Raw genomic sequence first — 57671 nt, forward strand, 5'->3', positions numbered from 1 at the left:
TTCCTCAATAGCTCAGTCGGTAGAGCGCCGGACTGTTAATCCGTAGGTCCCTGGTTCGAGCCCAGGTTGAGGAGCCAAAATTTAGTCGCCTTGCAATCGCTCAAGGCTTGTCACACCGACATATTCCTCAATAGCTCAGTCGGTAGAGCGCCGGACTGTTAATCCGTAGGTCCCTGGTTCGAGCCCAGGTTGAGGAGCCATTCAAAAGCCTGTATGCAAGCCATACAGGCTTTTTCTTTTATCTGCTCAGGCAGCTCTCACCACACCCACCGAAGCACCCACGGGTGGCGCATCTACAGCGACGGCCTTGTGTGCAGAGTGAGGGACATAGGGATAGTGATGCGGCACCACGGGAACATGCTGCTCGCCCTGCTCCCAGGCTCGCAATTCATCTTCCAGTCGTGCAGCACGTTCGGCATACATCTGAGCGGAGGACTGGTAGTACTCCGCCGCGATAGTGTGCTCCAGAACAGCCATGCGCGCCTCTTGCAGATAGGCACGCGTACGGCGGATATAGCGCGGTTCGGAACGTCCAAAACCGAAGATCTTGCCGAAAAACATGACCAACCTCCTTTTCCGGTAACAACGCAAATCCGTCACGACTCATCAACCGATGGAGCAATGTTGCCAGCGTAATGTCTCCGGTTCAAGACATCTGTCCCACAGCAAGAGTTCGCCTCGTAGGAGGGGCACCCGCCACTTGCAGCCGCCCGCCCCAAGCCGGCTCCAGGCAGGGCTTGAGACACTGCCCTCCTGTCACAAAGCCCCACTCAGGAATCAATCAGACACATTGTTCGGGTATTCCCCCCACTCCGCCCGGCGAGCAAGGGCTTGCTCGGCGATTCAAGCGAGGGCCAGCGCGGATGACTCCCTCGCCGCGGAGCCACAAACCTCGAACCATTGCCAACCCGGGCCTGCCTACGCGCTGCGGCAGGCAAGAGCACCCGCCGTCAAGACGGGATCGCTCCAGCGTTCAATGCTGCATCCCCGCCGCACAGACAAGCACAAGCACAAGCTCGCGCGTCAGTTGTCCTGCAGGAAGCTCTTCACCCCTTCGGCCACACGAACGCCAGAGGACATACAGGCCGTGAGCAGATAACCGCCCGTGGGGGCCTCCCAGTCCAGCATTTCTCCCGCACAGAAGACACCAGGCAGGGCGGCACACATCCCCCGCGCATCCAGGGCCTCCAGACGAACTCCGCCTGCAGTGCTGATGGCCTCATCGATGGGGCGCGGTGCAATCACCGTCAAAGGCACCGCCTTGATCGTGGATGCCAGGCGTTTCATGTCCGCCATGCCATCCTTGCCGAGCACCTCATACAGCAAACCCGCCTTGATGCCATCAAGTCCCAGGCGTCCTTTGAGATGACTGCTGAGGCTGCGCGAGCCGCGCGGCCACATCACCTCCTGCTGCACACGCTGCGCACTCCACTGCGGCAGCAGATCCAGCTCGAAGCGCGCAGCGCCCTGACGGGCAATGCAGTCCCGCAACAGGGAGGAGACAGCATAGATCAGGCTGCCCTCCACCCCGGTCTGCGTCGCCACAAATTCACCTTGACGTTCAAAGCCGGCGCCTTGCTCGTCCACAAACTTCAAAACCACCGACTTGAATGGCTGCCCGGCAAAGCGCTGCGCAAAGACCTCACTCCAGCCGGCCTCACGCCCTTGCGGCCAGCCCACATCAAAGCCGCAGTTGGCCGCCTGCAACGGGGCAATGCCCACCCCCTTGTCCTGCAGCAACGAAACCCAAGCACCGTCCGAGCCCAGACGCGCCCAACTGCCTCCGCCCGTCGCGAGCACCAAAGCCTTGCAGCCGATCTTGACCCTGGCACTTTCTGTCTGAAGAACCGGTTTGCCATCCTCTGCCCAGCCGATCCAGCGGTGACGCATATGAAACTGCACGCCCTGCGACTTCATACGCACCAGCCAGGCGCGCAGCAGCGGCGCTGCCTTCATATCCGCAGGAAACACTCTTCCCGATGTCCCCACGAAGGTATCAAAGCCCAGCTCTTTGACCCAGACCTGAAGCTCGCTCGCACCCCACTTTTCGAGCCAGGGGGTCAAATCTGCAGAACGGCAGCCATAGCGAGTCACAAAGCTCGAAAACTCCTCGGAGTGCGTAAGATTGAGACCGCCTTTGCCCGCCATGAGGAATTTGCGAGCCGCCGAGGCTTTCGCCTCGAACACTCTGACCGACAAGCCGGCCTTCGCCAATTGCTCGGCCGCCATCAAGCCTGCAGGCCCGGCACCGATCACAGCTACATCACAGACCCATTCGGAATCGGCCATCAAGGGCTCCGAGACACTCATACTTCTACCACCTCAATCTGCTGGCAGCCACCGGCCGCCAAAGGGTGCGCAGAATACCACCGACAGCATTTCTGCAATATTGCGGGCACTATTAGCGCGATAGCTGCAAACAACCAGCCACACGCCGTGGCAGGAGATGAGTTTCTGTCACAATCAAGTCACTAGGCGAATAGACCGCCTACTTTTTTGATTCAAGAAAATCCAGGACTACAAATGGCCAGCGAATTGATCAAGCACATCACGGATGCAAGCTTTGAGTCTGACGTACTGCAACCCGGCACGACCGTGCTGGTGGATTACTGGGCTGAATGGTGCGGCCCTTGCAAGATGATCGCCCCCATCTTGGACGATGTGGCCGAAGGCTACAAAGGCAAGGTGCAGATCGCCAAGATGAATGTGGACGAAAACCGTGAGATCCCCGCCAAGTTCGGCATTCGCGGCATTCCCACGCTGATGTTGTTCAAGGACGGTCAACTGGCCGCCACCAAGGTTGGCGCGCTGAACAAGACACAACTGTCCGCCTTCCTCGACCAGCACATCTAATGCATTCCACAAACAGAGCTCCCAATGGAGCTCTGTTTGCTTGCGGGCACCCTCTGCCCCCCTCATTTGCATCTGCTACAGTCCCGGCACAGGCTGCAGATGACAAGTGCGCAATAAATTGCTTGCAAGCTGCGCCAGTTTTCCTGTCATAATGTATGAACCGCCGGCAACCGCATGGGACCGCGCTGGATTTTCTTCAGGCAAGCCTGCCCACTTTCACAGTGTTTCGTTAGGCTCTACGCCTCCCCCCCTGGTTATTCTCACTCCACGCTTGGAGTCATTTCATGCACCTTAATGAACTCAAGGCACTGCACGTGTCTGAAGTCTTGAAGCAGGCCGAAGCGCTTGAGATCGAAAACGTCGGTCGCATGCGCAAGCAGGAACTGATGTTCGCCATCATCAAAAAGCGCGCCAAGGCCGGTGAACAGGTCTTCGCCGACGGCGTACTGGAAATCCTGCCCGATGGCTTCGGCTTCCTGCGTAGCCCCGATACCAGCTACACCGCCAGCACCGACGACATCTATATCTCGCCCAGCCAGGTGCGCCGCTTCAACCTGCACACCGGCGACATGATCGAAGGCGAAGTTCGCATCCCCAAGGATGGCGAGCGCTACTTTGCTCTGACCAAGCTCGACAAGGTCAACGGCGGCCCACCTGAGCAAAACAAGCACAAGGTGATGTTTGAGAATCTGACCCCTCTGTTCCCCAAGGAGCAGATGCGCCTTGAGCGCGACATCAAGGGCGAAGAAAACATCACCGGCCGCATCATCGACATCATCGCCCCCATTGGCCGCGGCCAGCGCGCGCTGATCGTGGCACCGCCCAAGAGCGGCAAGACCATGATGATGCAAAGCATTGCGCACGCCATCACCGCCAACCATCCAGATGTGCACCTGATGGTGCTGCTGGTGGACGAGCGCCCTGAAGAAGTGACGGAAATGCAGCGCTCGGTGAAGGGCGAAATCATTGCCTCCACCTTTGACGAGCCAGCTACCCGTCACGTGCACGTGGCCGAAATGGTGATCGAGCGCGCCAAGCGCCTGGTGGAGCTGGGCAAGGATGTGGTCATCCTGCTGGACTCCATCACCCGCCTGGCCCGCGCCTACAACAACGTCGTGCCCTCGTCGGGCAAGGTGCTGTCGGGCGGTGTGGACTCCAACGCACTGCAGCGCCCCAAGCGCTTCTTCGGCGCGGCCCGCAAGGTGGAAGAAGGCGGCTCGCTGACCATCATCGCCACGGCACTGGTCGACACCGGCAGCCGCATGGACGAAGTGATCTTTGAAGAATTCAAGGGCACCGGCAACAGCGAACTGCACCTGAACCGTCGCCTGTACGAAAAGCGCGTGTTCCCGGCCATCGAACTCACCAAGAGCGGTACACGCCGCGAAGAGCTGCTGCTGGCTCCCGAGATTCTGCAAAAGACTCGTATCCTGCGCCAGTTCATGTACAACATGGACGAGATCGAGTCCATGGAGCTGATGATCAAGAACATGAAGGCGACCAAGAACAATGTCGAATTCTTCGACATGATGCGTCGCGGCGGCTAAGGCCTCTTCGTGCATCGAAACAACAAAGCCCCGCCTCGCGGGGCTTTGTTGTTTCTGGCGCTTGACCCCATTGATTGACATAGCTCAAATTGACTTGCAAGCCGCCCCTCAATACTAGGGATACACATCTATACAAATCTTGCGATAACCGGAGGCCAAAAGCTTTCAAGTCGCGGGTTCTGCATTCATGGCCCCTTCAGCAAATCGCACACCCCCCTACCACTCCACACCGATGCGCCTGCTGGCAGCAGCTGCATTGCTGACAGCGCTGGCAGCCTGCAGCCCGACGGTACCGATTCTTCAGCCACAGGCCCAGGCCAAGCTACCGGACAAGTGGCCTCAGGAGTGGACAAAAAAGCAAGAGCGCACTGCGCCAGCCAATACGGCATCGATTGCCTGGCAGGACTTCTACCTGGACCCAAACCTGCAGGAGCTGATTCGCGCAGCTCTTGCCCATAATCAGGACCAGCGCCTTGCCTTGCTGCGTGTGCAGGAAGCCCAGGCCGCCTATGACATACAGAGTGCTGCTCGGCTGCCGACGATCGGCCTGGGCAGCAGTCATGGCAGAGCACGTGTTCCCGCCGACCTCAACGCCAGTGGCCGCTCCGTCATCGCCGGTGATCAGCAGGTCTTTGTCGGCCTCAACAGCTGGGAGCTCGATCTCTGGGGCCGTGTCAAAAGCCTCAGCGATGCCGCTTTAGGCAATTATCTGGCGCTGGATGCCACGCAGCATGCGGTTCAATCCAGTCTCGTCAAGCAGGTAGCGCTGAATTATCTGGCCCTGCGCAGTCTGGATGAGCGCCTGGCCCTGACCCAGCGCACGATTGCCAGCCGCGAGGAATCGCTGCGCATCTTCAAGCGCCGCACCGAGGTGGGCTCCACTTCACGCTATGCGCTCACGCAGGTACAGACTCTGGTTCACCAGGCCAAGGCCATAGGCACCCAGCTGGCACAGCAGCGCGCGCTGCAGGCCAATGCACTGCAGCAGCTCACCGGAGTGGATGCAGACCGCTTGCCACAAAGCAGCTCCACCGCCGTGATCCTGAAGCCCATTCCCGAAGGCCTGCCATCCGATCTGCTGACACAGCGCCCCGACATCATTGCCGCCGAGTACGGCCTGCAGGCCTCCAAGGCCAATGTGTCTGCCGCACGCGCTGCGTTTTTGCCTCGCATCGCCCTGACCGGCAGCTGGGGCACAGCCAGCGCGGAGCTTGACGGCCTGTTCAGAAGCGGCAGCCGTGCCTGGCAGTTTGCTCCCACGATTTCGCTGCCGATCTTTGACGGCGGCCAGCGCCAGGCCAACCTGAATCTGCAGGCCGTGCGACAGAGCATGGCGGTCGTCCAGTACGAAAAAACCATAGAGACCGCAATGCGCGAAGTGCTGGACGCACTGTCCAGCCGCACCCTGCTCGAGCAGCAACTCGTGGTGCTGAGCGATCAGCGCGCTGCACTCAAGGAACGCGCCCGACTGGCCCGGCTGCGCTATGACCAGGGCGCCTCGCCCTATCTCGATGTGCTGGATGCCGAACGCGACCTGCTGAGCGCCGAGCAGCAACTGGTTCAGGGCCGCGAAGCGCTGCTGTCCACCCAGGTCGCTCTCTATGCCGCTTTGGGTGGAGGCTACTACGCTCAAGGCCAGAGCAGCGCCCCCACCTCTGCCGCCCTCCAACCCTGACCAGCGAATCCATGTCCATGAACAAGAAATTGACCATCGCCGCGCTCATCGTTGCCGCCGCCGCCCTGGGCGCTTATGGCTGGCAACAATGGCGCAGCGCACAGGCATCCGAAGGCCTGATCAGCGGCAACGGCCGCATCGAAGCCACCGAAATCGACGTCGCCACCAAATACGCCGGCCGCATCGCTGAAATCCTGGTGCAGGAAGGCGAGTTCGTGAAAGCCGGTCAGCCACTGGCGCGCATGCAGATCGAAAGCCTGCAGGCTCAGCAGCGCGAAGCCATAGCCGGTCGTGAGCGCGCCTCTCATGCGGTGACTTCGGCACGCGCCGAAATCGCGCTGCGCGAAAGCCAGTACGCTGCCACCATGGCCACTGTGGCCCAGCGCGAAGCCGAACTGGATGCGGCGCTGCGCCGCGTCAAGCGCTCCGAGACACTGGCGCGCGAAGGTGCTTCATCGGAGCAGGAGCTGGACGACGACCGGGCGCGCGTGCGTGGCGCCCAGGCCGCGCTCAAGGCCGCCGAGGCACAGGCCACGGCCGCCAAGGCGGCCATCGACGCGGCCAAGGCCCAGACCATTGGTGCGGAATCGGCGGTGACGGCCGCTGCCGCCACCGTCCAGCGCATCGATGCCGATGTCAAGGACAGCGAACTCACCGCCCCGCGCGACGGCCGCGTGCAATACCGGCTGGCCCAGCCCGGCGAGGTGATCGGCGCCGGCGGCAAGGTGCTGAATATGGTGGATGTCTCGGACGTCTACATGAGCTTCTTCCTGCCCGAGACCGTGGCAGGCCGGGTGGCCCTTGGCACCGAGGTGCGCATCGTGCTGGATGCGGCTGCCCAATATGTGATCCCGGCTCAGGTGTCCTTTGTCGCCAGCACCGCCCAGTTCACGCCCAAGACCGTGGAGACGGCCAGCGAAAGACAGAAGCTGATGTTCCGCGTCAAGGCACGTATTGCACCGGATCTGCTGCAAAAGCACCTGACCCAAGTCAAGACAGGCCTGCCCGGCGTGGCCTGGATCAAGCTCGATAAGGAGCGCGAATGGCCGGCCAAGCTGGAGCTGCGCACCGGCGACGCCGACGCGTCGGCCTCGTGAACGCTGCGATCCCATTTGCCATGACCCAGCATGTAGCCACCTTGCGCGATGTGACGCTCGCCTACGGCAAGACGCAGGCGCTGCGCGGACTGAGCCTGGAGATTCCCGCAGGCATCATGGTCGGCCTGATAGGCCCTGACGGCGTGGGCAAATCCAGCCTGCTGTCGCTGATTGCAGGAGCGCGCGCCCTGCAGGGCGGCGAGATACAGGTGCTGGGCGGCGACATGCGCAGCAAAAAGCACCGCGATGCCGTCTGCCCCCGCATTGCCTACATGCCTCAGGGCCTGGGCAAGAATCTCTACCCCACGCTGTCGGTGGAAGAGAACCTGCAGTTCTTCGGGCGTCTTTTCGGCCATGACGCGGCCGAACGCCGGGCGCGCATCGACGACCTGACCCAGAGCACGGGGCTGCAGAAATTTCTCTCCCGCCCTGCCGGCAAGCTCTCGGGCGGCATGAAGCAGAAGCTGGCGCTGTGCTGCGCCCTCATCCACGACCCCGACCTGCTGATTCTCGATGAGCCCACGACCGGCGTGGATCCGCTGGCGCGCGCGCAATTCTGGGATCTGATCAACCGCATTCGCGGCCAGCGCCCGCAGATGAGCGTGATCGTGGCCACGGCCTATATGGACGAGGCCCAGCGCTTTGACTGGCTGGCGGCCATGGATGACGGCCTGATTCTGGCCACCGGCACTCCCGCCGAGCTGCTGGCGCGCACCGGCATGCCGGCGCTGGAGGCCGCGTTCATCGCCCTGCTGCCCGAGGAAAAGAAGCGCGGCCATGCCGCCGTGGTGATCCCGCCGCTGCAGACCAGCGATGACGACATCGCCATCGAGGCGCGCGATCTCACCATGCGCTTTGGCGACTTTGTGGCCGTGGACCATGTGAATTTCCGCATTCGTCGCGGCGAGATCTTCGGTTTTCTGGGCTCCAACGGCTGCGGCAAATCGACCACCATGAAGATGCTGACCGGGCTGCTGCCCGCCAGCGAGGGCGATGCCTGGCTGTTTGGCAAGAAGATCGATCCGCATGACGTGGCCACGCGCCGGCGCGTGGGCTATATGTCGCAGGCCTTCTCGCTCTACGGCGAGCTGACCGTGCTGCAGAACCTGGTGCTGCACGCCGAGCTCTTCCACGTGGATCCGGCCGAGATCCCTGCGCGGGTCGAGGAAATGCTCACCCGCTTCGGGCTTGCCGAAGTGCGCGAGACGCTGCCCGGCAATATCCCGCTGGGCATGCGCCAGCGCCTGTCTCTGGCCGTGGCCATGGTGCACAAGCCGGAGCTGCTGATTCTCGACGAACCCACTTCGGGCGTGGATCCCGTGGCTCGCGATCAGTTCTGGCGCTTGCTGATCGAGCTCTCGCGCCGCGACCGGGTGACGATCTTCATCTCCACGCACTTCATGAACGAAGCCGAGCGCTGCGACCGCATGTCCATGATGCATGCGGGCAAGGTGCTGGACAGCGACCGGCCGGCAGCCCTGACCGCCAAGCGCGGCGCAGCCACGCTGGAGGAGGCCTTCATCGGCTATCTGGTGGAGGCCTCGGGCGAGGCAGCGCCCGTGCTTGATATCAAAAAAGAAGCTACTACCGCTTGTCCTGAATCATCTTCAGCATCAAAACACCCTGATTTCAATGCTGATAAAGCGCAGCAAGCTACTGTTTCTGCAGCACACTCCAGCGGCACCGGCTTCAGCCTGCAGCGCCTGTGGAGCTATCTGTGGCGCGAGTCGCTGGAGCTGCAACGCGATCCCGTGCGGGCCACGCTGGCCCTGGCGGGCTCGCTGGTGCTGATGGTGGTGATCGGCTTCGGCATCAGCATGGATGTCGAAGATCTGAAGTTTGCCGTGCTCGACCGCGACCAGAGCACCATCAGCCAGAACTATGTGAACAATCTCGCGGGCTCGCGCTATTTCATTGAAATGCCTCCCATCCAGGACTATGCGGACCTGGACCGGCGCATGAAAAGCGGCGAGCTGGCACTGGCCATCGAGATACCGCCCGGCTTTGGCCGTGACGTGCTGCGCGGCTCGAAGGCGGCCGTGGGCGCCTGGTTCGACGGTGCCATGCCCCAGCGCGGCGAGACCGTCAAAGGCTATGTCCAGGCGATGCACCAGCTCTGGCTGGCGCAGCAGGCGCGCGAGCGACTGGGCATACAGCTCACCAGCCAGGTCAGCCTGGAGACCCGCTTTCGCTACAACCCCGATGTGAAAAGCCTGCCCGCCATGGTGCCGGCCGTGATTCCGCTGCTGCTGATGATGCTGCCCGCCATGCTCACGGCCCTGGCCGTGGTGCGCGAAAAAGAGCTGGGCTCCATCGTGAATCTGTACGTCACTCCCGTGACCCGCATCGAGTTTCTGCTGGGCAAGCAGCTGCCCTATGTGGTGCTGGCCATGCTGAACTTCTTTCTGATGTGTGCCATGGCGGTATTCGTGTTCGGCGTGCCCATGACCGGCAGCTTCCCGCTGCTCGTCATGGCCGCCCTGCTCTTCAGCGTCATTGCCACGGGCATGGGACTGCTGGCCTCTGCCGTTACCAGCAGCCAGATTGCCGCCATGTTCTTTGCCATGCTGGGCACGTTGATTCCGGCCACGCAGTTCTCGGGGCTGACCGATCCGGTGTCCTCGCTCGAAGGCGCCGGTCGCTGGATTGGCGAGATCTACCCGGCAACCTATATGTTCGCCATCAGCCGCGGTGTCTTCAACAAGGCGCTGGGCCTGCACGACCTGGCACCTACCTTGCTGCCGCTGCTGATTGCCGTTCCCGTGATCATGGGCGTGGCCATCTGGGCCTTGCCCAAGCAGGAGAAGTGAAGATGCACCCCCTGAGCTGCTGCGCAGCTTCCCCCTCTCTCGCTAACGCGGGAGGGGGACGACAGCCTCGCTACGGGGCGGCCCTTGCTCGCTGTCCTGGCGGTGGGCCAGCGCCAATTTCAGCAACAGCCCCTCGTTTTTGTCATGGAGAAACACCATGTGGCATAGCCTGAAAAATATCTGGCGCCTGGGCGTCAAGGAGCTGTGGAGCCTGTGGCGCGATCCGGTGATGCTGGTGCTCATCGTCTACACCTTCACGGCCTCGGTGTACACCGCAGCCACGGCCATGCCCGATACGCTGCACAAGGCGCCGATTGCCATCGTCGACGAAGACCAGTCGCCGCTGTCCGCACGCATCACCTCGGCCTTCTACCCGCCTCAGTTCATGCCGCCGCAGATGGTGGATTTCAGCCATGTGGATCCCGGGCTGGATGCAGGCGACTTCACCTTCTCGCTGACCATTCCTCCCAACTTCCAGCGCGATGTGCTGGCCGGCAAAAAGGCCGAGCTGCAGCTGAACGTGGACGCCACACGGATGAGCCAGGCGTTCTCCGGCAGCGGATATGTGCAGCAGATCGTGCTGGCCGAAGTCAACGAGTTCGTGCAGCGCCACCGGGGAGCGAGCGCACTGCCCGTGGCCCTGGAGCTGCGTGCCCGCTTCAACCCCGGACTGAACAAGATCTGGTTCGGCGGGCTGATGCAGATCATCAACAACGTCACCATGCTCTCCATCATCCTCACGGGCGCGGCGCTGATCCGCGAGCGCGAGCATGGCACCATCGAGCATCTGCTGGTCATGCCTGTGACGCCTACCGAGATCATGCTGGCCAAGGTCTGGTCCATGGGTGCCGTGGTGCTGCTGGCGGCAGGTGTCTCGCTCAATCTGGTCGTGCGCGGCGCGCTCAAGGTGCCCATCGAAGGCAGTCTGCTGCTGTTCATGGCAGGCTCGGCCCTGTGCCTGTTTGCAACGACGGCCATGGGCATCTTTCTGGCCACGGTGGCGCGCAGCATGCCGCAGTTCGGCCTGCTGATGGTGTTGACGCTGCTGCCGCTGCAATTGCTGTCCGGCGGCATGACGCCCCGCGAATCCATGCCCCAACTGGTGCAGAACGTGATGCTGTTCGCCCCCACCACGCATTTTGTGGAGCTGGGTCAGGCGATTCTGTATCGCGGCGCCGGCATAGAAACCGTATGGAAGCCCTTTCTGTGGCTGGCGGGAATCGGCGCCGTGCTGTTCTGGCTGTCGCTGATGCGGTTCAGAAAAACCTTGTCGAGCATGGCCTGAGAGTTGCGTCAGGCCAACGCCCTGGACGTTGCCTCCAAGGCCTCGGCCCTCACAGGCGGCAACTGCTGCAAGAGCAGCCCTCAGGCACGCGCGGCCATCCCGGCGGGCACCGATGCGGCCAGGCTGCATCCGGCGCAAGAAAACGAAGCCATTCGGTAAAGCGCGCAACCGCCCAGCCTCTGCTCTGGGCCGCCATGAATATCTGCATGGCGCTGTCAAGCCCGGCCACCACTCGATGCGCGTCAAAAAGACGATGAATGCGCGAGAAGCCGCTCCGTATCGCGGGCGGCCACCCACTCCTCATTGGTGGGCTCAACCCCCACCAGTACCCGGCTGTCCGCAGATGAAATGACCGGTGCATGGGCTGCATTGGCCTGGTCATCCAGCCCCAGACCCAGCCACGCCAGAGCGGCGCAGACGCGGGCGCGAATCTCCTCGCTGTGCTCGCCAATGCCCGCCGTGAACACCAGCATGTCCAGCCCGCCGAGCGCAGCGGCCAGAGAACCGATCTCGCGCACGATGCGGCGCACAAAGAGGTCCAGCGCGATGCGCGCGCGCTCGCCGGCCTCACCTGAATCCTGGACATGGCGCAGGATCACGCGCGGCTCGGACGAGATGCCCGAGACGCCAAGCAGCCCCGAGTCGTGATAGAGCAGACTCCCCACTTCCTGAAGCGTCAGTTTCTCGATCTCCATCAGATAGAGCACAGCCCCCGGGTCCAGCGCCCCGCTACGGGTGCCCATCATCAATCCGTCCAGGGCCGAGAAGCCCATGGTGGTCGCCACGCTTTGCAGCTGCTGCATGCCGCACAGACTGGCGCCGCTGCCCAGATGGGCGACGATGGTGCGTCCCCTGGCCCGGTCGCCATGACGCTCGGCCAGCGCGGTCGCCATATAGGCATACGAGAGCCCGTGAAAGCCATAGCGGCGCACACCGCGCTGCCACCATTCGTAGGGCAGTGGAAGGATCTGCTCCACCTTGGGCAAGCTGTGATGAAAGCCTGTATCGAAGCAGGCAATCTGCACGATGTCGGGCCGCTCGCGCAACAGGATCTCGATGGCCTCCAGCGCAAACGGCTGATGCAGCGGTGCCAGCGGCACATAGCTGCGCAGGTCTCGCAACACGCCTGCATCGATGCGGGTGGACTCGAAATACTTGCTGCCGCCATGCACCACCCGATGGGCGATCGCCGCCACGGGCCGGTCCTGGAGCCTGGCCGTGATGCGCTCGCGGATGATGCGCAGCGCATCGCGATACGGGTGCTCTGCGCCCAGTTCGATGGCAAAGGGCGGAACGCCGGTTTCGCCGAAGTCGGGAGCGGGCCCGCCAATGCCCTGCACCTTGCCGTTCCACAGGGGATTGCGCGGCAGGGGACTAGCGGTCTCGAAGACGGCGAACTTGATGCTCGACGAGCCGCAGTTCAGGACGATGATGACGGAATTGCTCATGTCAGTGCCTTTGTCTGCCGACAGAGCACAGGCCGCAGCAACTGCCGGCTTGGCGCCATCGGCCATGCTTTTCAGGGCGGCGTCTGCCGGTAGTGATGTGCGAGCAACAGCGCAATCGCACAGGATGCAATGCGGGATTCGCGCGAATCCGCGCGGCTGGTGAGCACGATGGGCACCTTGGCGCCAAGCACGATGCCTGCGCTGGCGGCACCGCCCAGGTACATGAGCTGCTTGGCCAGCATGTTGCCGCTTTCCAGATCGGGCACCAGCAGGATGTCGGCCTGACCGGCCACTGGCGAAGTGATGCCCTTGGTGCGCGCTGCCTCGATGGAGACGGCATTGTCGAAAGCCAGCGGTCCGTCCAGCACGCCTCCGGTGATCTGGCCCCGGTCGGCCATCTTGCACAGTGCGGCAGCATCCAGTGTCGCGGGCATGTTGGGGTTGACCGTCTCGACGGCGGCGAGGATGGCGAGCTTGGGCCTGGCCACTCCCAGAACCTGTGCCAGCTCGATGGCATTGCGTGCGATATCGGCCTTCTGCAACAGATCGGGGGCCAGATTGATGGCCGCATCGGTGACGATGAAGGGGCGTGGATAGCTGGCAGTCTGCAACACAAAGCAATGGCTTACACGCCTCTTGGTGCGCAACCCGGCACTGCCGGCAACGACAGCCGCCATCAGCTCGTCGGTATGCAGGCTTCCTTTCATCAGTGCCTCGACTTCGCCGCTGGCGGCAAGTCTGGCACCACACTCGGCTGCTGCATGGCTGTGCGGCACGTCCTCGATGCGCAGGCCCTGCAGCTCGAGCCCCTGAGCAAGAGCAATCGCCTCCAGCCTCGCGCGCGGAGCGATCAGGACCGGCTCGATCAGCCCCAGCCGATGCGCATCAAGCGCGGCGGACAGGCTGGTGGCATCGCAGGGATGGACGACCCCCACGCGAACCGGCGGCAGTTCCTTGACAGCCGCCAGCAGCCGGGCCAGACCGTGATGGGAGGCAACGTCAAGCGGCTGCGCTGCGCCGCCTGATGACAGGGAGACCGCCTGCTGCGGGGATGGCTGCCGAGGCGGTGCATCGTGGACGCAGAGCAGCGTCAGCGTGCTCGCGTCACGGGAGGCAACGGTGACGCGCAGGCTGTCGCCAACGGCTATGCCCTCAAACGGCTGCTGCGCCATGTCTGGGCTCGGTTGACTCATCGCGCTCCTTTCTTGCCGCGTGATGCGGCCGGTTTACGTCGCTCGGCAGCCGCAGCCCGCTGGGGAGCTGCAGGAGCCTGTGCCAAAGCCGGCACCAGCTCCAGAGGCTCCTGGATACGAGGCTGCTGCGCCAGCGCGGCCTGCTCGAACAAGGCCTGTACATGCTGCAAGGCATGTCTCACGGCGTCATCCTCCGCGCCTGGCACCTTATCGATGGCTGCCATCTGGGTGATAGCTTCAGCGGCCTTGCGGATGGTGTCGGCAGGCGTGTTCTTCAGCAGGCCGGGAATGGCTTCGATGGCGGCGCTGCCGCATTGCCGCATCACCAGGGTCTGCTCGCGGATGGCGGCTCGCAGCTCGGCCAGAGTCCAGCGCCCAGGCGCTTGCTGCTCCAGCAATTGCGCAGCCAGGTGGTAGTAGCGCTCGTCCACAGCGCGACGCTGGGACAGCACGCTCAGCAAGCCGCGCAGCGTGGCTTCGAGCACGCCCCCCTGATCCACACTGTTCTCGATCTGGCGCTGCCTGTCCGCCATCAGCGCCAGATGCTCGGGGGTGGAGCCTGGATGCTGGCGCACCGCTGCGCTCTCGCCATAAGCATGCCCAGCCAGCGCCTGCATGAGCGGCGAGCCATAGAGCATGTCGAACCACAAGGCGTAGATATGGTCTCGCCGGTCGCGGAAATCATCGAGAGCGCGATCCAGTGCGCCCGAGCACCGCTGCTGCATCTCCAGCCAGGGATTGGCTTCGTCCACGGGCTGGCGATGTTCACGTATGTATGCAGCGCTGCTGCGTATCAGCGACGCCAGCGGGTGCTGGCTGCTCCAGGCCTCGAATTGCAGGCGCATGGGATGCAAGGTCTGCAACCAGTGTGCCGATTGGGAAGTGCTCAGCGCACGCACCCAGGGTTGCCATAGGCTGCGATACAGGGCCAGGTTGATATCGGATACCCGGGCCGCCGCGTCGAAACGGCGATCGGACTCGGGATCGGGCTTGACGATATCGCGCACTTCATCGATGCCGCTGGCACGGATGCTCAACAGATAAGGATCATGGAGCAGCTTTTGCTCCTGCTTGGTGGCATCGTCCACGCTGGCGCGATAGATGCCTGCCGGCAACAGATTGATCTGCTCGATGGCGCTGGCGAACTTGCGGTGCTGCTTGCTGCCGACGGCGCCCGAAACAAAGATGCCCAGATGACCGATGCTGTCGTGCGTGCTGAAGATGATGGTCTGGTCATGCGCGCGCACATCGTCATCGCTGGCGTACAAATCGGTGATCCAGCCCAGAGCCTGGGCCGGCGGCGTGATGTTGTCGCCATAGGAGCAGAACACCAGAATGGGCGAGCGGATATTGCGCAGATCGATGCGCACACCGTCCGATGTCAGCAACTGGGCCGTCGACAGCCTGTTGCCGATGAACAGATTGTCGACGATGTACTGCATCTCCACATCGTTGAGGAAGACATAGCCGCCCCAGTATTTCTCGAAGTCGATATAGCGCTCGGCTTCGGTGTCGACGTTCGCATAGACCTTGTACTGCTTGCTCCACAGCGTGTTGGCCGGATCGAGCTGCTCGAAGTTCTGCACCAGATGGGCGCCGTCGAAGCGGCCATTACCCAGATCGCTGGCCAGAGCCGTCATCCAGCTGCCCCCGAGAAGCCCGCCCGAATAACGCATGGGGTTGTCACCGGCCCAGTACGACAGGGGCGCTCCGGCAACGATGATGGGCCCGAACAGCTCGGGCCAGACAGCGGCCGTCATCAGGATCTGCCAGCCCGCCTGGCAGTTGCCGATGACCGCAGGCTTGCCCTCACTCTCGGGGTGAAGCTCGGCCACGCGACGCATGAACGCGGCCTCGGCACGCATCACATCCTCCACCGTCTGACCAGGTACGGGATCAGGCAGGAAACCGACGAAGTAGCAAGGATGGCCGGCCTCCAGCGCCGCACCGATCTCGCTATGGGGCTTGAAGCCACCTATGCCCGGGCCATGCCCGGCGCGTGGATCTATCACGACGAATGGTCGCTTGGCAGGGTCGGCAGGCCGGTCTTCGGACGCCTGAATGCGCACCAGGCCGTAGTTGACCGGTCTTGGGAGGTCCAGCCCCGACATCACGAGTTCTGCGGGGAAATGCAGCACGTTCGGCGTCCTGGCCTCACGCTGGGTCCGGTACTGGTCACCCACCTGCCGCTCGATGTCGGCATACAGCACGGCACGTTGAGCGGCATCCACCGCATAGGCCCCGGCGGCCCGCCACCATGCAAAAGGATCAACAGACCCGTTGGTAGACGGACCGACCCCGCTGGGTTTGCTCATGTCGTGCTCCCGAAGTCACAATCTTCTCACTCAAGAAGATTCAAAAACAATAGCCTCCAGCGCTTTATGGATCGCCACAAAACGCCGAAAACATCGGATTTTTTGCAATGGAGGGCCAGCTGACCAGCCGGCCCGCAGGCGGCAGCGCCGCCATCTTTAGCTGAAGCTGCGCCAGCCTGCGGCCTACTTCTGCGCCGCTTCGCCGCTCTTGGCCTGAGCGGGGTCCTGAGTTGCCGGCGTCCAGGCAGACAGCCATTGCTTGAAGATGTCCTGCAGTGGCAAAGCGGGCAGATTGGGCGCGCTGTCTGCACGCAGGGCCTCGGCCACAGATTTTTGCCAGGCCTCCAGGGCCTGCTGCAGACCGCTGGCAAAAGCCTGCTGGTTCTTGATCGCGATATCGCTGGCGCTCTTGGCATCACTCATGCGGTCCTCAAGCCTGCGCATGAACGCCTCGGCGGGCAGGCTGGCCAGTGATTGCCAGTCTTCGGCACGCAACACGCTTTGCAGCTCCGCCGTGGTTTCACTGATGCCGGCAGCACTGCTCTGCTGCGCGGCTGCCAGCCAGCGATGGCCACTTTCACGCATCAGCTGAGCGATGCGCAGTTGCAGCTCGGCATTGGCCTTGAACAGATTCAGGGGGGTCGCTTGAATACTCATATCGTTCTCCCTATGGTGATGGTGGTGCCTATCGAGAGGCTGGCGGACCGTCCGGCATATCACCGTGACCAAACGGCTTTTGAAAACTCAATGCCCGAGCACGTACTGGCCCGGAGCGTCATACAAGGGCCCGCCGCCAGTGCCGCCCATGCGCGGCGGAGCTATCGGTGTGCCGGATCTGTTTTTGAGCCACTCGTGCCATGCCGGCCACCAGGAGCCTTGGCGCTGCTCGGCCTCTTGCTGCCACTGCTGGGCAACAATGTCCTGAGCCCCGACAGACCGCGTGAGCAACTGGTAGCGGCGTCGCGGATGGCCGGGCGCGCTGACAATACCGGCGTTGTGGCCGCCACTGGTCAGCACAAAGGTGATTTCAGCCGCAGTGTGGTGGTGCAGCTTGAATACCGATTGCCAAGGCGCTACATGATCGGTGAGCGTTCCCACACAGAAGATGGGCACTTGCAGATTGAGGAGCGAGACCGGCTTGCCATCGACCGGATAGCGGCTTTCACTGAGGTCGTTATTCAGAAACAGACGGCGCAGGTATTGCGAGTGCATCCTGGCTGGCATGCGCGTGGCGTCGGCATTCCAGGCCATGAGATCGCTCATCGGCGCCCGCTCGCCCAGCAGGTATTGATTGACCATGCGCGACCACAGCAGATCATGGGAGCGCAGCATCAGAAACGCGCCCGCCATCTGATCGGCGCGCAGATAGCCTTGCTGGGCCATCTGGGCCTCAAGCAGGCTGATCTGCGCTTCGTCGATGAACAGCGCCAGCTCGCCAGGTTCGGTGAAATCGGTCTGCGCGGCCAGCAAGGTCATCGATGCCAGACGCTCGTCTCCATCGCGCGCCATCGCTGCTGCCGCAATGGCCAGCAAGGTGCCGCCCAGACAATAGCCTGCAGCATGCACCTTCTGCCCCGGGACGATGGCCGTGACGGCATCCAGTGCAGCACGCCAGCCCAGCTCGACATAGTCGTCCATGCCCAGATCTCGATCTTCGGCATCGGGGTTCTTCCAGGAGACGCAGAACACCGTATGCCCCTGATCGACCAGATACCTGATCAGCGAATTGTGTGGCGAAAGATCCAGGATGTAGTACTTCATGATCCAGGCCGGCATGATCAAGACCGGCTCGGGATGGACCTTGTCGGTGGTCGGTGCGTACTGGATCAGCTCCATCAGTTGGTTGCGCAGCACCACCTTGCCAGCGGTGACGGCCACATCGCGCCCCACCTGAAACTCCTCGCAGCCAGCAGGCGGCTTGTTGGTGAGCTGCGCATGCACATCTTCCATCAGGTACTGGAAGCCACGCGCCAGATTCGCACCGCCCTCTTTGGCGGTACGCTCCAGAACGATCGGGTTCGTGGCAAAAAAGTTCGCGGGCGAAAGCATATCCAGCCACTGCCTGCCCCAGAACCCGACCAGACGCTCGTGATGTTTGTCAACACCTGCAACGCCTTGGCTGGCAGCCTGCCACCAGCGTTGCTGAGCGGCAAAGCCCGCACTCATGACCGTGAACGGCCATTGCTTCCATTCAGGAGCCTGAAAGAGACGCTCCGCCTCCTGCGTCTGTGGCCCGCCATAGCAAAGCCTGACCCATTCCTCCAGCGCCAGCCTTGCCAGATCCAGACGCTTTGCCGGGCTGATGGCAAGGTTGCCGGCCCAATCCATCCAGGCCTGCCATTGGGACTCGGGGGAAACCGACAGCCACTGCTGCGCCCACATCGCGCGCACAGCCTGATCAAGCTGCTGGCTGGAACTGAACTGAGCTTCGGCATTGCGGTCAACCATAGCGGCCCCTTTTTGCTGCATGGCAATAACGCAACATCTTATGCGCAGCAAAAGTTGTTGCCTAGTCACGACCTGCCGGGGGTTGAGCCACATCAAGCTCGCGCAGCCGAAAGCGCTTCGGCATGCGGCAGCCGGCCCCGAACACCGGGCTGCTGCAGCTAAAAGAACTCTGCTGCCTTGCCTGGATCAGGCCTGCCACCGGAACTATTGGCCATGATTTGCAAGCTGAACGCACGCCACCGACCACTGACGCGCGCGGCACAGTTTTCTCATTGTGTGCAATAATGGAGGGCTTTAATGCGGAAAGTACACCGGACAGGCTGGTGCGGCTCCCGCACTTGACCAAAGGAAAGATCATGAAAGAAGGCATTCACCCCAATTACCGCGAAGTTCTGTTCGTGGACATGTCCAACGGCTTCAAGTTCGTGACACGTTCTTGCGTTTCCACCAAGGAAACCGAAAACTTCGAAGGTAAAGAGTACCCTCTGTTCAAGCTGGATACCACTTCTGAATCGCACCCCTTCTACACTGGCACACAAAAGTCGGTGGACAACATGGGTGGTCGCGTGGAGAAGTTCCGCAACCGCTTCGGCAAGAAGTAATTCTTACTTTTTTGCTGAAAAGGCAGCCCGGGCAACCGTGCTGCCTTTTTCTTTTTTGGGTGCCGCCCCACGAAATTCCAATGCTCCTATCATCGGAGCACCAAGCGCTTTGACTCCAAGCGCTTTCGCCTGATCTGGCGGTGCAAATTCGCACAGCCGCTACTGGATTGATTGCGTGAACCAGCCCACACCTGCCATCGTTGCCCAAAGCGCTGTACGCCGCCTGCCGCGCTGGGCCCTGCTTTTGCTGTGCCTGGCCTATGTGATTCCCGGCTTTGTCATGCGCGGCCCCTGGCGCTCCAACGACATGGAGGCCTTTGGCTACATGCGCGAGCTGGCGCTGGGCAAGACCGACTGGCTGGCCCCCAAGCTCTCGGGTCTGGCTCCCAGCATGGACGGTCTGCTGCCCTACTGGCTGGGGGCCCTGTCCTTGCAGGGATTCGAGTGGCTGCTCGGCGCCGAAATGGCGGCGCGCCTGCCCTTCATCGCCTTGCTGGTCGTGACCCTGGGCGCCGCCTGGTGGGCAGCCTATTACCTTGCACGCACGCCCGGTGCGCAGCCCGTGGCCTTTGCCTTTGGAGGGGAAGCCCAGCTCATCGACTATGCCCGCGCCATGGCCGATGCAGCCTTGCTGGCACTGGTTGCCTGCCTGGGCCTGGCCCAGCTCTCGCATGAAACCACCAGCTATGTCACGCAGCTGGGCTGCACGGCGCTGCTGTTCTTTGCCGCTGCGGCAATGGCCTATCACCCGAGGAAGTCAGCCGCGGCACTGCTATTTGGCATGCTGGGATTGGCCCTGAGCGGCGCCCCCACTCTTTCCGTGCTGTTCGGACTTGGCGGCAGCGTGATCGCCTTCACCCAGCGCAGCTGGGGCGACAATCCTGGCCGCGCCCACCGTCAGGCCCGCATCTGGGCCGCAGTCTGGCTGGCCGCCACGCTACTGGCAGCCAGCCTGACCACGGCCCTGGATCAGTGGGTCTGGCATCTGGTGGACTCGTTCAAGGACTGGGACACCCTGCTGCAGCTGCTGCTGTGGTTCTGCTGGCCCGCCTGGCCCCTGGCCTTGTGGACGCTGTGGGTCTGGCGCCGGCAGATTGCACGCCCCGGCCACAACCCCCATCTGTCCATCTCCCTGCTGTTTGCCACTGTCCCTGTGGCTGCCTGCCTGAGCAGCACCCCGGCCGATCGGGCGCTGCTGCTGGGACTGCCCGCCATCGCCACCCTGGCCGCCTTCGCGCTGCCCACTTTCCGCCGCAGCATCAGCGCACTGATCGACTGGTTCACGCTGCTGTTCTTTACAGCATCCGCGATTGCCATCTGGGTGGTCTGGCTGGCGTTCCAGACCGGATTCCCACCCAAAATCGCTGCCAACATTGCGCGCCTCGCTCCGCAGTTCGAAGCAAACATCTCCTGGCCCACGGTCATCGTGGCGCTGATCGCCACGGCCGGCTGGTTTGTACTGGTGATCTGGCGCACCTCGCGCAATCGCGCAGCCATCTGGAAGAGCCTGGTGCTCCCGGCCGGCGGCGCCACACTGAGCTGGGTGCTGCTGTCCACTCTCTGGATGGAGCCGCTGGATCATGCTCGCAGCTATCAATTCCAGATGACACAGCTGGGCGGCGAACTCAAGCACAACGGCGCCACAAGCTGCGTGCTGACCTACGGCCTGGGCCGTTCGCAAATTGCTGCCGTGCGCTACTACACCCACGTGGATACGGCACTATTGCGCCGCAGCAGTCCCGACGACTGCAGCTGGGCACTGGTCGACGCAGACCGCTGGGCGGGCGATCACAATCGCAAGCTGCGCCAAGGCTGGAATGAAGTCAGCCGCATCACCCGTCTGGCGGGCCAAAAGGAAGTCCTGGTACTGCTCAAGTACACCGACCCCAAAGCTCCATGAAGGGGGAATTGCAGTACATAGGCCGGCATGCAGGCACCGTGCTGGCCGGACAGCTGGCCGTCATGGCCTTTGGCACCACCGATACCATCGTGGCCAGCCGCTATTCCAACGATGCCGTGGCCGCCCTCTCCGTAGGGTCGGCTATTTTCATCAGTGTCTATGCCTCGCTGATGGGCATTTTTCAGGCTCTCCTGCCCTTGTGGTCCGAGCAGCGAGGTGCCGGTCAGCCACAGGCCATCGGCCATTCGCTGCGCCAGTCCATGTATCTGTGTGCGCTGGCCTGCGTGCTTGGCATGGCGGTGCTGCTCATGCCCGGCGCACTGCTGCGCTGGACCGATGTGCCCGACGCGCTGCAGCTGGAGGTCAAGCGCTATCTGGCCGTACTGGCCTGGGGCTTGCCGCCGGCGCTGCTGTTTCGCATCTACAGCGCGCTCAACCAGGCGCTCGGCCACCCCAAGCTGGTCACCGGGCTGCAACTCGTCTCGCTGCTGATCAAGATCCCCCTGTCCATCTGGTTCACCTTTGGCGGGCTGGGCCTTGCCCCCTTGGGAGCAGTGGGCTGCGCACTGGCCACGCTGCTGGTCAACTACACCATGTTTGCCGTGGCCCTGTGGCTGATGCGCACTCAGGATTTCTATGCTCCGCTGGCGCTTTGGCAAAGGCTGGAGCGCCCAGACTGGCTGCAGCTGGTCCGCTTCTGCCGCCTTGGCATCCCAGCAGGCCTGGCCATTCTGGTGGAAGTCACCTCCTTCACCCTCATGGCCCTGTATGTGGCAAGGCAGGGCTCGCTCTCGTCTGCCAGCCACCAGACGGCCGCCAATCTGGCCGCCATCTGCTATATGGTGCCGCTGTCTCTGGCCATTGCCACCAGCGCCCGCGTCAGCTACTGGCGCGGCGCCGGTGATGAAGCCCAGGCCAGGACGCTGATTCAACAGTGTTTCAAGCTTGCTCTGCTCATCGGTATTGCGACAGCAGCCACGCTTTTGATCGCCCGCACCTGGATTGCAGACATCTACACCGACTCCCCGCAGGTGCTGGCCATGACGTCCTGGCTGCTGATCTGCGTGGCCGCCTACCATGTGGCCGACTGCGTGCAGACCTATTGCATTTTCGTGCTGCGCTGCTATCGCGTGACCGTGGCGCCTTTGGTGATCTATTGCCTGCTGCTGTGGGGCGGCGGCCTGGGCCTTGGCTATTGGCTGACCTACCGATGGCAAGCAGCCGAAGGCTGGCGGCACTGGCAGGCCACGCCCATGCCCCTGTGGGTTTGCAGCGCGGCAGCCCTGTTTGTCACGGCCATCGCCTTCAGCAGCATTTTGCACAGAGCCATACGACCTCCAAAGCCGCAGGCCCGGCCTAGGGCCTCCTAGTGAGAAAGTGCCTTGGCGGGTGGTTCAGCAGCCGCCCGCACTCGGCTTGGCGGGAAGGTGACGGCGAATTCCGAGCCCTTGCCCAGCTCACTTTGGATACTGAGCCTGGCGCCATGCCGCTGCAGCACATGCTTGACGATGGCCAGCCCCAGGCCGGTGCCGCCCGTGTCGCGTGAGCGGCTGCGATCCACGCGATAAAAGCGCTCCGTCAGACGCGAGACGTGCTTTTCGTCGATGCCGGGTCCTGAGTCCTTGACGGCAAAGCGGGCCGATCCATCGGGCAGCAGTTGCCAGCGCACATCAATCTGCCCGCCGGCCGGCGTGTAGCGCATGGCATTGGCCAGCAGATTGGAAAACGCACTGTGCAGTTCTGCGCTCGCACCTGCCAGATCTCCGGCCTGCCGCAGCGCCTGCTCATCAGGAAAGTTCAGCACATGGGGTTTGGCCTGCTTGCGCGTCAAGGCATTGGACAGGCCGCGAGCCTCGTTCTCACAGCGATTGAGCAGTTGCGCCACCGACACCCAGTCATTGTTGCTGGGCAGCGGGCTTCCCTCCAGGCGCGACAAGGTCAGCAAGTCCTCGACCAGATGCTGCATGCGCTCGGCCTGCTGGGCCATCAGCTCCAGATAGCGCCTGCGCTCGTCTTCCTCAAGCGGCAGGTTCTGCAGGGTCTCGACAAAACCGGCCAGCACGGTCAAAGGCGTGCGGATTTCGTGGGAGACATTGGCCACGAAGTCACGGCGCATGGCTTCGGCCTGCTCCAGCGCCGTCACATCGCGCGCCAGCAGCAGCTTGCGCCCTTCACCATAGCCATAGAGCTGCACCGACAGCTTGACCGGCCGCGAAGGTGTGCTTTCGCGCCCCTGCATGACCAGATCATGGCTGAAGTCCTGCGCTGCAAAATAGGCACTGAACTGAGGATCTCGTACCAGATTACCGATGCTTTGCAGCACATCGCGCTCGGCGTCAAAGCCGAACTGCTTGGCGGAAATCTGATTGCACCATTCGATGCGGCCCTGTGCATCGAGCAGCACCACACCATTGGGGCTGGCCTGCAAGGCAGACAGAATGTCATTGAGCCGCTGGTCGCCCTGCTGCACCTGCTGCACGCTCTGGCGAATCCAGCGGCGCATGCGCACGCTGGCCTCGCCCCAGATACCTGCCAGATTGGGCACCGCGCCCAGCTCCGACTGACGCAGCCAGTGCAGCAGACGCGCTCCATTCCAGCTGTCCACCAGCCACCATATCCAGCCGCCGATCAACGCTCCCGTCATGGCCGCCACACATTGCTGCAGCGCCGTCGCACCGGGTGCAACGAGATAGGCCCACAGCAGCCATACCGCCACGGCTGCCGCGAGCTGAGAAGCCAACAATCGAAAACCACGCCACCCCATATTTGCTTTCAGTTGTGATTTTTGACGACCCAGCCAGGCCGGGCCGAGGTTCGGGGGGAAGTGCTGTCAGGCCATGGCCTGGGCGCTGAAACGGTAGCCCGCACCGCGCACGGTCTCAATCAGAACACCCGCCACACCCAGCGATTCTCGCAAGCGCTTGACGTGCACGTCCACGGTGCGCTCTTCAATGAAGACGTGATCGCCCCAGACCTTGTCGAGCAACTGCGCACGGCTGTGCACACGCTCGGGGTGCTTCATCAGATAGTTGAGCAGCTTGAACTCGGTGGGACCGATCTTGAGCAGATCGCCCTGCCAGCTCACACGGTGGGCTGCGGCATCCAGCACCAGCTCGCCAATGCTGACCTTGTCCTGCACCTGCTCAGGCGCACGGCGGCGCAGCACGGCACGTATGCGGGCCAGCAACTCCTGAGTGGAGAAAGGCTTGGTGATGTAGTCATCCGCCCCGGCATCCAGGCCCGCCACCTTGTCGGGCTCATCGCCACGGGCCGTCAGCATGAGAATGGGCACGGCCTTGGTACGGCTGTCGGCACGCCATTTGCGGGCCAGAGACAGACCGCTGGCCCCGGGCAGCATCCAGTCGAGCAAGATCACGTCGGGCAGCACGGCATCAAGCTCGCGCTGCGCCGAAACACCGTCTTCCGCCCAGACGGGCTGGAAGCCGTTATGCCTCAAATTGACCGCGATCAACTCTGCAATCGCAGGTTCGTCCTCCACGATGAGGACCATGGGCATCTTCTTCATCCCTGAGTAACCTCCGTCTTACAACACCGCAGATTCGATTTCAGCCATGGTCTGATGGCGCACATCCTTGCCCTCGACCAGGTAGATGATCAGCTCGGCCACGTTCTTGGAGTGGTCGCCGATACGCTCGATGGCCTTGGCCAGGAACAGCAGGTCCAGACTGGCGGAGATGGTGCGCGGATCTTCCATCATGTAGGTGATGAGCTTGCGCACAAAACCGTCGAACTCCTCGTCGATCAGATCGTCTTCACGCAAGATGGCAACCGCCGCCTTGGTGTCCAGTCGGGCAAAGGCATCCAGGGTCTTGCGCAGCAGCTCGGAAGCCATCTGGGCAGCCATGCGCAACTCGCCGCTGGGCAGCGAACGGGCTGCGCCGCTTTCGATGATGGACTTGACCATACGGGCCATCTTGCAGGCTTCGTCACCCATGCGCTCCAGGTTGGCCGTGGCCTTGGAGAAGGCAATCAGCAGGCGCAGGTCGCGGGCCGTGGGCTGGCGGCGCGCAATGATGGACGACAGCTCATGGTCGATCTCGACCTCCATGGCGTTGACGCGCTGCTCGGTGCTGATGACCTGCTCAACCGCATCGGTGCTGAAACTGGTCAGTGCATAGACGGCATTGCTGATCTGCGACTCGACCAGACCGCCAAGCTCCATGACGCGGGCCGAGACACGATTGAGTTCGGAGTCGAACTGCGTGGACAAATGTTTTTCTGTCATTTTTAAGTCCTTAGCCGAAGCGGCCTGTGATGTAGTCTTCCGTTTCCTTGCGCTGGGGCTTGAAGAACATTTTTTCGGTGTCTCCAAACTCCACCAGATCCCCCAGATACATATAGGCCGTGTAATCGCTGCAACGGGCGGCCTGCTGCATGTTGTGTGTCACGATGACCACGGTGTAGTCGTTCTTCAGCTCCGCAATCAGCTCCTCGATCTTGGCCGTGGAGATGGGGTCCAGCGCCGAGCAGGGCTCGTCCAGCAGCAGCACCTCGGGCCTGATGGCAATGCCGCGCGCGATGCACAGACGCTGCTGCTGGCCGCCAGACAGGCCCGATCCGCTTTGCTGCAGCTTGTCCTTGACTTCATTCCACAACGCAGCCTTGCGCAGTGCCCACTCCACGCGGTCATCCATGTCCGAGGCGTTGAGATTCTCGAACAGCTTCACGCCGAAAGCGATGTTGTCATAAATGGACATCGGGAACGGCGTGGGCTTCTGGAACACCATGCCGACCTTGGCACGAATCAGGGCCACATCCTGCTTGCTGGTCAGCAGGTTGTCGCCGTCCAGCATGATCTGACCTTCGGCACGCTGCTCGGGATAGAGCTCGAACATGCGGTTGAACGTGCGCAGCAGCGTGGACTTGCCGCAGCCCGAGGGGCCGATGAAGGCCGTGACCTTCTTCTCGGGAATATCGAGATTGATGTTTTTCAGCGCGTGAAACTTGCCGTAGTAGAAGTTCAGGTCGCGCACGGCCAGCTTGATGTTGGCGGGAGCAGTGGTTGCAGTCATGATCTTGAACTTTCGAATTACTTCTGGCGGGTGATGAAACGCGCCAGGATATTCAGACCCAGCACAGCCACAGTGATGAGGAAGACACCGGCCCAGGCCAGTTGCTGCCAGTTCTCATACGGGCTCATGGCAAATTTGAAGATGGTCACCGGCAGGCTGGCCATGGGCTTGCTCATGTCGGCATTCCAGAACTGGTTGTTCAACGCCGTGAACAGCAGCGGAGCGGTCTCGCCAGCAATACGGGCCACGGCCAGCAGCACGCCGGTGATCACGCCGGCGCGGGCAGCGCGCAAGGTCACCATGAGGATGACCTTCCACTTGGGCGTACCCAGCGCATAAGCCGCTTCACGCAGGCTGGCGGGAACCAGCACCAGCATGTTTTCCGTGGTACGGATGACCACGGGAATCACGATCAGCGCCAGCGCGATCACGCCTGCCATGCCGGAGAAGCTCTTGAGGCGCACCACCACCACGGTATAGACAAACAGACCGATGACGATGGAGGGCGCCGACAGCAGAATGTCGTTGACGAAACGCGTGGTGGAAGCCAGCCAGCCTTTTTTGTCGTACTCGGCCAGATAGACCCCGGCCATCACGCCGATCGGCGTGCCCACGAAAGTGGCCATCGCCACCATCATCAGCGAGCCCCAGATGGCATTGGCAATACCGCCCTCCTCGTTGGGCGGAGGCGTCATCTGCGAGAACAGGGCGAAGTTCAGACCGCCCAGGCCCTGGCGAATGGTTTCCCAGAGAATCCAGACCAGCCAGAACACGCCAAACAGCATGGCTGCCATGGACAGGGTCAGCGCAAGCTGATTCAGGTGCTTGCGCCTGTTGTACCTGGCCTGGCGCACCGCAGCCAGATCGGCTGCGTCAAGCATTTTGGAGGAGGTGGAAGTCGGGCTCATGAGCGGGCTCCTTCGTTCTTCTGCAGACGGTTGAGCAGCAGCTTGGAGCAGGCCAGCACCACAAAGGTGATGAAGAACAGCACCAGACCCAGATAGATCAGCGACGCCTGATGCAGGCCCTCACCGGCCTCGGCAAACTCATTGGCCAGCGCCGAGGTGATGCTGTTCGCAGCCTCGAACACGGACAGGGAATTGAGCTGGTTCATGTTGCCGATCACAAAGGTCACGGCCATGGTCTCGCCCAGTGCGCGGCCCAGGCCCAGCATGACGCCGCCCAGCACGCCGGTCTTGGTATAGGGCAGCACCACTTTCCAGACCACTTCCCAGGTCGTGGAGCCCAGACCGTAGGCCGACTCCTTGAGCAGCGCCGGCGTGACTTCGAACACATCGCGCATCACGGAGGCGATGAAGGGGATGATCATGATGGCCAGAATGATGCCGGCCGACAAAATACCGATACCCACGGGAGGGCCGGAGACAAAAGCGCCCAGATAGGGCACACCGGTCAGCAGGTTCTGCAGAGGCTGCTGCACATAGGTGGCCAGCACGGGGCCGAACACCATCAGGCCCCACATGCCGTAAACAATGGAGGGAACTGCGGCCAGCAACTCGATGGCAGTGCCCAGAGGGCGCTTGAGCCAGGCGGGCGAGAGTTCCGTCAGAAACAGGGCAATACCGAAGCTCACGGGCACTGCAATGATGAGCGCGATGGCCGAAGTGGCCAGCGTGCCGTAAATCATGACCAGACCGCCGTATTGATCCTGCACGGGGTCCCAGACACTGCTGGTCAGAAAGCCCAGACCATATTCGGCGATGGCGGGCCAGGCACCGAAGATCAGCGAAACCATGATGGCCAGCAGCAGCACCAGCGTCAGAATCGCTGCGCTGCGTGCCAGACCACCAAACAAACGATCCGCCATACGTCCCGAGATCATCGGAGCACGTGGCGGAGAAGGAGAGCGTCGCTTGGCGGCATCGGTGGGGGCTGCAGCCAGCGAACTGGAGGGCGACGTAGTGGACACGTGAGCGCCTTTATTCGCAAAGGGTTGAAACAAGCAGCGAACATACCGTCCGGCACGGCAGCCCGCTGCTCACAGATGGCACGAAATTACTTGGAAACAACCTTGCCCGAAGCGTCCTTGATGTCGTTCCAGGACTTGAAGATCACGTTCTTGACAGCGTCAGGCATGGGCACGTAGTCCAGGTCGGCGGCGGTCTTGTCACCTTGCTTGTAGGCCCACTCGAAGAACTTCAGCGAGGTGGTGGCCTGATCGGGCTTTTCCTGAGTCTTGTGCATCAGGATGAAGGTGGCCGAGGTGATGGGCCAGGCGCTCTTGCCGGGCTGGTTGGTCAGGATCTGGTAGAAGCTCTTGGCCCAGTCGGCGCCGGCAGCGGCAGCCTTGAAGGTTTCATCGTCGGGAGAGACGAAAACGCCTTCCTTGTTCTGCAGCTGCGTGTAGATCAGCTTGTTCTGCTTCACATAGGCGTACTCGACATAGCCGATGGAGTTGGGCAGGCGACCCACAAAGGCGGCAACGCCTTCGTTACCCTTGCCGCCGGCACCGGTGGGCCAGTTCACGGCCTTGCCCTCGCCCACTTTTTCCTTCCACTCGGCATTGACCTTGGAGAGGTAGTTGGTGAAGCCGAAGGTGGTGCCGGAGCCGTCAGCGCGGCGCACGGGAGCGATAGCGGCGTCAGGCAGCGCCACACCGGGGTTCAGTGCCGTGATGGCGGGGTCATTCCACTTGGAGATCTTGCCCAGGTAGATATCGCCCAGCACCTGGCCCGACAGCTTCAGCTGGCCGGGAGCCACGCCCTTGATGTTGACCACGGGAACAATACCGCCGATCACGGTGGGGAACTGAACCAGGCCCTTCTTGGCCAGTTCGTCATCCTTCAGGGGTTCATCGGAAGCGCCGAAGTCCACGGTCTTGGCTTCGATCTGCTTGACACCGGCGCTGGAGCCCACGGACTGATAGTTAATCTTGACGCCAGTGGCCTTGTGATAGTCCGCAGCCCACTTGGAATACAGAGGAGCCGGGAAGCTCGCACCAGCACCTGTGGCTTCCTGGCTGGCGTTGGCAATACCCGCTGCAGACAGAGCGCCAGCCACCAGAACGTGAATCAAGGACAACTTCATGAAACGACCTCTTAGGGTTGAAAGATTCGATGGAGTGAACTTTAAAAACCTTTTATGACAGCGTCGTGACATGAAAATTTCAAGGCGCAACCGAGTGAAAGACCGCCAAGGCAGTCATGTGAGTGTCATATTTCATTCGCAAACTGCTGAGCCTTGACCTACATACTCGGTCCCCGAGTAAAACCACAGGTAACAGCTTGTCGCAAGGCCGATGCCGGGCGCTGGCAATGTATGACATAGTCTGTCACACAGCGTGAGCACCCTCGGCGGCGGCCCGGGCCGGCAATACCTGCAAATACCTGACTTGGCAGAGGCTGAACTCTTCCCCCTGATAGCCCGATGACGGCGCATATTGCATATTCCACTGCCCGATGCATGTGTCGTCAGCTCCCTCACGCTCATGCTCCACTCGTGCCCCAACCCGCATAACAACAACGCATTGATTGGCTCAGAAATGGCTCCTGAATCGCTGCTTGCCGCCGTAGACCTTGGCTCCAATAGTTTTCGCCTTGAAATAGGCCGCATCGGCTCGCATCAACGCATCGAGCGTGTGGAATATCTCAAGGAAACCGTACGCCAGGGCAACGGCCTGAACTCGCGCCAGGAACTCTCGCGCGAAGCCATGGAACGCGGCTGGGACTGCCTGGCACGCTTTGGCGAGCGCCTCAGGGGCTTCGATGCCACACATGTGCGCGCCGTCGCCACCCAGACCCTGCGCGAGGCCCTGAATGCCGACGACTTCGTGACGCGTGGCAGCCAGTTGCTGGGCTTTCCCATCGAAGTCATCCCCGGCGAGGAGGAAGCCCGGCTCATCTATCGCGGCGTGGCCAGCTCGCTGCCGCCCAGCCAGCAAAAGCGCCTGGTCATCGACATTGGCGGACGCTCCACCGAAATCATCATCGGCCAGCACAGCCAGCCCCAGCAAGTGGCGTCGTTCGCGCTGGGCAGCGTCTCCTGGAGCAGCCGCTTCTTCAGCGATGGCGCATTGAACAAGGCCAACTTCCAGGCCGCCGTTGCCGCGGCCAAGCAATGCCTGGCCCAGGCCCAGTTCGCCTACCCGGGCACGGCCTGGGACTGCGCCTATGCCTCTTCTGGCACGGCCAATGCCGTGGCCGATGCCCTCACGGCACAGGGCCTGGATGGACAGGTGATCACGCCCGCCAAGCTGCGCCACCTCTACGAGATGCTGCTGGACATCGGCCATGTGGATCGCCTGCGCATGCCGGGCCTCAAGGAAGATCGCCGCCCCGTGGTCGCAGGCGGCATCAGCGTGATGATGGCCGTGGTCGATCTGCTGGGCATTACCGAGCTGGAAGTCGCCCAGGGCGCACTGCGCCAGGGAGCTTTGCACGACCTGCTGGACCATGAGCCTCCTGCCGACAAGGAAGCGGCGGAAGTCGGCGCCCTGCAGCTGGACTTCGGCGTGGACGTCCCCCATGCCCAGCGCGTGCAGCGCATCGCCTGCGAGCTGTGCCGGCAAATCCTGCCCGGGGAAACCGCTGCGCAGAGCACCCAGGCCCTGGCCATTGCGGCGCAGCTGCACGAGGTGGGCATGCGCGTGGCACTGAGCGACTACCATCGCCACGGCGCCTATATCGTCGAGCATTGCGGTCTGGCCACCTGGGAGCCCGAGCTGCGCCAGCGCATCTGCCAGCTGGTGCTCGGTCACCAGGGCAAGCTGCGCAAGCTGGAAGACGCCATCGAGGAGCCGCAGCTGGCCCTGCCGCTGATGGCACTGCGCATTGCCGTGCAGCTGAGCCATACCCGTCGCGACCCCGACATGCAGGGCATACAGATCAAGCGCTCGGGCTCGGAATGCAAGCTCTCCACTCCTTCGGGCTGGATGCTGACCTACCCGCAGTCCGCCCGCCTGCTCGAAGAGGAAGCCATGGCCTGGAGCAAGACGCCCTGGAGCCTGAAGCTGCAGCTGCGTTGACACAGCCGACCATGCGGGCGCCGCATGGCAAAGACAAAGGGACTGCGAGGCAGTCCCTTTTTGGCATTCGGTCTTAAAAAAGAGAGCTGCAAGCGCTTGCCAGATAAAGAACTCAGCATGAAAAGTATCTGAAATCCTTTGCTAACAAGCGCAATAAGCTCCTTTTTTGATAACTCAGAGGCTATTGCCGCCGTAGCGCACCATCAGCGCCTGCTGGGCACCCTTGCCCTCCAGGGGACGCTCGGGCTTCTGGTAAGCACCCGAAGCGTCCAGCGTCCAGGCATCGCGGTCGTCGCCCAGATAGGCCACCAGGCACTCGTCGATCACGCGCTGGCGCAGCTTTTTGTCCAGCACCGGCCAGGCCAGCTCCACACGGCTGAGCATATTGCGATTCATCCAGTCGGCACTGGACAGCAGCAGCTCTTCTTCCTGGCCCCAGGCAAAGTAGAAGACGCGCGAATGCTCCAGGAAACGGCCGATGATGGAGCGCACGCGGATATTGTCCGTCACGCCCGGGCGCTGTGCCGGCAGCATGCAGGAGCCGCGCACGATGAGATCGATCTGCGCACCCTTGCGGCCGGCCTCGACCAGGGCGCGAATCAGGGGCTCATCGGTCAGCGCATTCATCTTGAGCACCATGCGCGCCCTCTCGCCCCGCGCCGCTGCGGCGGCCACCAGGCCGATCAGCTCCAGCATGCGGTTTTGCAAGTGGAACGGCGCCATGACCAGCTTTTGCAGCTTGGGCATGGTGTTGTGGCTGGAGAGGTGGCGAAATACCGCATCCATATCGGCCGTGATCTCGTCATCGCAGGTCAGCTGGCTGATGTCGGTGTACAGACGTGCGCTGCGGGCGTTGTAGTTGCCCGTGGAGAGATGGGCATAGCGCTTGAGCTGGTTGTTGCGCTTTTCACGGCGCGTGATGAGCAGCATCTTGGCATGGGTCTTGAGACCGACCACGCCATACACCACCTGCACGCCCAGCGATTCCAGCTTTTCCGCCCAGTTGATATTGGCCTCTTCGTCAAAGCGCGCCTTGAGCTCCAGCACGGCCAGCACCTCCTTGCCGCGGCTCACGGCCTCGGCCAGCAGGCTCATGATCTCGGAGTCGATGCCCGTGCGGTAAATGGTCTGCTTGATGGCCAGCACCTGCGGATCGTTCACAGCCTCGCGCAGCAGCTCCAGCACCCCATCGAAACTCTCGAAGGGCTGGTGGATGATGATGTCGCTCTTGCGCATCTGCGCCAGGATGGAGCGGCCGGGCACGAGCTGCGTGGGCCAGGCCGGCTTCCACTTGGGAAACAGCAGGGCCGGGTCGTCGACCAGATCGATCAGCTGCATCTGGCGCACCAGATTGACCGGCCCCTTGACGCGGAACAGCGCCTCGGCAGGCAGGCCGTATTGCTCCAGCAGCAGGTCCGAAAGCACCACCGAGCATGAGGAAGACACTTCCAGGCGCACCGCCTGGCCGTAATGGCGGTGGTGCAGGCCCTGGCGCAGGGCCATGCGCAGATCCACCACATCGTCCTCGTCCACGGCCAGATCGGAGTGGCGGGTGACGCGGAACTGGGAGAACTCGGACACCTCGCGGCCCGGGAACAGCTCGGCCAGATGGGCGCGCACCACGCTGGAGATGCTGACAAACAGCTTTTGCTTGCCCGAGATCTTCTCGGGCAGGCGGATCAGGCGCGGCAAGACACGCGGCACCTTGACGATGGCCACTTCATTGGCCCTCCCGAAGGCATCCACGCCATTGAGACGCACGATGAAATTCAGGGCCTTGTTGGCGACCTGCGGGAAGGGGTGCGAGGGATCCAGCCCCACCGGCATCAGCAGGGGCTGCACCTCGCGCATGAAGTACTCGCGCACCCATTTGCGCTGCGCCACGGTGCGCTCGCCGTGCGAGACCAGGCGAATCGCATGCTTGTCGAACGCGGGAATGATGGCCTGGTTGTAGAGCTGGTACTGCTTGGCGACCAGGCCGTGGGCCGTGGTCATCAACCGCTCGAAGCTGGCGCGCGAGTAGGTGCCCTGCTCGTCGCCCACCTTGGCGGCCGAGACATGAGGGGCGCAGCGCACCTCGAACCACTCGTCGAGATTGGAGGACACGATGCACAGATAGCGCAAGCGCTCGAGCAGCGGCACATCTTCGCGCTCGGCCCAGCTCAGCACACGCTCATTGAAGACCAGAATGCTTTGATCGCGGTCCAGCAGCTCCAGAGTCGGCTCGATCACAGGCGGCATGACTACCTCGTTCTTGGACGCCGCTCGGCGTCGGCGCGGCGCTTTAGCAGGGGCAGAAGAAACCGGTATCGCAGCGTCAGAAACGACACCGGGCACACCATGGTGCCCGGCCGCCCCGGCTTGCGCAACTGCAGCCGGTTCGCTCGCGCAGCTGACGAGCGCCGTCGTGACTGGAGGCACCAGCGAGATGTGCGCCAGACCCAGGGACGCAGGTCCCGCTTCATGCGCCTGACTGTCGGTCTGCGAGGTCAATGGGGAAACTGCAGCCGGTTCCTGCCCTGAAGAAGAAGTGATGGAAGCGGAAAAAAAAGAGTCGGAACCAGGTACGGATTGGGACATGTGGCAGCAGCCTGCGAAAGCTTGAAGCGCCCCTGAGGGCATGTCCGCAGTCTGCCCATGGTTTGTGACAATTAGATGACCAAAAGATGACTGTCATCGTGGTTCATGACAGTCATCAGGGTTTGCACAACTTCAGCTGGCCCTGACCACCTCGGCCAGACGCTCGGCACAGTTGCTGGCCATGTCTGCACTCCTGGCCTCGACCATGACGCGCACCAGGGGCTCGGTCCCACTGGGACGGATCAGCACACGGCCGTCGCTGCCCAGCAGCTTCTCGACCGCTGCCTGCTCACCAGGCAGCTTGGCGTTGCTCTTCCAGTCCTGGCCAGGCTGCAAGCGCACATTGATCATGACCTGAGGGAACAGCTTCACGGACTCCAGCCACTGGGCAATGGTCTTCTTCGAGCGCACGCAGGCCTGCAGCACCTGCAGTGCGCTGACCAGGCCGTCACCGGTCGTATGCTTGTCCAGCGCCAGCAGGTGGCCCGAGCTTTCACCGCCCAGCTGCCAGCCCTTGGCGTTGAGCGCTTCCAGCACATAGCGGTCTCCCACCTTGGCACGGACAAAGCCCACGCCCTGCTCCTTGAGCGCTTGCTCCACCGCCATATTGGTCATCAGGGTTCCCGCTACCCCGCTGACCACGTCGCCGCGAGCCAGGCGATCGGCCGCCATGAGATAGAGCAGTTCGTCGCCGTTGTAGAGGCGACCTTGCGCATCGACCAGCTGCAGGCGGTCGGCATCGCCGTCCAGCGCCACGCCATAGTCGGCATTGTTGGCCCGCACGGCCCTGACCAGCGCTTCGGGATGGGTCGCGCCAACTCCCTCGTTGATGTTCAGGCCGTCCGGGGAGCAGCCGATTTCCACCACATTGGCACCCAGCTCGTGAAAGACCTTGGGAGCAATCTGATAGGCCGCGCCATGGGCCGCATCCACGACGACCTTCAGGCCGCGCAACGACAGACTGTGATCGAAAGTGCTTTTGCAGAACTCGATATAGCGGCCGGCGGCATCGGCCAGACGTCGCGCCTTGCCCAAAGAGGCTGAATCCACCCAGACGGGGTCCTCCTTGAGAGCGTCTTCCACATCCTCTTCCCAGGAATCCGACAGCTTGGTGCCCTCGGCACTGAAGAACTTGATGCCGTTGTCATAAAACGGGTTGTGGCTGGCACTGATGACCACCCCCAGGCTGGCGCGCTGGGCGCGCGTCAGATAGGCCACGCCCGGTGTCGGCAAGGGGCCAAGCAACATGACATCGACACCGGCAGAGTTGAAGCCCGACTCGAGCGCACTCTCCAGCATGTAGCCTGAGATGCGGGTGTCCTTGCCGATCAGCACCAGAGGACGCTCTTGCGTGCGGCGCAACACGCGTCCCACGGCATGCGCCAAGCGCAGGGCGAAGTCAGGCGTAATGGGCGACTTGCCCACCGTGCCGCGAATCCCGTCGGTGCCGAAGTACTGTCGTGCCATATTCTCGTTGTCCTTTTTCAGATTCAATACCCTGTCATCAGGCCTGCAGCGCTTGCGCATCATGCATTGCCTGCCAGACTGCCAGCGCAGCCACCGTATCCCTCACATCGTGGACACGCACAATTTTGGCCCCACGTTCGACCGCCAGCAATGCCGCCGCGACGCTGGGCACCATGCGCTGATCCACTGGCAGGCCGCTCACCTGCCCCAGGGAGCCCTTGCGCGACCAGCCTGCCAGCAAAGGGAAGTCTAGGCCCAACAGCTCACACTGATGTGCAAGCAAGGCAAAATTTTGTACCACGCTCTTGCCGAAACCAATACCGTAATCCCAGGCTATGCGGGAGCGAGCAACGCCCGCATCGAGCAAAGGCTGCGTCACCTGCAGCAGAAAGTCCCGCACTTGAGCCACGGCATTGCCCTGCATATGCTCCAGGTGCATGTCTTGCGGGGTCTTGTGCATATGCATCAGGCACACGCCACAGCTGGCGTGCCTGCTCACCACCTCGAAGGCACCGGGCTGGCGCAACGCCCAGATGTCGTTGATGATATCGGCCCCCAGATCCAGCGACGCGGCCATGACTTCGGGCTTGTAGGTATCGATGGAGATGGGCACGTTGAGCTTGACGGCTTCGCGCAGCACGGGCAGAACGCGAGCCAGCTCGTCTTCGAGGCTCACAGCGGGCGAGCCCGGCCTGGTGGACTCGCCACCTATATCCAGAATATGCGCCCCTTGCTCCAGCAGCAGCTCCGCATGAGCCATGGCCTGAGATACACCGGCATGCCTGCCTCCGTCCGAAAAGGAATCAGGGGTCACATTCACAATGCCCATGACCTGAGGCTTGTCGAGCTGCAAGAGAAAACGCGAGGTCTGCCACTGTTGCGACATAAATCTTCCGATATCTGAGAGTGCAAAAACAAAAGGCCCCTGAGGGACCTTTTGTGTAGGAGGCTTGGCGCTCAAGCCGTGGTCGGCGAGGGCTCGGCATTCGATGCGGGATTGCCTCCCGAGGAATTGCCACCATCCGATGAGGGGGGGTTGCGAGGCGTCCAGTCCTTGGGAGGACGAGGCTCCTTGCCGGCCATGATGTCATTGAGCTGCTCGGAGTCGATCGTCTCCCAGTCCAGCATGGCCTTGGCCATGGCGTGCATCTTGTCGCTGTTGTCTTCGATCAGCTTGCGCGCCAGCGCATATTGCTCGTCGATGATGCGACGCACTTCGTCATCCACCTTCTGCATGGTGGATTCGGACAGGTTGGAGCCTCGGCTGAAGGTACGGCCCAGGAAAGGCTCGCCCTCCTGCTCGGAGTAGACCATGGTGCCCAGCGCATCGCTCATGCCGTAGCGCGTCACCATGTCGCGGGCGATCTGGGTCGCACGCTCGAAGTCGTTCGACGCACCAGTTGTCATCTGGTTCATGAACACTTCTTCGGCGATACGTCCGCCAAACAGCATGGCGATCTGGTTGAGCATGTACTCCTTGTCGTAGGAGTAGCGGTCCTTCTCTGGCAGGCTCATGGTCACGCCCAGCGCACGACCGCGCGGGATGATGGTGACCTTGTGCACGGGATCGCACTTGGGCAGCAGCTTGCCGATGAGGGCGTGGCCCGCCTCATGGTAGGCCGTATTGCGGCGCTCTTCCTCTGGCATGACCATGGACTTGCGCTCGGGGCCCATGATGATCTTGTCCTTGGCCTTCTCGAAGTCCTGCATCTCCACGGTGCGTGCATTGCGGCGTGCCGCCATCAGCGCAGCTTCGTTGCAGAGATTGGCCAGATCGGCACCCGACATGCCGGGCGTGCCGCGCGCAATGATGGCGGGGTTCACGTCCTGGCCCACGGGAATCTTGCGCATGTGCACGTTCAGAATCTGCTCGCGGCCACGGATATCGGGCAGCGTCACATAGACCTGACGATCGAAGCGACCGGGGCGCAGCAAGGCAGCGTCAAGAATGTCGGGACGGTTGGTTGCCGCCACCACGATCACGCCGAGGTTGGTCTCAAAACCATCCATCTCGACCAGCATCTGGTTCAGAGTCTGCTCACGCTCGTCGTTGCCGCCGCCCATGCCAGCTCCACGCTGACGACCGACGGCGTCGATTTCGTCGATGAAGATGATGCAGGGAGCGTTCTTCTTGGCGTTCTCGAACATGTCGCGCACGCGGGCTGCACCCACGCCGACAAACATTTCAACGAAATCGGAACCCGAGATCGAGAAGAAAGGCACCTTGGCCTCGCCCGCGATGGACTTGGCCAGCAGCGTCTTGCCGGTACCGGGAGGGCCGACCAGCAGCAGACCACGGGGGATGCGGCCGCCGAGCTTCTGGAATTTGTTGGGGTCCTTGAGGAAGTCCACGACTTCCTTGACCTCTTCCTTGGCTTCATCGGCACCAGCCACGTCGGCAAAGGTGACGGTATTGCTGTTCTCGTCGAGCATGCGCGCCTTGGACTTGCCAAAGCTGAAGGCGCCGCCCTTGCCGCCGCCCTGCATCTGGCGCATGAAGTACACCCATACGCCGATCAACAGCAGCATGGGGCCCCAGCTCACGAGCAGCGTCATGAGCAGCGAGCCTTCTTCACGCGGCTTGACGTCGAACTTGACGTTGTTGTTGATCAGGTCGCCCACCAGACCGCGATCGAGGTAGGTGGCTGTGGTGCGGATCTTGCGATCATCGGTGGTGGTGGCTACGACCTCGGTACCGCCGCCACCTTCCTGAATAGTGGCGCTCTTGATACGGTTGCTGCGCACCTGCTCCAGGAATTCCGAGTAGCCAACATGAGAGGCACCGCCAGCACCTCGGGTGTCAAACTGTTTGAACACCGTAAACAGCACCATGGCGATGACCAGCCAGACGGCGACTTTTGAAAACCACTGATTGTTCAAGCGGGGCTCCAATGGAATATTCAGACGTAAAGGCCCGGAGGGGACTCCAGACCTAGTTGAGGTTCATTTTAGGTGTTTCAAGCGCCAAGGACGCCTATTTCCCCCTATAGCGGCCATAGGCAAGGTATGGCCCTGCCGGCAATCGGCCCTAAGCCTGTGTTTTATCAAGGCTTTGCGCTATCAGTTTCACTGGTTTGGCGCAGCAAACCATGAGGTCAAATGCCCCTATGCAGGCCGGCAACTCCGTCAAGAGCCCTGCTTGAGACCCATTCCCACGAGAAAAATCTCGGCAGACCGGTCGCGCGATGCCTTGGGCTTGATAGGCTTGACCACCTTGAAGGTCTGCTTGAACAGATCCACCAGCTCGTTATAGCCGCTGCCGTGGAACAACTTGACCACCAGCGCGCCCTCGGGCTTCATGTTGTTGATCGCAAAATCGACTGCCATCTCGATGAGCACCGCAACCCGCGCCCCGTCAGTGGCGCCATGGCCCGACAGATTGGGCGCCATGTCCGAGACCACCACATCGGCCTTGCCGCCTCCCATGGCCTCTTCAAGCTGCGCCAGCACCGACTCTTCCCGAAAGTCGCCCTGGATGTAGTGCACGCCCTCGATGGGCTCCATGGGCAGCAGGTCCAGCGAGATGATGCGGCCGTTGAGTTCGCCCGCAGCCGCACCGCTGGGCGAGAGACGACGGCGCACATACTGACTCCAGGCGCCGGGCGCGCAGCCCAGGTCCACCACGGTGTGACCGGGCTGAATCAGCTTGAGCGACTCGTCAATTTCCTTGAGCTTGTAGGCCGCGCGGGCACGATAGCCATCCTTTTGTGCGGCTTTCACATACGGGTCATTGATGTGATCGTGCAGCCAATTCTTATTGACCTTCTTACTTTTGGTTTTCGTTTTCATGCCTGAATTCTCGCAGCCTTGATAATACGGGTATGCCCCAAATTGAATTAACTCCCGCACAGCGCCGGGAACACCGCGCCGAAGCCCACCATCTGGACCCCGTCGTCCTCATCGGTGGCGATGGTCTGACCACTGCCGTTCAAAAGGAAGTGGACGCCGCACTCAATGCCCATGGTCTGATCAAGGTCCGCGTTTTCGGCGACGACCGTGCAGCCCGCGAGCAGATCTATCAACAACTTTGCGACGAGCTGAACGCCGCTCCCATCCAGCACATCGGCAAGCTGCTGGTGCTGTGGCGCCCGATTCCCGAAAAGGAAAAGGCCTTTGATGAAGACCGCATGCCCGGTCCTCGCGACGTCAAGGTGCTCAAGTTCGGCCGCGCCGGCCAGAAGCCCGAAGTCAAGCAGCTGCGCGTGCTCGGCAACCAGCGCCTGACCGCCGGCGGCACCATCAAGCGCGCCAAGCCCAAGCTGAAGTCGGTCAAGAAAGGCCGTCAGGACTGATCTGCCGATCCGCCCTGCCTGCCCGCCCACCCGCCTTTTTTCTTCGCCTAGACCACCAAGCCATGGCTCAGACCACACAGCAGCAACGCCACATTCTTTGCATGAAATGGGGCACCAAATACGGCCCGGAGTACGTCAACCGACTCTACGCCATGGTGCGCCGCCATCTCAGCGGAGATTTTCGCTTTGTCTGCCTGACCGACAGCACAGAGGGGATTCGCTCCGAAGTGGAGTGCTTGCCCATCCCCGACCTGAACATTCATCTGGCCCCCGGCCAGCGTGACGGCGCCTGGAAGAAGCTCACCACCTTCGAGCGCGACCTGCACGGTCTCAAGGGTCAGGCGCTGTTCCTGGACCTGGATGTGGTGATTGTGGGCAGCCTCGACGAGTTCTTCACGCTGCCCGGCGACTTCCGCATCATTCACGACTATCCGCGTTTCTGGCGCTTTGGCGAGCGCATTGTCGGCAACTCTTCGGTCTACCGCTTCGAGCTGGGTGCCCATGCCGATGTGCTGGAGCATTTCCGTGCGCACACGGAAGAGATGCGCGCCAAGTACCGCAACGAGCAGGAGTACCTGTCGCACTTTCTGCACAAGCAGGGCAAGCTTGACTACTGGCCTGCAGCCTGGTGCCCCAGCTTCAAGTACTACTGCATTCCGACCTGGCCCACCAACTACTGGAAGGAGCCGGTGCCGCCGACCGATGCGCGCATCGTGATCTTCCACGGCGAAGTGAACCCGCCCGATGCCCTGGAAGGCCGTCGCAACAAGCGCTTTCGCCATATCGAGCCCGCCAGGTGGATCGAGAAGGCCTGGGGCTGACTGGCTGCCGGTGCAGCCGCAAAAACAAAAGGCGTTGACCGCAAGGTTCAACGCCTTTTTTGTGGCCGCCTGATTGCCTCAACGCACGGCTGACCTGCCGAACAGGCTCAGCGATACCTGGCATCGACCAGCGGATGCCCCTTCATGCGCGAGAGAATGGACAGCGGGCTGGCTGCGGGGTTGTATTCGCTGCCTGGCGGCAGAAACAAGGTCTGCTCCAGCATGTACTGCCCCGACATGACGGCATGCACTGCCTGATCGGAGAAGCACACCCAGGTGGAGCCTGCCGCGAAAGGCACGGTCTCCTGGGGAGCATTTTTCTGATAGTCGGGGTCGCCCTTCATGCCGTCATGAAGCTGCAGCATCAGATGGTCGTATTCGCTGCGATAGGACTTGGTCACATGCAGCAGCTCCAGCGCCTTGGCCTGCCAGGCGCTGTAGGGCTTGGCACGCGGCACAAAACGCTTGGCCACATCGGTGAACGGCTCGCCCACTCGCCAGACCCGGGGCTGGCCATCCGGGTTGACATTGGTGAAGACGCGCAAAATGCGCTCGCCATAGTTGGGCCGCGAAGGAAAGGCATCCACATGCATGCGCTTGTCGTCCGCACGCCAGGACTGCGCCCGCGTTTCCACCTGCGAAGGGCGGTAGCTGGTGGGTGCCATGCGCACCACCGGCATATAGGCAGGAAACAGGCCTGCGATCAGCGCCGTGGCCTGCTCGCGAAAGCGTCCGACCATGGCCGCCACCTGCGCCTGCACGGCCTCGTCGCCCGCCACGCCCTTGATCGAGCCATCCACATTGAGGCTGATATTGCGCGTCTTGGGATCGCGCACATCGGGGCGCAGCAGCGTTTTTTCCTGCTCGGAGAGCTGAAAGCTCAGCTGGGGGAAATACAGCACCTTGCCGGCTTCGACGGCAGCAGTCCATTCATCGCGCCCCCGGACGTTGCTCCAGTCGGTCGCGTCGATTTTTACGATTTGAGATTCCATGGCTTCGGCAGTGTACTCCCCGCAACTGAAGCGGGCTTGCACTGGATCAAGCCGGCTTGCGAGCACCCGCCACACGCCACAGCACGACGGCGGCGCACAGCCACTGCAGCGCATACATGCCGGTGCCCACGCTGTGCCAGAGCCTGAGGTTCTCACGCGCCACAATCTTGGGCGACACGCCATACTGCACCAGCAGCGCCAGCAACATGCCTGCGATCACAAAACCGATAGCTGCTTGCGCCCATTGCTCAAGCTTTTCAGCATGTTTTCGCTTTGAAAGCACCAGCAAAAGAGCGCAACATGCTATGGAAATCCAGGTCTGCGCCGCAAACAGCTTGGCTGCCATGAAACCCGCCAGAGCCGGCGTGGGCAGATGGGCAAACAGCATGGGCACGGCCACAAAGCCGATGGCACTCAGACTGCCCCACCACAGAGCCGCAAAAAAAACAGGCAAGCGTTCAAACATCATGGTGAAATTTCAGCATGGCAGAGCGCAAACCAGAGATGCCGGGCAAGAGCTGCCTCGCGGCGGGGCCGCCCAGGCAAGGGCATCGTCCCCTCCCGCAGCGCGAAGTGCGTACAGAGAGGGGAAGGCGCGCAGCGCCTCAGGGGTGATCAGATGTACTTTATGCCTACGATCTCGTAGCGACGCTCGCCGCCCGGTGCCTGCACCACGGCGGTATCGCCCTCTTCCTTGCCGATCAAGGCGCGCGCAATGGGGCTGGACACATTGATCAGGCCGTGCTTGAGGTCAGCCTCGTCCTCGCCCACGATCTGGTAGGTCACGGCCGAGCCGCTGTCTTCATCTTCCAGATCCACGGTCGCACCAAACACCACACGGCCGCCGGCATCCAGCTCGGTCGGGTCAATGACCTGCGCTGCGGACAGCTTGCCTTCGACCTCGATGATGCGGCCTTCGATGAAGCCCTGCTGCTCCTTCGCAGATTCGTATTCGGCGTTTTCGCTCAAGTCACCCTGAGCACGGGCCTCTGCAATGGCTTGAATGACCGCGGGACGATCCACAGTCTTCAGGCGTTGCAGTTCCACCTTGAGCTTTTCTGCTCCGCGCTTGGTGATTGGGATGGTGGCCATGATCGAGTCTCCAAATTCAGCAAACGCCGCGCCCAGCGCGGCACCTCTCGCACAGTCCTGAGTGACAACGTCAAACAGGGGCCTGTGCCCCAAAAGCAAACCGCCGCACGTTGCCGCGCGGCGGTTCAAATACATTACCGCAGATTATGCCGTGTTTGCTGCGGCACAAATCCGGTAAAAACCCGGCAGCCTTTACGGGCTGCTTCGGGCGTCAGGCTTTTCAGGCCTTGGTCAGCATGGCATGCAGCTCTTGCACCGAGTGCACGTCCAGACTGCCGCGCATGGCCTTCATGCCTTCGACGGCCGCTTCCGCGCCGAAGATGGTGGTAAAGGTGGTCACGCGTGCCAGCAGCGCGCTGGTACGGATCTGGCGCGAGTCGGCGATGGCGTTGCGACGCTCTTCCACGGTGTTGATGACCAGGGCGATTTCGCCGTTCTTGATCGTGTCCACGATGTGGGGGCGGCCCTCGGTCACCTTGTTCACGGTCTGCACCTCGACACCGGCCTCGGCAATCGCCGCAGCCGTGCCGCGTGTGGCGCACAGGCTGTAGCCCATGGCAACCAGTTCCTTGGCCACGGCCACGGCACGGGTCTTGTCGTTGTTCTTCACCGACAGGAAGACCTTGCCTTCGGCAGGCAGGTGCACGCCGGCGCCCATCTGGCTCTTCACAAAGGCTTCGCCAAAGGTCTTGCCCACACCCATGACTTCACCGGTGGACTTCATCTCGGGGCCGAGAATGGTGTCCACACCGGGGAATTTCACGAACGGGAACACGGCTTCCTTGACGCTGAAGTAAGGCGGTGTGACTTCCTTGGTGATGCCCTGCTCGGCCAGAGTCTGGCCGGCCATGCAGCGCGCAGCCACCTTGGCCAGCTGCACGCCGGTGGCCTTGGAGACGAAAGGCACGGTGCGCGAGGCACGGGGGTTCACTTCCAGAACGTAGATCACGTCCTGGCCGTCCGCCTCCTTGATGGCGAACTGCACGTTCATCAGGCCCACCACATGCAGGCCTTCGGCCATGGCTGCGGTCTGGCGCTTGATTTCAGCGACGGTTTCGGCCTTCAGGTAGTAAGGAGGCAGCGAGCAGGCGGAGTCACCGGAGTGAACGCCGGCTTGCTCGATGTGCTCCATCACGCCGCCGATGTACACGGCACCGGTCTTGTCACGCACGCAATCGACGTCGCACTCGATGGCGTTGGACAGGAAGTGGTCCAGCAGCACGGGAGAGTCGTTGGAGACCTTCACGGCTTCGCGCATGTAGCGCTCGAGGTCGCGCTGCTCGTGCACGATTTCCATGGCACGGCCGCCCAGCACATAGGAAGGACGCACCACCAGGGGATAACCCAGGCCGGCAGCCTTTTCCAGGGCTTCGGCTTCGGTACGCGCAGTGGCGTTGGGAGGCTGACGCAGACCCAGTTCGTTGAGCAGCTTCTGGAAGCGCTCGCGGTCCTCGGCGGCATCGATCATGTCGGGCGTGGTGCCGATGATCTTCACGCCTTCGCGCTCCAGGCCCAGGGCCAGCTTCAGAGGCGTCTGGCCGCCGTACTGCACGATCACGCCTTCGGGCTGCTCCACGTCCACGATTTCCAGCACGTCTTCCAGCGTCAGGGGCTCGAAGTACAGGCGATCGGAAGTGTCGTAGTCGGTGGACACGGTCTCGGGGTTGCAGTTGACCATGATGGTTTCGTAACCATCTTCGCGCATGGCCATGGCGGCGTGCACGCAGCAATAGTCGAACTCGATGCCCTGGCCGATACGGTTGGGGCCACCGCCCAGCACCATGATCTTCTTCTTGTCCGTGGGAGCTGCTTCGCACTCTTCGTCATACGTGGAGTACATGTATGCGGTGTTGGAAGCGAACTCGGCAGCGCAGGTGTCCACGCGCTTGAACACAGGACGCACCTTCAGCGCCTTGCGCGCTTCGCGCACGGCCTTGTCGCTGGTGTGCAGCAGCTTGGCCAGGCGGCGGTCCGAGAAGCCCTTTTGCTTGAGGCTGCGCAGGGTCTGCGCATCCAGAGCCGCCAGAGCGCCTTCGCCCTTGGCTTCGTAGAGCTCGTCCAGCTCGAGTTCGATCTTGACGATCTCTTCGATCTGCACCAGGAACCACTTGTCGATCTTGGTGATGTTGTGCACCTCGTCCAGCGACCAGCCGGCAGCGAAAGCGTCACCCACATACCAGATGCGGTCGGGACCGGGCTCGCCCAGTTCCTTTTCCAGGATTTCGCGATCCTGGGTCTTTTCGTTCATGCCGTCCACGCCCACTTCCAGGCCGCGCAAGGCCTTCTGGAAGGACTCCTGGAAGGTACGGCCGATGGCCATCACTTCACCCACGGACTTCATCTGCGTGGTCAGGCGGTTGTCGGCAGCAGGGAACTTTTCGAACGCAAAACGCGGGATCTTGGTGACCACGTAGTCGATCGAAGGCTCGAACGACGCGGGGGTTGCGCCACCGGTGATTTCGTTCTTGAGCTCGTCCAGCGTGAAGCCCACGGCCAGCTTGGCCGCGATCTTGGCGATGGGGAAGCCCGTGGCCTTGGAGGCCAGTGCCGAGGAACGCGAGACGCGTGGATTCATCTCGATGACGATCATGCGACCGTCCTTGGGATTCACCGAGAACTGCACGTTGGAGCCACCCGTGTCCACACCGATTTCGCGCAGGACGGCCAGAGATGCGTTACGCATGATCTGGTATTCCTTGTCGGTCAGTGTCTGGGCCGGCGCCACGGTGATGGAGTCACCGGTGTGCACGCCCATGGGGTCCAGGTTTTCGATGGAGCAGACGATGATGCAGTTGTCAGCGGTGTCGCGCACCACTTCCATCTCGTACTCTTTCCAGCCCAGCAGAGATTCCTCGATCAGCAGCTCGTTGGTAGGCGAAGCCTCCAGACCGCGCTTGCAGATGGTTTCGAATTCTTCGGGGTTGTAGGCAATGCCGCCGCCCGTGCCGCCCAGCGTGAAGCTGGGGCGAATGACGGTGGGAAAACCCATCTGCTTTTGCACGGCCCAGGCTTCGTCCATCGAGTGGGCGATGCCGGAGCGCGCGGAGCCCAGACCGATCTTGGTCATGGCGTCCTTGAACTTCAGACGGTCTTCGGCCTTGTCAATGGCTTCGGGCTTGGCGCCGATCAGCTCGACCTTGTACTTGTCCAGCACGCCGTTCTTCCACAGATCCAGCGCGCAGTTCAGCGCAGTCTGGCCACCCATGGTGGGCAGGATGGCATCGGGACGCTCCTTGGCGATGATCTTCTCGACCGTCTGCCAGGTGATGGGCTCGATGTAGGTGACGTCGGCGGTGGCCGGGTCGGTCATGATCGTGGCAGGGTTGCTGTTGATCAGGATGACCTTGTAACCCTCTTCGCGCAGGGCCTTGCAGGCCTGCACGCCGGAGTAGTCAAACTCGCAGGCCTGACCGATCACGATGGGACCGGCGCCAATGATCAGAATGCTTTTAAGGTCGTTGCGCTTAGGCATTTTTGTGTTTCTCCATCAGCGCTGTGAAGCGGTCAAACAGATAGCCGATATCGTTGGGGCCGGGCGATGCTTCGGGGTGACCCTGGAAGCAGAAGGCAGGCACATCGGTGCGCTCCAGGCCTTGCAACGTGCCGTCGAACAGGCTGATGTGCGTGGCGCGGGCATTGGCGGGCAGCGACTCCAGCTCCACCGCAAAACCGTGGTTCTGGCTGGTGATGCTGACGCGGCCGGAGTCCAGGTCCTTGACAGGGTGGTTGGCGCCGTGGTGGCTGTTTTGCATCTTGAAGGTCTTGGCGCCGGAGGCCAGAGCCATGATCTGATGACCCAGGCAGATGCCGAACAGAGGCTTCTTGGCGGCCATGATCTCTTGCGCAGCGGCAATCGCGTAGTCGCAAGGCTCTGGATCGCCAGGGCCGTTGGAAAGGAACACGCCGTCCGGGTTCAGGGCCAGCACATCCTTGGCGGGCGTCTGGGCGGGCACCACGGTCACGTCGCAACCGCGCTCGGCCAGCATGCGCAGAATGTTCTTCTTCACGCCGAAGTCGTAGGCCACGACCTTGAACCTGGGCGATTCGAGCTTGCCGTAGCCTTGGCCCAGCTTCCACTCGGCCTCGGTCCATGGGTAGGACTTGTCGGTGGACACGACCTTGGCCAGATCCAGCCCCTTCATGCTGGGGGCGGCCTTGGCGGCGGCGATGGCCTCGTCGATCCTGGCCTGGGTGACTTCTTCACCAGCGGCCAGACCCACAATGGCGCCGTTCTGCGCGCCTTGATCACGCAGCAGTCGCGTGAGCTTGCGGGTGTCGATGTTGGCAATGGCGACGGTCTTACCTTCGCTCAGGTACTCGGACAGCGTCTGGGTGCTTCGGAAGTTGCTGGCCAGCAAAGGCAGGTTCTTGATGATGAGACCTGCGGCATGGATCTTGTCAGCTTCGACGTCTTCAGGATTGACACCGTAGTTGCCAATGTGCGGATACGTGAGCGTCACGATCTGCTGGCAATAGCTGGGGTCGGTGAGGATTTCCTGGTAGCCGGTCAGCGAAGTGTTGAAAACGACTTCGCCAACAGTGGTGCCTTGCGCACCAATCGAGTTGCCAATAAAGACCGTGCCGTCTGCGAGCGCCAGAATGGCGGATGGGAAATTTCCCTTGAGAGACAAAAGCACTGGGTTCTCCGGTTTTTTAATTACGGTTACGCCCAACGAAGCCCCGGCATGTGTGCGGGGACATTTGTGTCTGCAGGGAATGGCGAGGAAGCGTCGCTAGGCGTATGAAGGAATGCTTGAAAGCCGCCCATTATAGGCTCTGTCCGCTTCACCCCTTTGAAGCGCCCCGGGATTACCCTCTGCGGCGTAGCATGCTTAGGCTGCTCGCATGCAGGCAGATCGCGGCTGCGGCAGCCACATTGAGTGACTCCTCACCTCCAGGCTGCGCAATGCTGATGCGGTGGCTCGCCATCTCCATCAGCGCATCGCCCACGCCCTGCCCTTCATGGCCCATGGCCCAGGCACAGGGCCAGGGCAGATCGGCCTCATGAATCAATGTCCCCTGATGGGAGCTGGTCACGACCAGGGGCACTTGCAGGCCTTGCACATCCTCGACCGATGCCGCCTCAACCAGATGCAGCCCGAAGTGAGCACCCATTCCGGCGCGAAGCACCTTCTGGCTCCACAGCGCGGCCGTGCCCTTGAGCGCCACGATCTGGGTGAAACCGAAGGCCGACGCGCTGCGCAGGATGCTGCCCACATTGCCGGCATCCTGCACGCGGTCCAGCACCACGGTGGCAACGCCCGGCTGCACCTGCACACCCGCATCCCAGTCCATCACATAGCCCATGCGGGCAGGAGACTCCAGAGCACTGATCTCGTCGAACAAGACATCTGCCAGCACCACGACCTTGCTGGCGGCCTGCACCCACTCTTCGGGCGCCTGGGGCCAGAAAGACTGTGCAAAAACAGCAACCTTTGGTTTCAGACCCCGCACCAGGGCCGCACGGCAAAGATGATCGCCTTCAAGCCAGACCTGCCCCTGTTTGCGATAGGCCGTGCTGTCCTGGGACAGACGGCGCAGTTCTTTGACGAAAGCGTTGTCGCGCGAATGAATGTCCGTGACCTGGGGGCGTGCAGCCATGTCGACCTCTGAGAAAAAACAAAAACCCGGCATGCAAGCGCCTGGCCGAGCTTGAAACAAGAACACGACTTACGCAAAACGGGTTCAGGCCGGGCGACTGCCTCAGAAGGCAGGCCGTTGTGGCGTTCTTGTTTGCGCAAGTCCCAAAGAAGATAGAACGCCCGAGGCGGCCCTGTGCCGCACTCGGGAATGCAGACAATATCGATCAGCCGCGCATCAGACGTAGAGCGATGCCTGCGACATCAGCAGGTTCGAGGTCACCCCCGAGAGTCCGGTCTCGCAGAGCACGGGCTGGGCCGTGCCGCCCGCGCACACCTGACCTGCCTGCAGCACCTGGGCCACGGGCGCAAAGGAGCGCCGATGCTCGGCCGTCGCACCATGGGCGCGCAAGGCCTGCAGATGTGCGGCCGTGCCGTAGCCCTTGTGGCCCGCAAAGCCGTACTGCGGATACTGGACGTCAAGGCGCTCACACCAGCGGTCGCGCGTGACCTTGGCCAAGATGGAAGCCGCCGAAATGGCCTGCACCAGCGAGTCTCCCTTGACGATGGCCTCGGCCTGCACATCGATCTGCGGCAGCTGGTTGCCGTCCACCAGCACCAGCACGGGCTTGAGGCGCAAGCCCATCACCGCGCGGCGCATGGCCAGCAGCGTTGCCTTGAGGATGTTGATCTCGTCGATCTCCTGCACCGAGGCCTGCGCTATGCAAAAGCACAGCGCCTTGGCGCGGATTTCGTCGTAGAGCACCTCGCGGCGATTGGCCGTGAGCTTCTTGGAGTCGTTCAGCCCGGCAATCGGCTTCATGTCGTCCAGGATGACGGCGGCCGCCACCACCGGGCCGGCCAGCGGGCCGCGCCCTGCCTCATCCACCCCGGCGACCAGCCCGGGCGGATGCCAGGGCAGGCAGCCTTGCTCAAGCAGCGGGAGTGGCAATGATTTTTTGGATCGCATGGGCAGCCAGTTCGGCAGTGTCGCGGCGCAGTTCGTGATGTAGCGCGGTGAAGCGCTCAACCAGCGCTTCAATGGTGGCAGGAGAATCCTGGCTGGCCCTGAGCCAGCCCAGCGCGGCCTGAGCCAGTGCCTCGGGCGTAGCCGCATCCTGCAGCAGCTCGGGCACGACAAAATCGCCGCATAAAATATTGGGCAGCCCCACCCAGGGCTGGAGCTGCTTGCGCTTCATGAGGCGCCAGCTCCAGGGGTGCATGCTGTAGCTGATGACCATGGGACGCTTGTAGAGCGCGGCCTCCAGCGTGGCGGTGCCGCTGGCAATCAGTGTGCAGTCGCAGGCCGCCAGCACATCGTGGGACTGACCCTTGACGATCAGGCAGCGGTCCTGCATGCCGGCCTCGGCCGCAATGCGCTGCACTTCCTCGTAGAGCGAGGGCACGGCAGGCACGACGATGCGGGTCTGCGGCAATGCCTTGCGGACCAGCGCTGCCGCCTTGAAAAAGCCTGAGGCAATGTAGCGCACCTCGGAGCGGCGGCTGCCGGGCAGCAAGGCCAGCACCAGGCCCTCTTCGGCCAGACCCAGGCGCGCACGCGCGGCAGCTTTATCGGGATGCAGCGGAATCACCTGCGCCAGCGGATGACCGACGTAGGTGGCCTCGATGCCATGCTGGGCCAGCAGCTCGGGCTCGAACGGGAAGATGCACAGCACATGGTCGGCCGCGCGGCGGATTTTCTCCACGCGATCGGCACGCCAGGCCCAGATCGAAGGACAGACAAAGTGCACGGTCTTGATGCCGGCTTCGCGCAAGCTGGTTTCCAGCCCCAGGTTGAAGTCCGGCGCATCCACACCCACAAACACCGAGGGCGGATGCGCAATCAGGCGCTGACGCAGCTTTTTGCGAATACCGAGCAGCTCGGCCACGCGCGCCAGCACTTCCCAGCTGTAGCCGTGCACGGCAAGGCGCTCTGACTGCCACCAGGCGTCAAAGCCGCGCTCCTGCATTCTGTCGCCGCCGATCCCCATGGAGCTCGCATCGGGCCAGCGCTGACGAAGACCGTCCAGCAGCAGCGAAGCCAGCAGATCGCCCGAGGCCTCGCCGGCCACCATGGCGATGCTGGGTGCTATTGAATCTGCAGCTACTTGCGTTTGCTTATCGGGCATTTCAGAGCTATTCACGTCTCAAACTCAGATAGGGACAGCGCGAGCTGCTATCAACGTGTAATGCCGTTGCTTGCCGAAGCCAGAAAGGACTGCATGAAGTCCACGTCCTGCACGGCTTCAGGCGTTGCCGACTTGATCGCATTCATGGCCGCAACGGCATGCTCCAGCGTCAGACCCTGGCGGTACAGCAGCTTGTGCATCTCGCGCACGGCGGCAATGCGCGCGTCCGAGAAACCACGACGCTTGAGACCGATCAGATTCACGCTGCGCGCGGCCAGCGGATTGCCGTCCACCGTCATGAAGGGCGGCACATCCTTGTTCACATGGGCCTGAAAGCCCACCATGGCATGAGCGCCTATACGCATGCGCTGCAGCACACCGGTCAGCCCGCCAATGGTCACCCAGTCGCCGACATGCACATGGCCTGCCAGCGTGGTGTTGTTGGCCAGCGTGGTCTGGTTGCCAATGATGCAGTCATGCGCGATATGCACATAGGCCATGATCCAGTTGTCATTGCCGATGGTCGTCTCGCCGCGATCCTGCGTGGTGCCCGTGTTGAAGGTACAGAACTCGCGCACCGTGTTGCGATCGCCGATCACCAGACGCGTGTGCTCGCCCGCGTACTTCTTGTCCTGGGGCTGCGCACCCAGCGACGCGAACTGGAAGATGTGGTTGTCTTCACCAATGGTGGTGTCGCCTTCGATCACGCAATGCGCGCCCACCTTGCTGCCGGCGCCAATGCGCACCCTGGGACCGATAACCGCATACGGCCCCACCGACACCGAGGTGTCAAGCTGGGCCGCAGGGTCCACCACGGCGGTGGGATGAATCAAGCTCACAGCCGCCATCAACGCTTATCCCACGTGACGCATGGTGCACATCAGCTGGGCTTCAGCGGCCACTTCGCCATCCACGCTGGCGACGGCGTTGAACTTCCAGATTCCGCCGCGCACGCGGTCGATGGTGATCTCCAGAGCCAGCTGGTCTCCCGGCACCACGGGGCGCTTGAAGCGAGCCGAGTCGATGCCCACGAAATAGTAGATATTGTTTTCATCGGGCACCTGGCCCATGGCGTCGAAGGCCAGCAAGCCGGCTGCCTGAGCCAGAGCTTCAAGAATCAGCACGCCGGGCATGACGGGACGACCGGGGAAGTGACCGGTGAAGAACGGCTCGTTGAACGTGACGTTCTTGATCGCCTTGATGCGCGTGTTGCGCTCAAGCTCAAGCACCCGGTCCACCAGAAGAAAAGGGTAGCGGTGAGGCAGTTGCTTGAGAATTTCTTGAATATCCATCATCAATTTCCGTTGTTGCTTTGCCGGCCCTCAGCCAGCGCTTGTTCAAGCTTCTTGACCCGCTCGCGGAGCGTGTACAACTGCCTGAAGGTTGCAGCGTTCTTTTCCCATTGCTCGTTCTCTTGCAACGGAAAGATGCCTGTATAAAAACCTGCCTTGGGCAAGGAACGAGTGACCATGGACGTCGGCGAAATCACCGTACCGTCCGCAATCGTCAAATGCCCCAGAATATTGGCGGCTCCACCAATCTGGCAGCGCTTGCCGATGCGCGCACTGCCGGCAATGCCGGTATTGCCGGCAATCACCGTATGCGCACCAATGTGCACATTGTGGGCAATCTGCACCAGATTATCGATCTTGACGCCGTCTTCAATGACGGTGTCATCAAGTGCCCCACGATCCACGCAGGTGTTGGCGCCGATTTCCACATCGTTGCCGATGCGCACGCCCCCCAGTTGCTCGATCTTTTCCCATTGGCCCGCCGAGGGCGCGAAGCCGAAGCCGTCGGCACCGATGACCACACCGGGATGCAGAATGCAGCGCTCGCCCAGCGCACAGCCCTGGCCGATGGAGACACGCGATTTCAGCACCGTATCGGCACCGATGATCGCGCCAGCCTCCACCACGCATTGCGGCCCCACATAGGCGCTTTCATGCACCTGGGCCGTGGCATCCACCACCGCACTCGCATGGATGCCACGCGGCCTGCCGCCCTGCTGGTGCGCCTTCCACCACTGGGTGGCACGTGCGAAATAGGCATAAGGATCGCCCGTGACAATGCAGGCGCCACGCTGCGCGGCTTCATCACGCATCGTCGGCGCCACAATGACACAGGCCGCCTGTGAGGCGGCCAGTTGCTGGCGATAGCGGGGATTGCTTAAAAAGCTCAGATCACCGTGACCCGCAGAGTCCAGTGGAGCGATGCGCGAGATAGGCATCTCGCGCTCGCCACCGACCAGTTCTCCACCGAGCGCATCGAGAATCTGTCCCAATAGAACGCTCACAAAAGTATCCTTGGGATTACTTTGCGCCGTTCAGGGCCTTGATGACCTTGTCGGTGATATCAAACTTGGGATTGATATACACGGCTTCTTGCAAGATGACGTCGTACTTTTCGGTCTCGGCCACTTGCTTGACAACCTTGTTCGCACGATCCAGCACGGTGGCCAGCTCTTCATTCTTGCGAGCGTTCAGGTCTTCCTGAAATTCACGGCGCTTGCGCTGGAATTCACGATCCTGATCCACCAGCTGACGCTGGCGCGAAGCACGCTGGCTCTCGGACATGGTGGTAGCTTCACGCTCGAACTTGTCCGAGGCGGTCTTCAAGGAATTGCCCTGATCGACCAAATCCTTTTCACGCTTAGAAAACTCCTGCTCAAGCTTGGCTTGGGCAGCCTTGGCAGCGGATGCCTCACGGAAGATACGATCCGTGTTCACAAAACCGGCCTTGAATTCCTGTGCATGCGCAGAGACGGCCATGGCGCCAAGCAGCACAGCCAAAGAAAGATGGCTAGAGAGAGATTTCATTAGAAAGATGTTCCGATTTGGAATTGCAGTTTCTGGATTCTATCGCCGGTTTCCTTACGGATTGGCTGAGCATACGCCAAACGCAGAGGACCCAGCGGCGAAATCCAACTAATACCGATACCGGTGGAAGCACGCAAGGTTCCCAGATCCATGCTTTCACCTTCCGCCCACACATTACCCACGTCCACAAAGCCGAACAGACGCAGTGTTCTGTCATTACCGGCACCTGGGAACGGGACCATGAATTCGCCATTCAAGGTCAACTTGCGCGTACCGCCCAAGGCCAGATTGGTATTCACTGAGTCACGACGTCCCAGAGAGCCTTGCTCAAAGCCACGCACCGAGCCCAGACCACCCGAATAGAAATTCTTGAAAATAGGATAGGGATTACCGCCCAGGCCCTTGCCCCAGCCCAGTTCACCGTTCAGGGCAATCGTGTACTTCTTGTTCAGCGGAATATATTGCTGAATCTGGTAGTTGGCCTTCGCATAGCGCATATCGCTCATGAACGAGGCTTCCAGATTCACACGCTGATAGCGGCCGGCATTGGGAGCCAGCGCGCTGTCGCGGTTATCACGAGACCATCCCAGCGTCAGAGGAATGCCGGTCTTGGAGCAGCCGACATTCGCGCCCACGGCCCCGCCGCAATACTCGTTATAGACCGCCGGCATATAGGTGCCAGGCTTGATCTCATTGCCTTCGACACCGGCACCGAAGAAGATGGTGTCCACTTCGCTGAAGGGCACGCCAAAGCGCACGCTGGCACCCTTGGTGATGATCTTGTAGGCGCCATCGTCATAGTAGGGACGGACGGTGCGGTAGTACAGGTCATAGGTGCGCGAGATACCGGTATCCGTGAAGTACGGATTGGTTGTCGACACCACCATGGTGCGGTTGTACTTGCTGGTATTGACATCCAGACCCAGGTAGTTGCCCGAGCCGAACACGTTTTCCTGCTTGATGCCGAAGGACAGCGAGACCTTTTCAGCACTGGAAAAACCTGCGCCCAGCTGAATCGAGCCTGTGGGCTTCTCAACCACATTGATCATCAGATCGACCTGATCGGGAGAGCCGGGCACTTCCTGGGTTTCAATGTCGACCTGGGTAAAGAAGCCCAAACGGTCCACACGGTCGCGCGACAGCTTGATCTTCTGGCCGTCATACCAGGAGGCCTCGAACTGACGGAACTCGCGGCGAATCACTTCGTCGCGGGTCTTGTTGTTGCCGCTGACGCTGATGCGACGGATATAGGCGCGACGCGAAGGCTGTGCTTGCAACACGATGGCCACACGATTGTTGGCGCGATCGATCTCGGGCACGGCCTCCACCTTGGCGAAGGCAAAACCGAAATTGCTGTAATAGTCGGTAAAAGCCTTGACGGTCTCGGAAACCTGGTCGGCGTTATAAGGCTCACCGGGCTTGATCTTGACCAGCGACTTGAACTCGTCGTCACGATCCAGGTAGTTGCCATCGAGCTTCACGCCGGAGACCACATACTGATTGCCTTCGTGAATATTCACGGTCAGGCCGATATTTTGCTTGTCCGGAGAAATGGCAACCTGTGTGGACTCCACACGGAACTCCAGATAGCCGCGCTGCAGATAGTAGGAGCGCAGCGACTCCAGGTCGGCATTGAGCTTGTTGCGCGCATAACGGTCAGACTTGGTGTACCAGCTCATCCAGTTGCCGGTGTCCTGATCGAACAAGTCCTTGAGCGTCGATTCCTTGAAGGCCTTGTTGCCCACAATGTGGATTTCGTTGATCTTGGCCGGCTCACCTTCGGAGACGGTGAAGGTCAGGTTCACTCGGTTGCGCTCGATAGGCGTCACCGTGGTCACCACTTCAGCGCCATACAGGCTGCGGTTGATGTACTGGCGCTTGAGCTCTTGCTCGGCGCGATCAGCCAGCGCCTTGTCGAAAGGACGGCCATCGGCCAGCCCCACGTCACGCATGGCCTTGAGCAGAGTGTCCTTGTCAAACTCCTTGGTGCCGGCAAAGTTCACCTCGGCAATGGTGGGGCGCTCTTCCACCACCACCACCAGCACATTGCCATTGGCTTCGAGGCGCACGTCCTTGAACAGACCCAGGGCAAACAGCGAACGAATGGCAGCAGCGCCCTTTTCGTCGTTGTAGTCATCACCCACGCGCAAAGGCATGGAAGCGAACACCGTACCGGCCTCCACTCGCTGCAAACCCTCGACGCGGATATCTTGAACTTTGAAGGGCTCCAATGCCCATGCCGCTTGCGCAGCTAAAACCATAGCAGCCAGGGCAGTTGCAGAGCGCATGCCCAAGCGATTGAAATGTTTTTTCATGAGTGGAAATCGCCGCGAATGCGGCCTACCGTAGCGGTAAAAATTAGCCCCAGAGCCGGTTGATATCGTTGAAAAAGGCGACTGACATCATCAGCAATATGACTGCGACGCCTGCACGCTGCATTCTTTCAGCCCAGACATCAGAGACACTGCGCCCCGTCAAACCTTCCCAAAGATAATACATCAGGTGCCCACCATCCAGAACGGGCAATGGTAGCAGGTTGAGAACGCCCAGGCTGATGCTGATAAGCGCGAGGAATGACAGGTATTGCACCAGCCCCATGCTGGCGGACTTGCCTGCATAGTCTGCGATCGTCAAAGGACCGCTGATATTCTTGAGCGAGGCCTGACCGATCAGCATGCGCCCCATCATGCGCAGTGTCATGGAGGACAGCTCCCAGGTCTTGTGCACACCGGCACTCAAGCCATCCAGAAAGCCATGGCGCACCAGCACCATCTCGGGCTGGCTGCCAATAAAGGCGTTCACACGTGCCGTTGCAGCTTGCCCATCCTTGCCAGGTACTATTTCCGGCTGCACCTGCAGATTCAGACGCTGACCCTTACGCTCCACAACCCAGGCCTGCGGCTCGACTTGCCCGGATGCACCCGAGGCACGAATCGCGGCACGCGCCTGAGCGCCATCCTGAGCGGCATGGCCATCGATGCTGAGCAACACATCGCCTTTTTGCAGACCCGCCTTTTCTGCCGGGCCACCTGCAACAACCTCTTCTATGACCGGACGACTCCAGGCTCCCTGCAGCCCGACCTTGTCAAAGAAAGCCGCATCTGGTTCCTTTTGTTGCAAAGAAGCAAGATCGAGCGGCACGACACGCCCCGCGCCATGCTCCTGTGCCGCCACCTCCAACTGCAAGGTTTCACCTTCAATGGCAGCTGTCGTCACCAGCCAGCGCAAATCACCCAGGGCACGCACAGGCTGCCATTCCCGTCCACCCACGGAGACACGCTGCACCCAGTCGCCACTTTGAATACCAGCCTGATGCAGCAGCGTGCCTTCCGCAGGAGCCGCAAGTCGGGCTGCCGGCTCGTTGGTACCCACCCAGTTGACCACCGCCAGCAGCGCCACGGCCAGCACCAGATTGGCCACAGGTCCCGCGGCAACAATGGCTGCACGTGAGCGCAGGGGCTGATTGTTGAAGGCCAGATGTTTTTCCTCGGGCCTGACCTCGCCCTCACGTTCGTCAAGCATGCGCACATAGCCGCCCAGAGGCAGCGCCGCAATCACATACTCGGTGCCCGACTTCTTGCCGACCCAGCGCAACAGCGGCTTGCCAAAGCCCACGGAGTAACGCAGCACCTTGACACCGCAGGCCACGGCAACACGATAGTGGCCCCACTCATGCACTGCAATCAGAACGCCGAGCGCCACGATGAAAGCCACAACCGTCAGCAACACCTGAAACTCCTTAATGCCAATCAATGCTTGGAGTGTGCCGCAGGCCGCAAGTTCAACCGCAACTCCTCAAGCACCCGAAGTGGACGCCAGATCAGCGCGCCCACTGCCTCGCTATGTCTGCCGCACGCTCGCGCGCTCGCTCATCGAGCGCCATCAACTCCTGCAGACTGCCTACGGCACCAGGTTGAACGGATTCCAGCGTCTGCAGATTGAGGGCATGAATGCGGTCAAACGACAGGCGACGCTCCAGGAATGCGGCGACAGCCACTTCGTTCGCGGCATTGAGCACCGTGGTCGTGCCCTCGGGCGCGCGCAGCGCCTGCCAGGACAGATGCAGGCCCGGAAAGCGGTGCACATCCGCCTCCTCGAAGGTCAGCGCCGCCAGCTTGGCGAAATCCAGCACAGGTGCACCGCTCTCAATGCGCTCGGGCCAGGCCAGACCGCAGGCAATCGGCACCCGCATATCGGGCGTACCCAGCTGAGCGAGTACGGAAGAATCCTTGAACTGCACCATGGAGTGCACGATCTGCTGCGGATGGATCACCACCTTGATCTTCTCGGGCGCCATATCGAACAGCCAGCGCGCCTCGATCACCTCCAGCGCCTTGTTCATCATGGTGGCCGAGTCCACCGAGATCTTGCGCCCCATGGAGAAGTTGGGGTGCGAGCAAGCCTGCTCGGGCGTGATTTCGGACAGTGTCGCCGGATCACGCTGGCGGAACGGACCGCCCGATGCCGTCAACAGCAAGGAGTCGACGCGATCAGTCCATGTGCTGCTGTCCTCGGGAAGGCACTGGAAGATGGCCGAATGCTCGCTGTCGATGGGCAGCAAAGTGGCACCATGGCGCTTGACAGTATCCATGAACAGCGCGCCGCCCACCACCAGGGCCTCCTTGTTGGCCAGCAGCAGACGCTTGCCGGCCTTGGCAGCCGCCAGACAGGGTGCCAGACCGGCCGCTCCAACAATCGCACCCATGACGG

At 61.8% G+C, this 57671-nt stretch carries 47 protein-coding genes and 2 tRNA genes (1 of these 49 cut by a window edge); 15 read left to right on the forward strand and 34 right to left on the reverse strand.

Annotated features, from left to right (window positions below):
• The first annotated feature begins 1 nt into the window (after nucleotide 1).
• Together AC1RTQ_RS15050 and AC1RTQ_RS15055 are read left to right on the forward strand one after the other, a co-directional pair.
• Nucleotides 2–77: transfer RNA gene (locus AC1RTQ_RS15050), tRNA-Asn, on the forward strand.
• Between the two features lie 47 nt (nucleotides 78–124).
• Nucleotides 125–200, forward strand: a tRNA-Asn gene (locus AC1RTQ_RS15055).
• 46 nt (nucleotides 201–246) lie between these two features.
• On the opposite strand, the gene AC1RTQ_RS15060 is transcribed toward AC1RTQ_RS15055, so the two are convergent.
• Together AC1RTQ_RS15060 and AC1RTQ_RS15065 are read right to left on the reverse strand one after the other, a co-directional pair.
• Nucleotides 247–561: a hypothetical protein gene (locus AC1RTQ_RS15060; RefSeq protein ID WP_003080190.1), complete on the reverse strand. Its 315-nt coding sequence runs from the start codon at nucleotides 559–561 to the stop codon at nucleotides 247–249.
• 462 nt (nucleotides 562–1023) lie between these two features.
• Nucleotides 1024–2310, reverse strand: coding sequence for a TIGR03862 family flavoprotein (locus AC1RTQ_RS15065; protein ID WP_492876896.1), 1287 nt, complete (start codon nucleotides 2308–2310; stop codon nucleotides 1024–1026).
• A 213-nt stretch (nucleotides 2311–2523) separates the two neighbouring features.
• On the opposite strand from AC1RTQ_RS15065, the gene trxA reads away from it, so the two are divergent.
• The 7 genes from trxA to AC1RTQ_RS15100 all read left to right on the forward strand — a co-directional run bounded on the left by trxA (nucleotide 2524) and on the right by AC1RTQ_RS15100 (nucleotide 11426).
• Complete coding sequence (trxA, locus tag AC1RTQ_RS15070; RefSeq protein WP_003053480.1) at nucleotides 2524–2853, forward strand: thioredoxin TrxA; 330 nt, start codon at nucleotides 2524–2526, stop codon at nucleotides 2851–2853.
• A 284-nt stretch (nucleotides 2854–3137) separates the two neighbouring features.
• The gene (gene rho, locus AC1RTQ_RS15075; RefSeq protein WP_302089941.1) at nucleotides 3138–4400 is read left to right on the forward strand and encodes a transcription termination factor Rho; all 1263 of its coding nucleotides are present in this window, start codon (nucleotides 3138–3140) and stop codon (nucleotides 4398–4400) included.
• A gap of 232 nt (nucleotides 4401–4632) precedes the next feature.
• The gene (locus AC1RTQ_RS15080) at nucleotides 4633–6075 is read left to right on the forward strand and encodes an efflux transporter outer membrane subunit (RefSeq protein ID WP_492877122.1); all 1443 of its coding nucleotides are present in this window, start codon (nucleotides 4633–4635) and stop codon (nucleotides 6073–6075) included.
• Between the two features lie 11 nt (nucleotides 6076–6086).
• Nucleotides 6087–7172 carry an HlyD family secretion protein gene (locus AC1RTQ_RS15085; RefSeq protein ID WP_302089940.1) on the forward strand — a complete coding sequence of 362 codons (1086 nt, stop codon included), beginning with the start codon at nucleotides 6087–6089 and terminating at the stop codon, nucleotides 7170–7172.
• A 20-nt stretch (nucleotides 7173–7192) separates the two neighbouring features.
• On the forward strand, nucleotides 7193–9982 hold the full coding sequence (rbbA, locus tag AC1RTQ_RS15090) for a ribosome-associated ATPase/putative transporter RbbA (protein ID WP_492876899.1): 2790 nt from the start codon (nucleotides 7193–7195) through the stop codon (nucleotides 9980–9982).
• Between the two features lie 157 nt (nucleotides 9983–10139).
• The gene (locus AC1RTQ_RS15095; RefSeq protein WP_492876901.1) at nucleotides 10140–11267 is read left to right on the forward strand and encodes an ABC transporter permease; all 1128 of its coding nucleotides are present in this window, start codon (nucleotides 10140–10142) and stop codon (nucleotides 11265–11267) included.
• Between the two features lie 3 nt (nucleotides 11268–11270).
• The gene (locus AC1RTQ_RS15100; RefSeq protein ID WP_492876903.1) at nucleotides 11271–11426 is read left to right on the forward strand and encodes a hypothetical protein; all 156 of its coding nucleotides are present in this window, start codon (nucleotides 11271–11273) and stop codon (nucleotides 11424–11426) included.
• Between the two features lie 83 nt (nucleotides 11427–11509).
• Here AC1RTQ_RS15100 and AC1RTQ_RS15105 read toward each other — a convergent pair whose 3' ends face one another.
• From AC1RTQ_RS15105 to AC1RTQ_RS15125, 5 genes are all read right to left on the reverse strand, one after another.
• Nucleotides 11510–12715, reverse strand: coding sequence for an acetate/propionate family kinase (locus AC1RTQ_RS15105; RefSeq protein ID WP_492876905.1), 1206 nt, complete (start codon nucleotides 12713–12715; stop codon nucleotides 11510–11512).
• Nucleotides 12716–12786: 71 nt separating this feature from the next.
• Nucleotides 12787–13908 carry a bifunctional enoyl-CoA hydratase/phosphate acetyltransferase gene (locus AC1RTQ_RS15110; protein WP_492876907.1) on the reverse strand — a complete coding sequence of 374 codons (1122 nt, stop codon included), beginning with the start codon at nucleotides 13906–13908 and terminating at the stop codon, nucleotides 12787–12789.
• Complete coding sequence (locus AC1RTQ_RS15115; protein ID WP_492876909.1) at nucleotides 13905–16223, reverse strand: DUF3141 domain-containing protein; 2319 nt, start codon at nucleotides 16221–16223, stop codon at nucleotides 13905–13907. Before AC1RTQ_RS15115 ends, AC1RTQ_RS15110 begins: the two co-directional genes overlap by 4 nt.
• 183 nt (nucleotides 16224–16406) lie before the next feature.
• Complete coding sequence (locus AC1RTQ_RS15120; RefSeq protein ID WP_492876911.1) at nucleotides 16407–16880, reverse strand: phasin family protein; 474 nt, start codon at nucleotides 16878–16880, stop codon at nucleotides 16407–16409.
• Between the two features lie 87 nt (nucleotides 16881–16967).
• Nucleotides 16968–18671, reverse strand: a complete 1704-nt coding sequence (locus tag AC1RTQ_RS15125; RefSeq protein WP_492876912.1) for a PHA/PHB synthase family protein — start codon at nucleotides 18669–18671, stop codon at nucleotides 16968–16970.
• Between the two features lie 356 nt (nucleotides 18672–19027).
• On the opposite strand from AC1RTQ_RS15125, the gene AC1RTQ_RS15130 reads away from it, so the two are divergent.
• The 3 genes from AC1RTQ_RS15130 (at nucleotide 19028) to AC1RTQ_RS15140 (ending at nucleotide 22543) form a co-directional block, all read left to right on the forward strand.
• Entirely contained in the window at nucleotides 19028–19273 is a 246-nt protein-coding gene (locus AC1RTQ_RS15130) for a type B 50S ribosomal protein L31 (protein ID WP_003053459.1), read from the forward strand.
• 175 nt (nucleotides 19274–19448) lie between these two features.
• On the forward strand, nucleotides 19449–21173 hold the full coding sequence (locus AC1RTQ_RS15135) for a hypothetical protein (RefSeq protein ID WP_492876914.1): 1725 nt from the start codon (nucleotides 19449–19451) through the stop codon (nucleotides 21171–21173).
• Complete coding sequence (locus tag AC1RTQ_RS15140; protein WP_492876916.1) at nucleotides 21170–22543, forward strand: MATE family efflux transporter; 1374 nt, start codon at nucleotides 21170–21172, stop codon at nucleotides 22541–22543. Before AC1RTQ_RS15135 ends, AC1RTQ_RS15140 begins: the two co-directional genes overlap by 4 nt.
• Here the strand turns inward: AC1RTQ_RS15140 and phoR are convergent.
• From phoR to pstS, 7 genes are all read right to left on the reverse strand, one after another.
• Entirely contained in the window at nucleotides 22540–23916 is a 1377-nt protein-coding gene (phoR, locus tag AC1RTQ_RS15145; protein WP_302089930.1) for a phosphate regulon sensor histidine kinase PhoR, read from the reverse strand. The two genes, AC1RTQ_RS15140 and phoR, sit on opposite strands and share 4 nt — an antisense overlap.
• 87 nt (nucleotides 23917–24003) lie before the next feature.
• Nucleotides 24004–24699, reverse strand: a complete 696-nt coding sequence (gene phoB, locus AC1RTQ_RS15150) for a phosphate regulon transcriptional regulator PhoB (protein ID WP_003053455.1) — start codon at nucleotides 24697–24699, stop codon at nucleotides 24004–24006.
• A gap of 18 nt (nucleotides 24700–24717) precedes the next feature.
• Nucleotides 24718–25419, reverse strand: a complete 702-nt coding sequence (gene phoU / locus AC1RTQ_RS15155) for a phosphate signaling complex protein PhoU (protein ID WP_003053453.1) — start codon at nucleotides 25417–25419, stop codon at nucleotides 24718–24720.
• A 10-nt stretch (nucleotides 25420–25429) separates the two neighbouring features.
• Nucleotides 25430–26206, reverse strand: coding sequence for a phosphate ABC transporter ATP-binding protein PstB (gene pstB, locus AC1RTQ_RS15160; protein ID WP_302089929.1), 777 nt, complete (start codon nucleotides 26204–26206; stop codon nucleotides 25430–25432).
• Between the two features lie 17 nt (nucleotides 26207–26223).
• Nucleotides 26224–27114, reverse strand: coding sequence for a phosphate ABC transporter permease PstA (gene pstA / locus AC1RTQ_RS15165; RefSeq protein ID WP_492876919.1), 891 nt, complete (start codon nucleotides 27112–27114; stop codon nucleotides 26224–26226).
• Nucleotides 27111–28049, reverse strand: coding sequence for a phosphate ABC transporter permease PstC (gene pstC / locus AC1RTQ_RS15170; RefSeq protein WP_492877124.1), 939 nt, complete (start codon nucleotides 28047–28049; stop codon nucleotides 27111–27113). The genes pstA and pstC overlap by 4 nt, the downstream gene beginning before the upstream one ends.
• Before the next feature lie 173 nt (nucleotides 28050–28222).
• Entirely contained in the window at nucleotides 28223–29254 is a 1032-nt protein-coding gene (gene pstS, locus AC1RTQ_RS15175) for a phosphate ABC transporter substrate-binding protein PstS (RefSeq protein ID WP_492876921.1), read from the reverse strand.
• Nucleotides 29255–29708: 454 nt separating this feature from the next.
• Here pstS and AC1RTQ_RS15180 point away from each other — a divergent pair, with 454 nt between their 5' ends.
• Complete coding sequence (locus tag AC1RTQ_RS15180; protein WP_492876923.1) at nucleotides 29709–31190, forward strand: Ppx/GppA phosphatase family protein; 1482 nt, start codon at nucleotides 29709–29711, stop codon at nucleotides 31188–31190.
• A gap of 174 nt (nucleotides 31191–31364) precedes the next feature.
• Here AC1RTQ_RS15180 and ppk1 read toward each other — a convergent pair whose 3' ends face one another.
• From ppk1 to AC1RTQ_RS15205, 5 genes are all read right to left on the reverse strand, one after another.
• Nucleotides 31365–33431 carry a polyphosphate kinase 1 gene (ppk1, locus tag AC1RTQ_RS15185; protein WP_492876925.1) on the reverse strand — a complete coding sequence of 689 codons (2067 nt, stop codon included), beginning with the start codon at nucleotides 33429–33431 and terminating at the stop codon, nucleotides 31365–31367.
• Between the two features lie 471 nt (nucleotides 33432–33902).
• A complete protein-coding gene (glmM, locus tag AC1RTQ_RS15190) occupies nucleotides 33903–35237 on the reverse strand; it encodes a phosphoglucosamine mutase (RefSeq protein ID WP_304350673.1) in 1335 nt (444 codons plus the stop codon).
• Nucleotides 35238–35274: 37 nt separating this feature from the next.
• The gene (folP, locus tag AC1RTQ_RS15195) at nucleotides 35275–36123 is read right to left on the reverse strand and encodes a dihydropteroate synthase (protein ID WP_492876927.1); all 849 of its coding nucleotides are present in this window, start codon (nucleotides 36121–36123) and stop codon (nucleotides 35275–35277) included.
• A gap of 71 nt (nucleotides 36124–36194) precedes the next feature.
• Complete coding sequence (gene ftsH / locus AC1RTQ_RS15200; RefSeq protein ID WP_492876929.1) at nucleotides 36195–38117, reverse strand: ATP-dependent zinc metalloprotease FtsH; 1923 nt, start codon at nucleotides 38115–38117, stop codon at nucleotides 36195–36197.
• A gap of 246 nt (nucleotides 38118–38363) precedes the next feature.
• Complete coding sequence (locus AC1RTQ_RS15205) at nucleotides 38364–39026, reverse strand: RlmE family RNA methyltransferase (RefSeq protein WP_304350671.1); 663 nt, start codon at nucleotides 39024–39026, stop codon at nucleotides 38364–38366.
• Nucleotides 39027–39058: 32 nt separating this feature from the next.
• On the opposite strand from AC1RTQ_RS15205, the gene AC1RTQ_RS15210 reads away from it, so the two are divergent.
• Both AC1RTQ_RS15210 and AC1RTQ_RS15215 read left to right on the forward strand, forming a co-directional pair.
• A complete protein-coding gene (locus AC1RTQ_RS15210; RefSeq protein ID WP_492876931.1) occupies nucleotides 39059–39529 on the forward strand; it encodes a YhbY family RNA-binding protein in 471 nt (156 codons plus the stop codon).
• A gap of 62 nt (nucleotides 39530–39591) precedes the next feature.
• Nucleotides 39592–40350, forward strand: a complete 759-nt coding sequence (locus tag AC1RTQ_RS15215) for a glycosyltransferase (protein WP_302089923.1) — start codon at nucleotides 39592–39594, stop codon at nucleotides 40348–40350.
• 107 nt (nucleotides 40351–40457) lie between these two features.
• Here AC1RTQ_RS15215 and kdoO read toward each other — a convergent pair whose 3' ends face one another.
• The 15 genes from kdoO to ispC all read right to left on the reverse strand — a co-directional run.
• Nucleotides 40458–41342 (reverse strand): Kdo hydroxylase KdoO, encoded by an 885-nt coding sequence (kdoO, locus tag AC1RTQ_RS15220; protein ID WP_492876934.1) that lies wholly within the window; start codon nucleotides 41340–41342, stop codon nucleotides 40458–40460.
• Nucleotides 41343–41388: 46 nt separating this feature from the next.
• A complete protein-coding gene (locus AC1RTQ_RS15225) occupies nucleotides 41389–41808 on the reverse strand; it encodes a DUF4149 domain-containing protein (RefSeq protein ID WP_304350687.1) in 420 nt (139 codons plus the stop codon).
• Between the two features lie 149 nt (nucleotides 41809–41957).
• Nucleotides 41958–42434: a transcription elongation factor GreA gene (gene greA / locus AC1RTQ_RS15230; RefSeq protein ID WP_302089921.1), complete on the reverse strand. Its 477-nt coding sequence runs from the start codon at nucleotides 42432–42434 to the stop codon at nucleotides 41958–41960.
• Nucleotides 42435–42654: 220 nt separating this feature from the next.
• A complete protein-coding gene (gene carB / locus AC1RTQ_RS15235) occupies nucleotides 42655–45906 on the reverse strand; it encodes a carbamoyl-phosphate synthase large subunit (protein WP_304350669.1) in 3252 nt (1083 codons plus the stop codon).
• Nucleotides 45899–47071 carry a glutamine-hydrolyzing carbamoyl-phosphate synthase small subunit gene (gene carA, locus AC1RTQ_RS15240; RefSeq protein ID WP_492876937.1) on the reverse strand — a complete coding sequence of 391 codons (1173 nt, stop codon included), beginning with the start codon at nucleotides 47069–47071 and terminating at the stop codon, nucleotides 45899–45901. Before carA ends, carB begins: the two co-directional genes overlap by 8 nt.
• A 172-nt stretch (nucleotides 47072–47243) precedes the next feature.
• Nucleotides 47244–48035, reverse strand: coding sequence for a TrmH family RNA methyltransferase (locus AC1RTQ_RS15245; RefSeq protein WP_492876939.1), 792 nt, complete (start codon nucleotides 48033–48035; stop codon nucleotides 47244–47246).
• Nucleotides 48036–48251: 216 nt separating this feature from the next.
• A complete protein-coding gene (gene rnhB, locus AC1RTQ_RS15250; RefSeq protein ID WP_492876941.1) occupies nucleotides 48252–48983 on the reverse strand; it encodes a ribonuclease HII in 732 nt (243 codons plus the stop codon).
• A complete protein-coding gene (gene lpxB, locus AC1RTQ_RS15255; protein WP_302089915.1) occupies nucleotides 48946–50142 on the reverse strand; it encodes a lipid-A-disaccharide synthase in 1197 nt (398 codons plus the stop codon). Before lpxB ends, rnhB begins: the two co-directional genes overlap by 38 nt.
• Before the next feature lie 50 nt (nucleotides 50143–50192).
• Nucleotides 50193–50981, reverse strand: a complete 789-nt coding sequence (gene lpxA / locus AC1RTQ_RS15260) for an acyl-ACP--UDP-N-acetylglucosamine O-acyltransferase (protein ID WP_492876943.1) — start codon at nucleotides 50979–50981, stop codon at nucleotides 50193–50195.
• A gap of 15 nt (nucleotides 50982–50996) precedes the next feature.
• A complete protein-coding gene (gene fabZ / locus AC1RTQ_RS15265) occupies nucleotides 50997–51437 on the reverse strand; it encodes a 3-hydroxyacyl-ACP dehydratase FabZ (protein ID WP_003053425.1) in 441 nt (146 codons plus the stop codon).
• Complete coding sequence (gene lpxD, locus AC1RTQ_RS15270) at nucleotides 51437–52438, reverse strand: UDP-3-O-(3-hydroxymyristoyl)glucosamine N-acyltransferase (protein ID WP_302089913.1); 1002 nt, start codon at nucleotides 52436–52438, stop codon at nucleotides 51437–51439. Before lpxD ends, fabZ begins: the two co-directional genes overlap by 1 nt.
• 16 nt (nucleotides 52439–52454) lie before the next feature.
• Nucleotides 52455–52961, reverse strand: coding sequence for an OmpH/Skp family outer membrane protein (locus tag AC1RTQ_RS15275; protein ID WP_034367360.1), 507 nt, complete (start codon nucleotides 52959–52961; stop codon nucleotides 52455–52457).
• Complete coding sequence (gene bamA / locus AC1RTQ_RS15280; RefSeq protein WP_492876946.1) at nucleotides 52961–55276, reverse strand: outer membrane protein assembly factor BamA; 2316 nt, start codon at nucleotides 55274–55276, stop codon at nucleotides 52961–52963. The genes AC1RTQ_RS15275 and bamA overlap by 1 nt, the downstream gene beginning before the upstream one ends.
• Nucleotides 55277–55319: 43 nt before the next feature.
• Complete coding sequence (rseP, locus tag AC1RTQ_RS15285; RefSeq protein WP_492876948.1) at nucleotides 55320–56690, reverse strand: RIP metalloprotease RseP; 1371 nt, start codon at nucleotides 56688–56690, stop codon at nucleotides 55320–55322.
• Between the two features lie 91 nt (nucleotides 56691–56781).
• On the reverse strand, nucleotides 56782–57671 hold the 3' portion of the coding sequence (ispC, locus tag AC1RTQ_RS15290; protein WP_302089910.1) for a 1-deoxy-D-xylulose-5-phosphate reductoisomerase. It continues 289 nt past the right edge of the window; 890 of the gene's 1179 nt are visible here — the last part of the coding sequence; its start codon lies off the right edge, out of view; it ends in the stop codon at nucleotides 56782–56784.

It is taken from the genome of Comamonas sp. GW821-FHT11H03 (genome assembly GCF_058807955.1).

Excerpts from the sequence above, each read along its gene's own strand:
- AC1RTQ_RS15060 (WP_003080190.1), bottom strand. The coding sequence starts at position 561 with ATGTTTTTCGGCAAGATCTTCGGTTTTGGACGTTCCGAACCGCGCTAT.
- AC1RTQ_RS15065 (WP_492876896.1), bottom strand. The coding sequence starts at position 2,310 with ATGAGTGTCTCGGAGCCCTTGATGGCCGATTCCGAATGGGTCTGTGAT.
- trxA (WP_003053480.1), top strand. The coding sequence starts at position 2,524 with ATGGCCAGCGAATTGATCAAGCACATCACGGATGCAAGCTTTGAGTCT.
- rho (WP_302089941.1), top strand. The coding sequence starts at position 3,138 with ATGCACCTTAATGAACTCAAGGCACTGCACGTGTCTGAAGTCTTGAAG.
- AC1RTQ_RS15080 (WP_492877122.1), top strand. The coding sequence starts at position 4,633 with ATGCGCCTGCTGGCAGCAGCTGCATTGCTGACAGCGCTGGCAGCCTGC.
- AC1RTQ_RS15085 (WP_302089940.1), top strand. The coding sequence starts at position 6,087 with ATGTCCATGAACAAGAAATTGACCATCGCCGCGCTCATCGTTGCCGCC.
- rbbA (WP_492876899.1), top strand. The coding sequence starts at position 7,193 with ATGACCCAGCATGTAGCCACCTTGCGCGATGTGACGCTCGCCTACGGC.
- AC1RTQ_RS15095 (WP_492876901.1), top strand. The coding sequence starts at position 10,140 with ATGTGGCATAGCCTGAAAAATATCTGGCGCCTGGGCGTCAAGGAGCTG.
- AC1RTQ_RS15105 (WP_492876905.1), bottom strand. The coding sequence starts at position 12,715 with ATGAGCAATTCCGTCATCATCGTCCTGAACTGCGGCTCGTCGAGCATC.
- AC1RTQ_RS15110 (WP_492876907.1), bottom strand. The coding sequence starts at position 13,908 with ATGAGTCAACCGAGCCCAGACATGGCGCAGCAGCCGTTTGAGGGCATA.
- AC1RTQ_RS15115 (WP_492876909.1), bottom strand. The coding sequence starts at position 16,223 with ATGAGCAAACCCAGCGGGGTCGGTCCGTCTACCAACGGGTCTGTTGAT.
- AC1RTQ_RS15120 (WP_492876911.1), bottom strand. The coding sequence starts at position 16,880 with ATGAGTATTCAAGCGACCCCCCTGAATCTGTTCAAGGCCAATGCCGAG.
- AC1RTQ_RS15125 (WP_492876912.1), bottom strand. The coding sequence starts at position 18,671 with ATGGTTGACCGCAATGCCGAAGCTCAGTTCAGTTCCAGCCAGCAGCTT.
- AC1RTQ_RS15130 (WP_003053459.1), top strand. The coding sequence starts at position 19,028 with ATGAAAGAAGGCATTCACCCCAATTACCGCGAAGTTCTGTTCGTGGAC.
- AC1RTQ_RS15140 (WP_492876916.1), top strand. The coding sequence starts at position 21,170 with ATGAAGGGGGAATTGCAGTACATAGGCCGGCATGCAGGCACCGTGCTG.
- phoB (WP_003053455.1), bottom strand. The coding sequence starts at position 24,699 with ATGAAGAAGATGCCCATGGTCCTCATCGTGGAGGACGAACCTGCGATT.
- phoU (WP_003053453.1), bottom strand. The coding sequence starts at position 25,419 with ATGACAGAAAAACATTTGTCCACGCAGTTCGACTCCGAACTCAATCGT.
- pstB (WP_302089929.1), bottom strand. The coding sequence starts at position 26,206 with ATGACTGCAACCACTGCTCCCGCCAACATCAAGCTGGCCGTGCGCGAC.
- pstA (WP_492876919.1), bottom strand. The coding sequence starts at position 27,114 with ATGAGCCCGACTTCCACCTCCTCCAAAATGCTTGACGCAGCCGATCTG.
- pstC (WP_492877124.1), bottom strand. The coding sequence starts at position 28,049 with ATGATCTCGGGACGTATGGCGGATCGTTTGTTTGGTGGTCTGGCACGC.
- pstS (WP_492876921.1), bottom strand. The coding sequence starts at position 29,254 with ATGAAGTTGTCCTTGATTCACGTTCTGGTGGCTGGCGCTCTGTCTGCA.
- AC1RTQ_RS15180 (WP_492876923.1), top strand. The coding sequence starts at position 29,709 with ATGGCTCCTGAATCGCTGCTTGCCGCCGTAGACCTTGGCTCCAATAGT.
- ppk1 (WP_492876925.1), bottom strand. The coding sequence starts at position 33,431 with ATGCCGCCTGTGATCGAGCCGACTCTGGAGCTGCTGGACCGCGATCAA.
- glmM (WP_304350673.1), bottom strand. The coding sequence starts at position 35,237 with ATGGCACGACAGTACTTCGGCACCGACGGGATTCGCGGCACGGTGGGC.
- folP (WP_492876927.1), bottom strand. The coding sequence starts at position 36,123 with ATGTCGCAACAGTGGCAGACCTCGCGTTTTCTCTTGCAGCTCGACAAG.
- AC1RTQ_RS15205 (WP_304350671.1), bottom strand. The coding sequence starts at position 39,026 with ATGAAAACGAAAACCAAAAGTAAGAAGGTCAATAAGAATTGGCTGCAC.
- AC1RTQ_RS15210 (WP_492876931.1), top strand. The coding sequence starts at position 39,059 with ATGCCCCAAATTGAATTAACTCCCGCACAGCGCCGGGAACACCGCGCC.
- AC1RTQ_RS15215 (WP_302089923.1), top strand. The coding sequence starts at position 39,592 with ATGGCTCAGACCACACAGCAGCAACGCCACATTCTTTGCATGAAATGG.
- kdoO (WP_492876934.1), bottom strand. The coding sequence starts at position 41,342 with ATGGAATCTCAAATCGTAAAAATCGACGCGACCGACTGGAGCAACGTC.
- AC1RTQ_RS15225 (WP_304350687.1), bottom strand. The coding sequence starts at position 41,808 with ATGTTTGAACGCTTGCCTGTTTTTTTTGCGGCTCTGTGGTGGGGCAGT.
- greA (WP_302089921.1), bottom strand. The coding sequence starts at position 42,434 with ATGGCCACCATCCCAATCACCAAGCGCGGAGCAGAAAAGCTCAAGGTG.
- carB (WP_304350669.1), bottom strand. The coding sequence starts at position 45,906 with ATGCCTAAGCGCAACGACCTTAAAAGCATTCTGATCATTGGCGCCGGT.
- AC1RTQ_RS15245 (WP_492876939.1), bottom strand. The coding sequence starts at position 48,035 with ATGGCTGCACGCCCCCAGGTCACGGACATTCATTCGCGCGACAACGCT.
- rnhB (WP_492876941.1), bottom strand. The coding sequence starts at position 48,983 with ATGCGATCCAAAAAATCATTGCCACTCCCGCTGCTTGAGCAAGGCTGC.
- lpxB (WP_302089915.1), bottom strand. The coding sequence starts at position 50,142 with ATGCCCGATAAGCAAACGCAAGTAGCTGCAGATTCAATAGCACCCAGC.
- fabZ (WP_003053425.1), bottom strand. The coding sequence starts at position 51,437 with ATGATGGATATTCAAGAAATTCTCAAGCAACTGCCTCACCGCTACCCT.
- AC1RTQ_RS15275 (WP_034367360.1), bottom strand. The coding sequence starts at position 52,961 with ATGAAATCTCTCTCTAGCCATCTTTCTTTGGCTGTGCTGCTTGGCGCC.
- bamA (WP_492876946.1), bottom strand. The coding sequence starts at position 55,276 with ATGAAAAAACATTTCAATCGCTTGGGCATGCGCTCTGCAACTGCCCTG.